A 50538-nucleotide genomic window follows, 5' to 3' on the forward strand; every position below is an offset into this window, starting at 1 on the left:
TCCGACTGGATGTTTAATTTTAACAGATTTTGCTCTTCATCCGCGATATTGGCTTGCAATCCTGCCTTATTTACATCAATCGTTTTTCCCGATAAAAGAGCACTTTCCACGTCATACAACTTCATTTGGGCGAGTTCTAATTTTGCCTGCGCTTCATCCTTTTGTTTTTGCACGATCAATAAACCATAATAAAGTCTTTCGACGGCCTGTTTAATCTGAAGGGAAGCCTTTGTTTTTTCCTGTTGGGCAAGCGTTACGTCGGTTTCGGCTATGGCGACACCGGTTTTTATTTTGCCCAATTGCGTTATCGGCTGATAAACACTGACACCGGCGTTGAAATTATTATGTTTTCCCAGCGCAAACGTTTCTTCCTTATTCGGAAGTGCTATCGTTGTTCCATTGAGTGGCAATGCGCCAAAGGAGCCTTGTGGAATCACCAGCGCACCCAGGTTAGCGTTGTACTGATAGGTGGAACTGATCACCGCTGCGGGATATTTTTTAACGTGGTCCTCTTTCACTTTGGCCTGCTTTTCCTCAATCTGCAATTTTTTGATATTCAGCAAATGATTGTTTTGCAAGGCCATATCAATGGCTTTCTGCAAATTCAATGGTTCGGTCTGTTGCGCTGAAACCTGACCCGTTGTCAAAAATAAAATATATAAAACGGCAATAAACTTCGTGAATATCCTAGTTCTCATGGCTTTCTGAATTAGCGGTTACCATTAATTCTTTTTTGTCTTTTGGCTTAATAATGGCGATGTAAAGTACCGGAACGGTCAGCAAAGCCATCACCATCGACCAGATCACACCCACCGCGATGACACTGGCGAGCGGACTCCACATCGGCGATCCCGACAAAATCATGGGAAGAACCCCGATGGCTGCGGCCATGGCCGTCAGAAAAATAGGGCGGAGGCGTCGTCTGCCTGATTCAATGGCGGCAGTCCGTATATCCATGCCATGGGTTAACAATTCGTTGGTATGATCCACGAGGATAATCGCGTTACGCACCACAATACCGGATAAACTGATCAGGCCGACAAAGGCCGTAAATCCAAAATTGTTATTTGTAATATATAATCCAATCAGCGCGCCGAAAAGACTTAAAGGGATGGTCAGCATCACCAGCCCTGCCTCTTTTAAACTACGGAACTGGAACAACAGGATGAAAAAAATCAATACGAGACTGATGGCCAAAACCACCATCATCTGACTGAATGTCTCGTTTTTGTTAAATTGCTCGCCGCCGTATTCGATACGGTAACCGGCAGGAAGTTGCAAAGCCGCAATTTTCGGCTTTACCTCCTTCACCAGGTCAGCGGGAAGCACGTCGCCTGTCGTTTCACTTAGCACAGTTAGCGTTCTAACACCGTTTCTGTGCATGATTTTTCCGGTTTGCCACTGTGGTTTCAGCTCGGCAATTTGCCGTAGCGGTACACTGGCGTCCGTGACCGGAGAAGCCAGATAAGTATTTTCCAGATCATTGGAAGTTTGCCTGTTTTTTTCGTCAAGCCTGAAAACGATGTCCAGCGGATTGTTTCCCTCGTACATCGTAGAAACGGGAGCGCCGTTGAAGCCGGTGTAAACCATTTGCGATATACTGCCCGTGGTAAATCCCAGGCGGTTTGCTTCGTCTTTCAACTGGATGCTGATGCCGTAATAATCTTCTTTAAAATCGGAGCGGACCATGGCGCTTCCGTTTGCTTTTTTCAAAATATCCTGCACCTGAGCGCCGATTTGTTTTAGCCGGTTAATGTCATCGCCAACAATCCTGACCTCCACGGGCGACTTATAAGGGGAGCCCTGCTGCATCAGCTTAACCTGCGGCGAACCTTCCGGGATCAGGTTTTCGATCTTTCCTTCGAGCTCGTGGGCAAAAGTTTCAGCCGTTTTGTCGTCAGTCGTATTGATCAATATCTGCGCATAATTGGTTACTGGTACTTCCGGAGAGAAATTGTAATAGAACCGGGGCGCACTTGTGCCGGTAAAAGTGGCATAGGAAGTCACTCTTTTATCGTCTTTAATCAGTTTTTCTGCTTTAAGAATGGCCTGCTCTGTTTTATCGAGTTTGGTACCGGTTGGCATCCACAATTCGATTACAAACTGATTGCGCTCAGCCGCCGGGAAAAACTTCTGTTTGATACCCTGATAGACAAATAATGATAAAACAATGGTTGCCATACTGAACCCAATGGTTATGGCCGAATGTTTTACGCACCAGTCCAGGGCTACGTTATAACCATTTTGCATCCGATCGAGCAGCGTGACGCGTTTTTTCTTATTGGCTGCTTCATCGTTGTGGTCATGTAAACCTTTTTTGATAAATGTGTAACAAAGCAGTGGCGTCAGGATCATTGCTACGATGAACGACGAGGCCAGGGCAATTGCTACGGTTACGGGCAACGCATGAATAAATTCTCCAACTGATCCCGTGAGGATCACCATGGGCATAAAGGAGGCAATGATCGTGACCGTCGCAGCCAGAACGGGAACGACCAGGTCTGTCGCACTTCGCCAGGCGGCCGTCCACCGATCGATTCCTTCATCGAGCAGCTCGACATAATTATCGGCGATCACAATGGCGTCATCCACCACCATCCCCAAAACCACAATAAGCGCGGCCAGCGAAACCTGATGCAATTCTATGCCAAAGGCATTAAGCAGCGCGAATGTCACAGCTACGGTCATTGGTATAGCCATGGCGGCCACTGCGGCAATTCGGAGTGGAAGCAGTAAAATAACAACAATGACGACCGAGAAGATAGCCAGAAAAAACTCATGGATAAAATGTGAAATGTTTTCATCCACCAGTTTGGGCTGGTTGACAATCGTGGTAATTTTGACATCACCGGGCAGCAATTTTTTAGTTTCTTCCAATTTTTTGGTCACTTCATCGCCAAATTTCACGATATTATTTCCTTCCTGCATTTGCACCGCAAGCATCATGGCGTTATGGCCGTTGACGGTGGTTTTACTGGTTGGTTCGGCGTACTCGCGGGTGATATTGGCAATGTCGCCCAGCCGTATCAATTCTCCTGTTTTGGATGAACCGACAATCTGGTTGGCGATTTCGTTTTCCGTGTTGTAATAGCCGGAAGTATAAAGCGGTGTTTGGCTGCTGGCAGTTTTAATATCACCGGTTGGACTGATCACATTTTGTGATTGCAGGACCTGAACCACCTGCGACAATTTAACGCCGTATTGTGATAGTTTTTCAGAATTTGAAGTCACCGTAAGCTGTTCCTTTTGCTCGCCAATCCGTTTTATTTTGGACACGGATTTAATCGTACGGAGGTTATCTTCCAGTTTTTGGATATAATCTTTCAGCTGCGAATAAGTGGCGTTATCACTTTCAATTCCGATCACGAGTGCTTCTGTATCGCCGAAATCAGAGTTTACAATCGGTCCTTTTACGCCTTTGGGGAAATCGACCGTCCGGGCTACGAGCAGCTGATGCCGTAGTTTACTCCAAAAGACATCCGGGTTTTTGACATTTTCACCCAGCTCGACATTCACAACAACCATCCCGTCCTGAGACGTCGAGTAGGTTTTGTCCTTTCTTATTTCTTCAAACTGAAAAAGATATTGTTCCAGTTTTTTGGTCACCTGATCCTCTACCTGCGTGGAATTTGCACCCGGATAAAAGGCCAGAACGAGTCCTTGTCTGACTGTAATTTTCGGATCCTCGCGGCGTGGCATGTTCAAAAGCGAATTCACTCCAACCGCAAAGACCAGAAGCAATACCGACAGGGTTACCTGCGGATATTTTAAAGATGATTTTACGAAATTCATGGCTTTGGTTATTTGTTGATGGAAATGGAAGCGCCGTCCGTCAGTTTATTCTGACCGGCTGTTACGACGCGGTCGTTTTCGTTGATACCGGAGGTGATTTCGATCTGATTGTCGATCAACTGGCCAACACTGATCTTCCTTTTCAGGGCAACTTTTCTTTCCGTATCTGCCACAAACACATAACTCTGATTGTCAAGATCGTGGAGGACCGCCTCTGTTGGCAGTACAAGCGCGTTTTTGTTTTGGTTTGAGGCGAGTTTTACTTCTGCGATCATACCAGGACGGATGAGTAATTTTGGGTTGTCCAGCGCAATTTTAATGGTAAAAGCGCGGGAAGCAGCATCCGCGGCGGATCCGACTTCGGTCACTTTTCCCGTGAAAGTTTCGCTTAGTGAAGATACCAGAACCTTGGCCTGCTGGCCGAGTTTGATGTTATGAAGCTCACTTTCCGGTATATACGCGTTGACCTTGACCGTACGAATATCCGAGACTACAAAAAGCGGTGTACCCACGCCCGTAATTTCTCCGACTTCACTCATTTTTTTTAGCATTACGCCGCTGATCGGAGAAAATAATTTGGTATCGGAAAGATTTTTAGCATGCAGCTTTTCCTGTGCTTTAGCCTGTTGCAAGGTAAAATTCACTTTAGCAAAATCACTTTCACTAAGGCTTTTACGATCGTACATGACTTTAAGCCGGTTGTATTCATCCTGCACCTGGCTCACCTGCACGTCGGCTATTTCCTTGGCAATGCTGTAATTACCCGGATCGAGGCTTGAGAGTAACTGTCCCTTCGACACCAGCTGCCCTTCTCCAGCAGCAATGTAATTGATCTTGCCGGCTACCATAAAACCGAGTCTTACCGTTTTATTGCCTTCAATATTCCCGCTGATGGATATCTGATTGTTGGTGGAAATTTTCCTGACCTGATCCGTTACCACGGGAATAGCGGCTTCTGGCGCCTTAGCCTGATCGTTTTGCTTTTGGCAGGAGGTGATCAGGGCAGCAAAAATGAGGATTGGATAAATACGATGACTTTTCATGTTGACGATCTCTTGGTTTGAATTCCAGGTGCAAAGGTGGCTTGGTTTTACTGCTTTGCTTTTGATCTAAATCAAAAAGTAACCTAATATCCATATTTTATTTACGTAGTAAAAGAATTTACCCGACAGTGTGAATAAAAATGTTTACGCCACCCGAATAAAAATTTCATGGCAATCAAAAAGGGTGACTAACTGCCGCAACGCCACCAGCCGTTCCTATGGAATGATATTTTTCAATTTCCATATCATGGCTACCGCGGCGGACCGCCAACGAAATGTTCCTATGGGAACAAAAACATCGATTAGAAGAAAACTTTTAAACATCCTTATGTCCTTGTCCCATCGGGACATTTCGTTGGTAGCAGAGATGATAGGTCGATGTGGTTTTCGTTCCCTGGGAACGTTTCGTGTATTGATATGAGCCATTCATTCATTACAGGTAGTGCCTTGCTTTACGCCACCGGAGATCATTTTGTAGCGATAATAAAAGCTGGATTTTGAAGCAAAAAACCAGCCATTAGGAATGAAGAGAATCTTAATTGATTCGTTAAATTTAGGATAATGAGATGATTAAAGAAAATCTTTGGGTAACGTAAAAAATGTTTTCTACACGAAGTGGATTTTAAGTAATTTTTTATAAAAATGCTTGCGGGGATTCATTTTCCTGCCCGGATTCTGCTTAATGTTTCCTGTGTGATACCCAGATAAGAGGCAATATTGCCCAAGGGGACGCGCAGCATAATGTCGGGGAATTTTTCCAGCATGGAATTATAACGTTCCTGGGCAGATTGAAACTGGATGGAATAAAGTTTATCAGAAAAGGTTTTGATCGCGTTGACCATCACAATGCGGCTCAGTTTTTGTAGCGGATTCGATTTGTCAAAATACTTTTCAAGATCCTGGTAACTAATGGTTCGGACGACACTTTCTTCCAATATTTCGGCGCCGTAGGGTGACGCGGTGTCGTAAAATATGCTTTCTATGGATAGAAAAAATGCGCCTTCGGAAATGAAAGAGTGGGTAATGTCCTTCCCGTCCTTGATGTAAAAAGTTCGGGCTATACCTTTTTCCAGATAAAATACTTTTTGTGAAAAGTTATCAGGTTGCACCAGTTTATGGTTTTTGGGATATGTCTCCCGTCGGAAAGCGTTATTGATCTCCGCCTCCATTTCCGGCGATAACGAAATATGCTGTTTGGTAAAACTGATTAATTCCATAAAATAAATTCTATTGGTCTCCTGGTAGGCAAAGGTGTTCTTTTCAAATCTAAGACAAATCGTTTGTTATTCATGAACCGGATTAAGGTTTTGTATTAACAAAAAAATCAGGCACCGTTTAAGTGCCTGATTTCGATTGCGTGTTCGTATTGCGAAATGCATCTATTCCATTCTGATGGATTTTACCGGGTCAATCAAAGCCGTTTTGATGCTCTGATAACTGACCGTCAGTAATGCGACGGCAACAGTCAGCGCGCCTGCAACACCGAAAATCCACCATTCAATGTTTATTTTGTACTCAAAATCCTGCAACCATTCTGTCATTAAATACCATGCTGCCGGAGATGCAAGAATAAGCGCGATGGTCACCAGTTTTAAAAATTCGCCCGAAAGCAAGACCACGATGCTTCCGATCGAAGCGCCCAGAACTTTCCGTACACCAATTTCTTTTGTACGCTGCTGCGCGGTGAAAGTGGCCAGTCCGAAAAGCCCGAGGCAGGCGACAAATATGGTCAGGCCTGAAAATACGCCCAGTATCAACCCTGTTTTTTGTTCGGCCTGGTAGGTATTGTTAAATCTTTCATCCAAAAAGGAGTAAGAAAATGGAGCCTCCGGTTTGAACTGATTCCACTGCCGTTTCATTTGGGCCAATAATCCGCTTGCATCTTTTGCCTGCATTTTCACGATCATGGTGCCCGCATCTTTGCTCAGGACCATAACCAGTGGTGTGATTTTTTCGTGCATGGATCTGAAATGGAAATCTTTCACGACCCCTATAACCCGAAAAGTCCCTTTATTTCCCTCGTTATTGGTATTGGTGATGCGGTGATCCAGGGCATTATTTTTCCAGCCCAGCATAGCCGCAGCCGTTTCATTGAGGATAACACCCGAGGAATCATTTCCGAAATCCTTCGAGAAGTTCCGGCCAGAAGCCATTTCCATACCCAAAGTCGGGATATAACTGGCATCAACATCGTACCTCAGGGTTTTAACCAGCTGCGTGTTTTTATCGTCCGGATAAACCATGTAATTATTGCTGTACGATGGTCCCGCGGGAATGAAGGATGAGGAGCTAATGCTGACCACCCGTTGATCGCGCAGCAATTCCTGTTTGAATGCATCCTGATTTTTACCGAGCGCCCAAGCATCGGGAAGCACCAGCACCTGATTCTTATTGTATCCCAGTTTTTTGTTCTGGATGTATTTTAATTGCTGGTAAACTACCGTTGTGCCAATGATTAACGTAATGGAGATAAAGAACTGAACAACAACGAGTCCGCTTCTTAAACTAATGCTGCCTTTTTCTGTTGTGACCTTACCCTTTAATACGGAAATCGGTTTGAATGATGAAAGGAAAAACGCCGGGTAGCTGCCTGCCAATATACCGATGATCAGTCCGAATAAAAGCAGCTGAGGTAGAAATGCGGAGATTTGGCTGAACTGCATATTCAGGTTTTTGCCAGATAGCTGATTGAAAAGTGGCAGGGCTGCGAGTCCGATGACGATGGCAAATACGAGTGCAATGGAGAACAGAAGGGTAGATTCAAGGAGAAACTGCCCGATCAATTCCTTCTTTTGCGAGCCCATCACTTTACGTACACCTACCTCCCGCGCACGTCTGGAAGCACCGGCCGTGGAAAGGTTCATGAAATTGATGCAGGCAATAACCAGCATAATCATGGCGACCGCACCAAAAATATACACGTATTTGATATCACCGTTATTCCCAAGATCATAACCGAAATCCGAATGCAGGTGAATATCCGTAAGCGGCTGCAGGTAAAGGCCAATGTTATTTCCGCTTTTTTTGAATTCACTCATGGTTACGCCCATGGCTGTTTTTAGCTGAGGACCTACATATTTGTCAACAGCCAGAGGTAGTTTCGCTTCGAGCTTTTTATAGTCATATCCCTTCTGCAATACCAGATAGGTGAAAAACTCTGAGATCATCCAGGACGGTGATTTTGAATCTTCAAAACTGGACATGGAAGCAAAGATCTCGTAGTGAAAGTGAGAATTTTCGGGCACTTTATCGATCATGCCGGTAACCTTGAAAGGAGTTTTGGAGCCTTTAAACATGATGATTCTGCCAATCGGATCCTGACTGCCAAAATATGTTTCTGACATTTTTTTAGTTAAAACCAACGTATTGGGCTCGGCCAACGCTGTTTTTTTATCACCTTTCAAAAGAGGGAGCGTGAATACCTGGAAAAAATTGGAATCGACAAAAGCCATATAATCTCCGGTATATTGTTTGTCCGCGATGATAACCGTTGGCGCTCCAGCCTGACGCAGACGGGTGGCTTCCAATACTTCCGGGTAATCGACTTTGAGGGTTTGAGCGGTTGGCGGCATCACATGCGCCTCGTTAATCTTTCCGCCCTGCATGGTCCCTTTGAAAATCACACGGACAATCTGGTCGGCCTTTTCATTATACCTGTCAAAACTCAGTTCATCCAGGACATACAAGCTGATGAGCATGCAGGAAGCCAGCCCGATAGCGAGTCCGGTAATGTTGATGGCAGAAAATGCACGGTTTCGAAGCAGATTGCGCCAGGCGATTTTGAAATAGTTTTGAAACATGATATAAAGATAAGGTCTCTGACCTGAAAATAGTCTATAATTATGCCATGAGGTTTAGTGTATTGATTATTAGGTGTTTGTGGTTTCATAGGATCTGGGTTTTGTTCACATGCGTACGAACGGTGTCCGATATCGAACGAGGCAATGTTCCGGGGCATGCTTAAATTTTTAGTTTTGCACTCAAATTTCATTTCAAAGGATGGCGGGTTATCTGAATTTATTCGATTTTAAACAAAAAATAAACTATAAAAATGAGGTGCTTGCCGGGCTTACCGTCGCGATGACGATGATGCCGGAATCGCTTTCCTTTGCCATTTTGGCGGGGTTGCCTCCCTTGGTTGGTTTGTATGCAGCGTTTATCATGGGACTGGTCACGGCTATTTTTGGAGGCAGGCCGGGCATGGTTTCAGGTGGCGCGGGTGCAACGGTCATCGTCCTGATTTCTCTGATGCAGTCGCATGGGCTGGAATATGTTTTTGCGGCGGTTATTCTGGCCGGTATTTTTCAGATTCTCGTGGGTGTTTTCAAATTGGGGAAATTTATTCGTCTGGTGCCGCAGCCGGTCATGTATGGTTTTGTCAACGGGTTGGCCGTGATCATTTTTATGTCCCAGTTTGAACAGTTTAAAACCGTTGTCAACGGGCAATCAACCTGGCTTACAGGGACGCCGTTCTGGATCATGGCGGGTTTGGTGGCACTTACCATCGCCATCGTTTTGCTATTGCCGAAAATTACAAAGGCAGTTCCTGCGTCTCTGGTTGCAATTATTGTAGTGTTCTCATTGGTACTGGGCTTTGGAATTGACACTAAAACCGTAAAAGATATTGCTTCAGTCGGTGGTGGATTTCCTCCCTTTCATATTCCCTTGGTTCCGTTTGACATGGAGATGTTACAGATTATTTTTCCCTATGCCCTGATCATGGCCAGTGTAGGATTGACGGAAAGCCTGCTAACGTTGAATCTGGTCGATGAATTGACGGGAAATCGTGGCAATGGAAACCGAGAGTGCGTTGCCCAGGGCGGTGCCAACATATTGAATGGATTTTTCTATGGCATGGGCGGCTGTGCGATGATTGCACAGACTTTTGTCAATATTTCTGCCGACGCGCGGGCGCGGTTATCCGGTGTGATCGCTGCCTGCACAATTCTCACCGTTATTCTTTTTGGTGCGCCGGTGATTGAAAGAATTCCAATGGCTTCATTAACCGGTGTGATGATCATGGTAGCGATCGGGACTTTTGAATGGGGCAGTTTCAGGATTATAAACAAGATGCCGAAGCAGGATATTTTTGTTGGTATTCTTGTGGCACTGATCACAATCTGGCTGCATAATCTTGCTCTGGCCGTATTGATTGGCGTTGTTGTATCAGCGCTGGTTTTTGCCTGGGAAAGTGCGAGAAGAATCAGAGCCAGAAAATATGTGGATGAAAAAGGGGTGAAGCATTACGAGATTTACGGGCCGTTATTCTTTGGCTCTACCATGGCGTTTACGGAAAAATTCGATGTGCTCAATGATCCGCAGGAAGTAGTTATCGATTTTAAAGAAAGCCGTATTGCAGATATGAGCGGTATCGAAGCGCTTGGTAAACTTACTGAACGTTATAAAAAAGCGGATAAAAAACTCCTTCTGCGGCATTTAAGCGAAGATTGCCGGCTCTTGTTAAAAAATGCGGATTCGGTGATTGAAGTGAACATCATCGACGACCCAACTTACAAACTTCCCTTTGACGGAGATAAAACCTAGCTCTTAATTGGTTGTTAGTAATATGTTGTTACCAGCAGAAGGACCTTACGGAGCCGTGTAATCTCGTTCTAGAATTGTTCGCTATAAACAGGATGTTCCTATGGAACGACGTCTATTGTTTTTGCATTTTTATAGGTTACCAACACAGAATCTACGGAGCCGTGTGATCTTGTCCTAAAATCGTTCGCTATAAAATAAGAGGCTCCAAAGGAGCTGTTTTAGTTAATCTCAAAATTTAGCAAGATTCAGTACGGGCAACGGTACGAATTATCCAAACCATTAGTCTGAAAAAGCGGCAACCGCCCTTTTAAGGGCATCCTGTTTATAGCAAACCAACAATCAAAATTAATTCCCGGCTCCGGAGGAGCCTCCTGTCCGCGCGAACCCGTCCGACGGCTTTTTAGCCGTCGGACGGGTAAAAAACTACGCTCAAACGAGTCATGAAACTTTTACAGTAGACAACAGGAGAGTTGATCGTCACAGTCTTTTTAGATTTGTCAAAAAGGATTCCTAATTAAATAGACCCGGATACAAAGCAAATCGATTGTCGTGCCGTTAGTTACAGACACGCATTTGTTTTTTCTTAAAACAGATGACAACGTTATCCCTAAACGAATCCGTCACCGGATAAAAATACCAATTCAACATATTAAAATGAAATCAAAAAAACCTATTACCCGCAGAAAATTTGTTAAAAACGCCATGGTTTTTACCGCGGCCTTACCGGTGGTGGGCGCGTTGTCTTTTCCTTTGGATGATAAGAAAAAGTTGGCCGTAGCAGAATCGGTTGCATTAAAATGGCTGGACTTAAAAACGCGCGGTAAAATAGCGGGTACTACCTGGGGCGTACCCTGGCCGAAGGGTGTATTGAAAAAAGATGCTGGCTTAATACTGGAAGATAAAAGCGGGAGGAACATTTCCCTGCAAACCTGGCCTTTGGCGCAATGGCCGGATGGTTCGTTAAAGTGGACTGCCCATGCTATAGGTGCCCAGACAGTTCTTCCGGATGGTTTGGTTTTAAAAACGGGAAAGGGGCCCGGAAATGCCAGCCAGATTAAGGTCAGTGATTATTCTGATTTCATCGAGATCAATACTGGAGTTGTTTCGTGTAAAATAAATAAAAAGGGGAGTACGATTATTCAGTCTGTTTCCAGAGATGGGAACATTGCTGTACAGTCAGGAAAGCTGGTTTTACAAGTGCAGGATAAGCCGGAAAATGAACCGGGTGAATCGATTCGTACGGAGCTTTTCGAAGGTAATATTGAGACTGTAATCGTTGAACAAAACGGACCGGTACGCGCTGTTGTCAAAATCGAAGGGAAACATAGTACAGGTGAAAAAAATCTGCTCCCGTTCGTGATCCGTCTCTATTTTTATGAAGGAAGTGACGCCATTCGCATCATGCACACCATTGTATTTGATGGCGATGAAAACAAGGATTTTATCAAAGGGCTGGGAATCCGTTTTGAAGTACCGTTGAAAGATGAACTTTATAATCGTCATATCCGGTTTACCGGCGAACATGAAGGTGTTTTTGCTGAAGCAGTACGGGGACTGACGGGTCTGCGGCGGGATCCGGGCAAAATGGTTACGGATGCGCAGGTTGGCGGAAAAGCTACACCAGAGGTAAGCACATTTCCCCCAACGGTTTCCAAACGACTTGATTATATCCCTGCTTTTGGGGATTATACACTTTTTCAGCCCACGCCCGATTCATTTGAAATTCAGAAACGGACGAAACCGGGGCATGGATGGATACAATCCGCATACGGTGGCAGGTCGTCGGGAACGGCTTATCTGGGTTCTCCCTCGGGTGGAATAGCTTTTGGTATCCGTAATTTCTGGCAGAGTCACCCGGCTCAGATTGATATCCGAAATGCGCAGACTGAACAAGGAGAGGTAACACTTTGGTTATGGGCGCCACGGGCGGCGGCAATGGATCTGCGTTTTTACCACGATGGAATGGGGCAGGATACGCATGCAAAACAGCTCGATGCGCTGGAAATTACGTATGAAGATTATGAACCTGAATTTGGTCGCCCGGTAGGCGTAGCGCGTACGAGTGAGTTGTCCATAGATGTCCTGGCAGAAACCCCGTCCAATGCGGCACTGACAGAGATGGCCGCATCGGTCCAGAATCCGGCGCAGATTATTTGCGATGCAAAATATTATAGTAGAGCTGGGATTTTTGGTGGAGCGTTCAGCGCTGTGGAAACACAAAACCCGCTGGAAGTAAAACTTGAAAAACAACTGGATTTTTATTTTGATTATTATCATAAACAGGTCGATCAGCGACGCTGGTACGGTTTCTGGAATTATGGGGATGTGATGCATACCTATGATCGGGACCGGCATGTCTGGCGCTATGACGTCGGCGGTTTTGCCTGGGACAATTCCGAATTGTCAACCGATCTCTGGCTTTGGTATTATTTCCTGCGAACAGGGAAACAGGAGGTTTTTAGAATGGCGGAGGCGATGACCCGGCATACCGGTGAAGTAGATGTGCATCATATCGGGCCGTTCAGTCCGCTTGGGTCCCGGCATAACGTGCAGCATTGGGGATGCAGCGCCAAGCAGTTGCGGATAAGTACGGCTGCGAACCGCCGGTTTTACTATTATTTGACCGCTGATGAACGCGTAGGAGATTTGATGCGTGAACAGGTCAACGCAGACAGGACTTTACGCGAAATCATTCCCGGCCGGAAAATAGGACAGGAAGCACCTAAAAACGATCCGAATGCTGAACTCGCTAGCATTTCCTTCGGGACGGACTGGGGCGCACTGTCCGCTGCCTGGCTGACCGAATGGGAAAGAACGGGTAATGAAAAAGTAAAAAACAAGCTTTTAAACAGCATGCGGACGATTGCTGGGCAACCGCACGGGTTTTTTACCGGCGTTTCTACCATGGATTTGAACACTGGTAAATTTATTATCGTCGATACAAAACAGCTTTCTGTATCGCATTTGAGCGCTGTTTTCGGGCTTGCTGAAATTTGTGCGGAGCTTATCCAGACTTTCGATATGCCCGAATTTGAAAAGGCCTGGGTTCAGTATTGCGAGTTGTATAACGCCACACCAGAAGAGCAGAAAGCGGTATTGGGTCAAAGTCTGATCAAGCTGAACTTAAGGCAGGGACATGCGCGCCTTACTGCTTTTGCCGCTTTACGAAAAAACGATAAAAAGCTTGCCGAAAGAGCATGGTCGGAGTTCTTTGAAGGCGTAGCAGGAATTAAAAATCCCTCTCAGAAGCTAAATCATATCCAGGGGCCTATGGTATTAAACCCGGTTGACGAAGCCGAGGACGTTTCTACAAATGCTGTTGCCCAATGGGGGCTTGCCGCCATGCAGTGCCTCGCTTTTGTGGGAAACGAGTTGAAGTAGTGACTTTTACTTGACAAAAAACAGTCCATCGGAAAACTAGATTTTTTCGATGGACTGTTTTTTTGTCAAGATAACCTGCTGATGATTTTTCAAGACACTGATTTTCTGAATACATATCATTGTAAATACTTCCAGAGAGCAAATTTACAGGGTGACATTTGGCCAAATGGAAATTATACTGCTTTGTTTCTTGTTGGAAATGAGAGTTCGCGTTGCCTTCATTTGCTGGCTGTGCGGAGGATGTGGCTTGAAATTCAACAACCAACTTATAAAATAAATAATACTTATGGAATACAGGCAATTAGGCGCTTCCGGTATTAAAGTTCCGGTTTTAAGTTTTGGCACCGCTACATTTGGCGGTGGAAATGAATTTTTCAAGGCTTGGGGAGAAACCCAGCTGGAAGAAGCCAAAAGGCTCATCAATCTTTGTCTGGATGCGGGCGTAAACCTGTTTGATACGGCTGACGTCTACTCGAAGGGTCTATCGGAGGAGATATTGGGCAAGGCGATTGGTGGGTTGCGCAACCAGGTTTTGATTTCTACCAAAGCTACTTTCCCGATGGGCGACGGACCTAATGACTACGGTTCTTCCCGTTTTCATTTGATTCAGGCCTGTGAAGACAGTCTTCGCCGCCTGAACACGGATCATATCGATATTTATCACATGCACGGCTTTGACGGCAATACGCCGGTGGAAGAAACGCTCCGTGCGCTGGATGATCTTGTGACCAGTGGAAAGGTGCGTTACATTGCTTGTTCCAATTTTTCCGGGTGGCATTTGATGAAATCCTTATCGGTTTCTGAGAAATATGGCTGGGCAAGATACGTCGGCCATCAGGCTTATTATTCGTTGCTAAACCGGGAATATGAGTGGGAATTGATGCCCCTGGCTGTGGATCAGAAAGTCAGTACCATTGTCTGGAGTCCGTTATCCGCCGGATTATTAAGCGGGAAATTTAAAAGGAATCAGCCAAAACCTGAAAACAGTCGCTTAAACCAGGGAGGTTCTCAGGGACCGGATACCAATTTTGAACTGCTTTATAACATCGTTGATGCGTTGGAAGAAGTGGCTGGTGAAACCGGGAAATCAATAGCCCAGGTTGCGCTTAACTGGCTGTTGCAGCGCCCAACGGTGGTGAACATCGTGATAGGCGCCAGAAATGAGGAACAGCTGAAACAAAATCTCGAAGCGACTGGCTGGAACCTGACCACGGAGCAAATTAAAAAACTGGATGCAGCGAGCGAAGTGCCGCCCATTTATCCTTACTGGCATCAAAGAGGAAATCTGACATTAAACCCGATTCCAAAGTTTTATTGATTTTGAAAAAATAGAGTGCTCCCAATGCATGAATTTTTACTGGTTTTGGTGAAAAATAATGCATTGGGAGCAAACAAGGCGTTTTATTATCACTTTCCTGGGCAAAGACATTTTTTTTGAGCAAAATAATTTTCTAAAAAATCCATTCGATATTTGTTTACTTACTTATAAGTAAGTAATTTTGCTCCGTCAACCTGAGATAAAATGAAAGCAAGAACCGATACCAAGGAAAAAATCATTGAACTGGGGACAGCGCTGATTAAATCGATCGGTTATCCATCGTTGAGTTATCAGCAGATATCTTCGCAGCTGGGAATAAAAAATGCCGCCATACACTATCATTATCCAAGCAAAGAAGATTTGGGCTGCGATATCGTCAGCAATGAAATTGCCCGTTTTGAAAAATTCATTTCCAGTGTATCGGGTCTGGGGCCGCTGGAAAAACTCGAGGTTTTTTTAGGAAGCTATCGCGTGCATTTGGAAGATGGAAACAAAATTTGTCTGATAGGAGCGGGTGCGTCGGATTTTCTGGAATTACCGAAATCAATGCAGCTGGTGTACACAGAGTATTTGTTTCTTCTAAAAAACTGGTTTATTGACTTACTGGAAACAGGCAGGAAGGCCGGTGTTTTTCATTTTAAAGGTGAACCGGTAAACAAGGCGTCGGTCATGATTTCGGCATTGGCTGGGGCATTGCAGCACGCCCGCCTCATTGGCAACGACCATTATGACGCCGTAGCAGCCCAATTAAAAGAGGATTTAAAGGCGTAAAAAAATTTACTATTATTACTTACTTACTAGTAAGTAATTTAATTATTAAAACTTTCAACTTTCAACTTTCAACTTTTTAATTCTAATAGAAATCATGTCAACACAAAAAGTAGCATTTATCACCGGTGCCAATCGTGGAATTGGGTTTGAGACGGCCAAAAAATTGGGCAAGCTGGGAATATTCCCGGTCATTGGAGCCAGGGACGAAGCAAAAGGCAAAGCGGCCGTTGAAAAGCTGAAAGCAGCAGGAATTGAGGCGGATTCGATAAAATTTGATGTGGAAAACAAAGCAGATTACAGCATTGCCTATGACTATTTTGAAAGCAAGTTTGGCAAACTGGACATATTGATCAACAATGCCGGCTTATCGCTGGAAGGCGATCCGATGAGTTCAATGGCGACCATTAACCCGACAAGCGGTATTTCAGAAGAAGCTTTGCGTGGGACGATGGAGGCGAATTTCTTCGGGCAGGTTTTCAGCACGCAAACATTGCTGCCTTTGCTTAGAAAATCCGAAGCCGGCCGCATTGTCAATGTATCCAGTACCCTGGGCTCTTTAAGCTATCATGCAGATCCGGCTTCCCCGATCTATGCCATTCAAATGTTTGCTTACAGTACTTCAAAAACGGCCTTAAATTCTTTCACACTACATCTTGCACATGAATTAAAGGACACCGCGATTAAGGTCAATTCCATCCATCCGGGTTGGGTGCATACAGAACTTGGCGGTTCGGCAGCCCCGGTAACGCCTGAGCAGGGTGCCGACAGCAGTGTGCGTTTGGCAACCATTCCGGCAGACGGTCCTACGGGCGGATATTATTACCTGGAAGACATCATTCCCTGGTAGGATACAGGCTCTTAATCCAGGTGAAATAAGCTGGCTCATTCGGGTCAGTTTATTTTTTTGCATAATTAATTTGTAATAGGTCTAAATAAAACTATTTTTGCGGAAAATAAATCTTATTTAGACTCAATGAAATCAGTACTTCTACCATTTTCACTGCTTGTTTTTTGCTTTTTACTGAATAGCAACGCCAGCGCCCAGTCGGGAAAAGGAACCATAAGCGGTGTTGTTAAAGATATTCATGATCAGATTATTCCTTATGCCAGCGTACAGGTTAAAGGAAAAGGCGTTGGTGTTACGGCCAATGAAAAGGGCGCTTTTACGTTAAATGCTGTTGCGCCGGGCGAGCAGGTTTTGAGGGCCTCGTTTGTGGGTTTCGCATTTTTGGAAAAGAAAGTTCTGGTTAAAGCGGACCAGGCAGAGTCCATCACATTTATTCTTGAAGAGAGTGATTCGCAGCTTAACGAAGTAATTGTGTCGGCGAGCAGAAGGGTAGAATCGCTGGCCGAAACGCCCTCCGCTGTGACGGTAATCAGCCCCAAGGAAATCGATGCCTTGTCGATGGTGAGCCCGAACATTGCCAACATTCTGGGATACGCTGTGCCGGGACTGGGGTCTTCAACCAATCAGACGGGCAATTACGGACAGACTTTACGCGGTAGAAATCTGTTGGTTCTGATCGACGGAATCCCGCAGTCCACGCCGTTGAGATCAGGCGGACGTGATATCCGTTCCATTGATCCGTCCGTTATTGAGCGTGTTGAGGTGATCAAAGGGGCCACGGCAATTTACGGCAACGGAGCCGACGGTGGTCTTATTAACTACATTACAAAAACACCGAAAACAGTGCAGAAAATCGGAGGGTATTCTCAGGCCGGATTGACCGGAAATACCAAAGGCGACAGCACCATTGGGTATCGTTTTTCACAACAGATTTTCGGAAAAATTAACAAATTTGATTACGTCGTAAGCGGTATGTATGAAAAAACAGGCGTTTACCGCGATGCCAAGGGGGAAGTGATATCGCCGGAATATGGTCTGGGCGAAACGAAAATCTATAACGCTTTTACCAAACTGGGTTATGATTTTACAGATAAACAGCGGGTTGAAGTCATGTATAACTTTTACAGTTCCAACCAGCATTCCGCTTTCGTTTTGAAGAATGGTGTGTTCGGAAAATCACCGGCAATTGGCGTTTTGGGCAAGAGAATTGGTGTAGATGAAGGAACACGTCACAACCACAATGTTAATTTACAGTATGTTAACAAAGCCATTGTGGGGAACACAAGCCTCACCGCCAATCTTTATTTACAGGATTTCTGGACGGTTTATTCTAACTCGGCATCCTTCTTCGGCAGTGGACAATCGGAAATTTGGTCCAATAAAAAAGGGCTAAGGGTTAATTTAAACACGCCGTTTACGATTTCGCCAAAAATAGCAGGTGACGTGACTTACGGTTTTGATTTATTGAACGATAAAACCTCACAAAGCCTGGTTGATGGACGCGTTTGGGTGCCGAATATCGACATGCGGAACCTTGCGCCTTATGCGCAGCTATCGACGCAGTGGTTCAATCATTTAACCGTAAAAACAGGTTTGCGCGCTGAAAACATCAAAATCAACATTGCTGATTATAACACACTGGCCACCGGAGCGAACGGCGCAGGCAGTATCGCGGTAAAAGGTGGAAACCTTAAATACAATGCGGTGGTATTCAACGCCGGTGCGAGATATTCGAAATTCAGGTTCTTTAATCCGTTTGTCAGCTACTCGCAGTCGTTCTCCATTTTTGATTTGGGACGCGTTTTACGTGCCGCAAAAGAAAGCACGATTTCAAAACTTGAAACAAAACCGATCATTGTCAATAGCTATGAAGGTGGTTTTAGCAGCGAGCTGGGTAAATTAAATCTAAGCGCTTCGTATTATTACAGCACGTCAAAACTCGGAACGAATTTACTGGAAGTTGACGGTGTGTTCATCGCCGAACGGTTACCGGAGCGTGTTTGGGGTTATGAATTGCAGCTGGATTACAAATTGATGAAGGGGCTCGTGGTGGGTGGTAATTATGCCTACGTTGAAGGAAGAGGAGACAAGGATCTTGACGGAAAGTTTTACGGGGCTAAGGATATTTACCTGAACTCGAACCGTATCACACCGGTTAAGGCGACGGCATTTGCCAAATATGCATACCGCAATTTGAATGTCGATTTGAACTGGATTTACGTTGGCAGCCGGAATCGTTTTAAACCTAACGAAAAGGGCGTGTATGCGTTGGGAGAGGCACCGATTGAGTCATATAATTTATGGAATCTGGCTGTTGCCTATAAAGTTACCAAGCAACTGCGCGTGAGCCTTGGACTTGAAAATTTGTTGAATACGGCCTATTATCCAACCATTGCCCAGTTTTACGGCACGGATGCCAATTACACAAGAGGAAACGGAAGAAGATTTAATTTAACCGTTGGTTACGGTTTTTAATAATCACGGAGACATGGATGAGCAGGGTTTAGCCGGAAACGGTTAAGCCCTGATTTGTTTTATTACGGTATGTTTTAACGGATTGGGTGAAACTAAAAATCAGATGGCCTTAAAATATTGCGATGGTAAAACGAGTTATATATCAAAAAAACAGGGTGCTATGAATTTCAGGTTTATCGGATTTTTTCTGATCATTTTATGTGTAAAAAACAGTCAGTCGTCTTTGGCTCAGGTGCTGCGGAGTAAGGGGAAAATGAATCAGCAGTTTGTGATGAACGATGAAAGCGTTATTGTAAATCAGGCAACAGGCAAGCGGATCAGTTATGGCGCTTATGACGATCTCTTAAAAAAGAACCCCGGTCGATATCGCACACAGCCGGTTTTTGATAAGTATGGAAAAGCGTCGTCTTTTGCTTTAATCCCGAAGACGAAATCGGAAATTGAAACGGGTATTACGTTGACAATCGATGAAGAGGGGATGCCGGAAATCGGTCGGCCGCTGCCGCCATTTGTGATGACAGGGCTGGATGGGAAAACATATGACTCTGAAAAACTGCGGGGGAAATACATCCTTTTAGGTTTTTGGGTGAAATATGAAAAACCGATGTATACCTGGGAAAGTACTAAAATTATTTCCAGCTTCATTGCCGAAAATGAGGAAAAAGGAATTGAGGTGGTCTCGCTTGGCACAACGATCAACACCGATGAGGAATGCCGGAAATTTATTCCCAAACGCAATTGTGGTTTTGTTCCGGTACCTGATTCCTATGGCTTTAATCATCGTTACAAAATAACCGAAACACCGTTTTTTATCTTGGTTGATAAGAAAGGGATTGTGAGGGCGATGGCGCCGCATACGGAGTTTGACAAAATCAGGGATCTGTCGCTGCGGTAATTTTGTGTTTTGGGTAGAAAAAGCTCCGGGCTATTGGAAAAATTATAACCCGGAGCATGTGTTTCTTATGTGTATTTATTAAATCGTCACGACTACCTTTCCGCGTGTTTTTCCCGTTTCTACCTGTGTATGTGCCTGACCCAAATTTTCAAAGGTAAACGTCTTCGCAACGTGTGATTTGATAATGCCTTTTGACAAAAGGTCTGCAATCGATTTCATATCTTCGCCATTGGAATGTACAAGAAAGAAAAATCCGTTGATGCCTTTTGTTTTGGCTTTTTCCGTCACAGATTCAGCCAGACCCGAAGGGATCGAAATAAGCGTACCACCTTTTTTCACGACTTCCAGGGAGCGGTCAATATTTTCGCCACCAATGGTATCCAGCACAAAATCAATATCCTTCGCAACTTCCTCGAATTTCTGGTTTTTGTAGTCAATATGCTCATCAGCGCCCAGCGCAAGTACAAAATCCTTATTTTCCGCCGACGAGGTCCCGATTACATAAGCGCCCAAATGTTTGGCGATCTGAACGGTGTAGTGGCCAACTCCGCCCGCTGCCGAATGAACCAGTACTTTATCCCCGGCCTTAATTTTAGCCTGACTGACGAGCGCCTGATAGGCTGTCAATGCGGCCAGCGTTGCCGCAGCAGCTTCGTCGTGAGAAATGTTGGCTGGTTTTAATGCCAGATGAGCCTCAGGAGTCGTCACATATTCAGCATAAGCACGGCCATGTCCCGGGAAATTTACCATACCAAAGACCTCATCTCCAGCTGCAAATCCTGTTACCGCAGAGCCTGTTTCAACAACAACACCCGAGATATCCCATCCGATAATTAACGGATCAATTTCTTTTAAGCGGCCGGACATCCCTTTTCCGGCGCGGGTTTTCACATCAACAGGATTAATGCTGATCGCTTTTACCTGAACCAATACTTCATTTTCCTTTACCACCGGTTTATCCAGCACGGCTTCAACCAGATTTTCAACACCTCCAAAATCTTTTAATACGATGGCCTTCATAAAATTGTATATTTTTAATTAATTGAAAATGCAAAATTATACTGACGAACTGCATGAAGTACGGTAATAATTTGCCATTATTCAGTAAATTTACCCTCGCTATGAAAGAGAACATGTATCAGCCGTTTGAGGTTATTTTCAAGGAACTCGACGAGTGTCCCAAAGACGGACACAGTCATAATTTCTTTGAACTTGTCTACATTATTTCAGGGACGGGCAAACAGTGCGTTAATAAAAGTACCTTTAATTATCATGCCGGGCATATGTTTCTGATCACACCGGAAGATTGCCATTCTTTCGATATTACAACTACGACGACATTTTGTTTCATTCGTTTTAATGATCAGTATATTAAATCAAATTACCGTGATACTGACATTTCGGGTAAGAATGAGCGTGTTAAAAAGCTGGAATTTATTCTTCAAAATGCCAATCATCAGCCCGGCTGTATTCTCAGGCAACCCGGAGATAAGGCCCTGGTAAAGCCAATGGTCGACAGTATTCTGAGGGAATACGTCAACCGGGATTTGTATAATAAAGAGCTTATTGAGCAACTGGTAAACACTTTAATCATTGTTGTAGCCAGAAATATTGCCAAAATTTTACCAGAACATGTAAGCGAAGGAACAGAACAAAGAGCCGTAAATATCCTTCAATATATTCATCAGCATATTTTTGAACCCGAGAAAATCAGGACGGATCTGATAAGTAGGCACTTTGGTGTTTCGGAAAATTATCTGGGGAAGTATTTCAAAAAACAGACGGGCGAGACCTTGCAGCAATATGTGATTAATTATAAATTGAGAATGGTAGAAAACCGGTTGCTCCACAGCGAAATGCGGATCGGCGAAATAGCCGCTGAAATGAGTTTTACAGACGAGAGCCATATGAATAAGCTCTTTAAAAAGTACAAAGGACTGACACCCTCGGATTTCAGAAAAAGTGCTGTGTCAGCCTGAAAGCCCAATTGATTAAGAATAATCGTAATTTTGGGAAAAGCCTATTGATAGAACCATGTCCCTGCTTCCAAACGATCTTTTCTATTCCAGATTACCGGTAAACCAGATAGCATTGCGTGATCTACTGACAGAAGAACATTTGTTTTATAAAGTGCCGGAAAACTGGCTTGTAGTTGTTACGGATGTGAAAAACTCAACGCAGGCCGTGCAAAACGGATTGCATGAAACCGTTAATCTTGTGGCGACGGGCTGCATCGTGGCGGTGTTGAATATTGCTTATAAGCATAATCTCCTCGTTCCCTTTTTCTTTGGCGGCGATGGTGCAACCTGTATCATACCGCCATCTATTCTGAAACCGGTCATGCAGTCGCTGCTGATCCATCAGGAAAATACCCTGAAAAATTTTGAACTTGACCTCCGGGTCGGTTTTGTTCCGGTTGAAGATATTTATAAAAGGGGTTTCAGGTTGGTGATCAGCAAGTTCAGGAGCACTAGTATTTTTTCTATCCCGGTTGTCCTCGGAGACGGTTTGAACTATGCGGAGAAAGTTATAAAGGGAGAAGATCACCGGTTGTCGATTATCAAATCCGATGAAGAAAACCTGGATCTGGACGGGATGCAATGCCGATGGGACCGCATTGCTCCACCCGAGAATTATGATGAGGTGATCAGTCTGCTGGTTATTGCCAGACATGAGTCAGAACAGGGCGCAGCGTTTCAGAAAGTGGTGAATTTTCTGGATGAAATCTATGGTACACCAGATAAGCGGCAACCCATTTCCGTAAATAAGTTGAAACTGAAAACCACGGTGACAAAACTTAATCTGGAAATGAAGGTAAAATTCGGTCATATCCGATTTTTGTATTTGCTCTATAACCGCTTTATGTCCTTGTTCGGATGGTATTATTTTCGGACGAGAGAAGGCAAAAGTTATCTGACCAGTATCGTGGATCTGGCGGATACACTGGTGATTGATGGTAGAATTAATACGGTTATTTCTGGCACGGCGGCACAGCGCATGGCGCTCGTGGAAGCCCTGGATGGACTGGAAAAGGAAGGCGAGATTCGGTATGGACTTTTTGTAAGCAACGAATCGGTGATGTCCTGTTATGTACCGGGCGCAGACAACGCCCATATCCATTTTGTAGATGGTGCAGAGGGTGGTTATACCAAAGCCGCCGGTGTTTTGAAACTTAAAAACCGTAATAGCTAGACGGCTATAACCCTTCTCGTTGGCTCTAATCGCCGTTTTTCTAAATTTTTTCTTTATATTAGAACTTCAAATATCAGTTCTCCCGGATATTCTTCAAATCCGGGAAATCGCTTCCCGATTTTGATTAGTTTTCGTTCAAAACCGCTTTTAGATACAACAAACACAAATTTTCACCATGGCGTTATTAAAATTGCAAATCAATAACCGTAGCTATGAAACAGACGTGGAAGAAGATACTCCGCTTTTGTGGGTGTTACGGGATAATTTGGGGCTTGTTGGGACCAAATTCGGATGCGGCATTGCCCAGTGTGGCGCGTGCACCGTCCATCTCGACGGCGAAGCAGTGCGCTCCTGTACACTACCGGTGTCAGCTGTGGGCAAAGGCAAAGTAACCACGATTGAAGGGCTGTCGGAAAAAGGAGATCATCCGGTGCAAAAAGCCTGGGATGAAATCGATGTGGCCCAATGTGGTTATTGTCAGGCTGGGCAGATTATGACGGCGGCGGCATTTTTGAAGAAAAATCCTAAACCTACGGACGCCCAGATTGTGGAGACGATGAGCGGCAACCTGTGCCGTTGCGGAACTTATCACCGTATCAGAGAAGCAGTAAAATCAGCGGCCTCCAAAACCAAATAACCATGCAGAACTTAGAACAAACATCAAGGAGGAACTTCCTGAAAATTGCTTCGGCTGCTGGCGGAGGATTGTTTTTGGGATTTAACTGGGCTAATGCAGCAGCGGTGCCTGTTATTGTAAACCCGGAATCACTGGCAGCGGGCGCCGTTAACTTTAACAGTTTTCTTACGATCGGAACGGACAACATCATCACGATATTTTCCCCGAATCCGGAAATAGGACAAGGCATAAAAACGGCCTTTCCAATGATCGTTGCCGAAGAACTGGATGCCGACTGGACATTGGTCAAAACCGTTCAGGCTAACCTGGATTCTAGTAAATACGAGCGTCAGGTGACTGGAGGCAGTGGTGCTGTTCCGCACTCATGGGAACGTTTGCGCAAGGCGGGCGCTACGGCGCGTTATCTTTTGGTTGAAGCGGCATCTAAACGCTGGAATGTTCCGGTTAGTGAAATTACGACGGAAAAGGGAAAGATTTTCCATAAATCTTCCGGCAAGTCGCTGGCTTATGGGGCATTGGCCGAAGAAGCATCAAAACTAACCGTTCCCAAAGAAGTAAAATTAAAGGACGAAAAGAGTTTTACATTGATCGGACAGAGTGTCCGCAATGTTGACAATAAAAATATTATCACCGGGAAGCCACTTTTTGGCCTTGATTTTTACCGGGAAGGCATGTTGTTCGCGTTGATACAAAGGCCAAAAGCATTTGGTTTGAAGCTAAAATCGGTGGATGCCGAAGCTGCGAAAAAGATGCCGGGTATCGTTAATGTCGTAACTTTTGAAAACAGCGTTGCCGTGGTTGGGAAATCAACCTGGCAGGTGAAAAAAGCCCGCGAGCTATTGAAAATAGAATATGAAAAGGAATTCGATCTGGAAAGCTCTACGGATCATAACCGTATTTTCAAGCAATTACTGGACGGGGGAGAAGCAACCGTACGCAGGAAAAACGGTGACGTGGACGCGGCTTTTAAAAATGCAGCCAAGGTAATTACGGCGGAATATCAGTGCCCTTTTTTACCGCATAGCCCGCTGGAACCTATGAACTTTTTTGCACACGTACGTGAAGATGGCGTGGAGCTGGTAGGTCCTACGCAAACACCGGACCGGGCCCGAGGCGAGGCAGCGAAGATTACGGGCTTTCCTCCTGAAAAGATAACGGTGGAGATCACAAGACAAGGGGGAGGTTTCGGGCGAAGGCTTGCCGCCGACTTTGCGATTGAGGCAACCCATGTTTCAAAATTGATGAAAGCACCGGTGAAAGTAATCTGGACGCGTGAAGATGATATGACGGGTGGAACCTACCGTCCGGCTGTACGTTACCGGTTTGAAGCCGCTTTGGATAAATCAGGACAAATGATCGGTTACAAACTTCGGGGCGTTGGGATGAACGCGGGTAATCCGACCCGTGAAGATAATTTCCCGTCCGGCGCAGTGGATAATTTACTGATTGATTCCGTTGATCATAAATCACCGATTACAACGGGTCCCTGGCGCGCACCGATCACGAATTTCCTGGCTTATGCCGAACAATCTTTTTTGGATGAAGTTGCCGAGGCGGCTGGGAAAGATCCCGTACAATTTCGTCTGGAATTATTGGAAAAAGCGAAAAAGGCGCCGGTGGGAGAAATTAAATATGATATCGACCGCATGATCGCTGTCATTAAACTAGCTGCTGAAAAAAGTAACTGGGGTAAGAAAAAAGGCGTGCATCAGGGTTTTAGCGTTTATTTTTCACATCGCTCCTATGTGGCGCAAGTGGGTGAGGTAATCGTTGAAAAAGGAAAACCTGTGCTGAAAAATATGATTGCCGCGGTGGATTGTGGCATTGTGATCAATAAAAGTGGTTCTCTTCAGCAGGTTCGGGGCGGTGTTGTCGACGGTATCGGCCATGCCATGTATGGTAATCTTACTTTTAAAGACGGTGTACCGGATCAAAGTAATTTCAACGGTTTCAGGTTGATACGCATGAATGAAATTCCGGAGGTCGATGTCCATTTCGTTGATAATGGGATTTCGCCAACCGGTCTGGGTGAACCGGCTTTGCCTCCTGCAGGAGCCGCTGCCGCTAACGCATTTTATAGGGCGACAAAGAAAAGGCTTCGTAATCAGCCTTTTATTGAGGAGGAGGCGTTTAAGAATATTTCCTGAGTAAATTACGAATGTAAAAAGAGTTTCAGGCGAATGTCCGATGGCATTTTTCTGAAACTCTTTTTGTTGTTATCCAATCAGGTTGCTGTGACTTATGCCTTGTGATAACGCGGCTTAATTTTTGCAATAACGATGTAAACCACCCAAAACTGAGAACCTATGAATCCAACCATCGCTATCGTTATTCTTGCCGCCGGGAAATCGTCACGGCTGGGCCAGCCAAAACAGCTGCTGCCATTTAAAGGCAAGAGTTTATTGATTCACGTTGTTCAGATCGCTAAGCAGGTATCTGAAAATGTCTTTGTTATTATCGGATCGGATAAAAAAAAGATGGAAGCTGAAATTAAAAATGAGGCGGTTGATACTGTTTTTAATGAAGCGTGGGAAGAAGGAATGGCGTCTTCGATCCGTTGTGGTTTGCTGCGTGCAACAGAGAAAATTCAGGATTTAGGTTCGGTCATTTTTATGGTTTGTGACCAGCCTTTTGTAACGACAGGTTTGCTTCAAAATTTAGTCCAGGAAAAAGAACGATCAGGCAAAGCTATTGTAGCCAGCGCGTATGCGGAAATAGCCGGAACCCCGGTTTTGTTTGATAAAAGTGTTTGGCCAGAATTGATGGAATTGCAAGGTGATATTGGTGCCCGAAAAATTATCGTCAAAAACAAAGAACGTGTAGCCACAATTGATTTTCCCTTGGGGAAAGTGGACATGGATACGGCGGAGGATTACAGAAAATTGCTGCTGCAAAAGGATTTGATATAGTGGTTGGTTAGAGAATTTCGCGGAGCAGGTTCTGTCACCTCTTCGAGGTTTTGTGGATGAATTTCGCCATGGTTAGCTATAATACTTTCAACCCTTCGGGTTTGTGGGTTTAGGAAACGGATGGCACACTGTCAAACTTAAATAAGGCAACGTCTACCCCCTTACTTAATCCCGAAGGGATGATAGTATTATAGAAAGATGGTTTAAGATCGAAAGGTGAAACCCCGTAGGGGTGGCCGATTTAACAACGATAAAACCAATTACATAGGCCCAATTCCACAGTGATTTGAAATGTCATCGGGCGGTGATACCACCAAGCTGCGTTTCTTTTTGTCAACGGGTACAATCGTTTCATTCGCCGAACGACTGTGAATCACATCTTTTTTTTGCCGTAAAGGTGTCCCCGGCTTTTTATTTAACGCCGCTTTTATTTCGGACAGCACCGATAATGCAATTTCCTCAGAAGTTTCGGCCCCGATGTCAAGCCCCACGGGACCATAAATTCGGGTTTTGTGGGCTTCTGTAACGACAAAACCATCTTCTTCCAAATCACTGAACATGCGTTCTAGTTTCTTTTTCGGTCCAAGACTACCGATATAAGGTGCATGCTCATTTTGAACAAATTCACGCAAAACCCCCAGATCGTAGTTGTAGTTATGCGTCATCAGCACAAAAACCGTTTGCGCATCACAATTGATTTTTGACACGACTTCATGGGATTTGGCAACCAAAATACGATGTGCAAGCGGAAATCTTTCTTGTGTTGCCTGATTTGCGCGGCCGTCGGCAACTGTTATGCGCCAGCCTAAAAGCGAAGCCATGCTTACCAGTGGAATGGCGTCATTTCCCGCTCCGACAATCACAAGGGAAACTGGCGGTTTAAGGAATTCTATAAATGCGGTGAGTTTTTGCTGGTCAAAGGTATAGGTTTGAAATACCGATTCCTGTTTTTCAAAAGCAGTTTCTGAATCTTCAATAACCGTATTAATATAGGTCGAGAATTGATCGCGGACGACAATTTCTTCCTGATTTTCAATATAGAGAATGCCTGTTCCCGGCTGGTTTGTCCGGTTTGTCAGGGAGAAAAGCGTTAGCAAAACAGCATTGACACGCTGCGCTGTCGTTTTTTTCAGAAGTTCAATAGGATGATTTTCTACCTCGGTATTTATCGGCTCAAAAAGAATATGGACAATACCATTGCAACCAAGCTGTACACCAAATTTGGCGTCGTCTTCGTCGTCCATCGTATCATATGTTACGAGTTTATTAGTCTGTTGGGAGATCGCAAGCAACGCTTTTCTTAGCGCATCACCCTCAAGGCATCCGCCGCTGATGGCTCCGGTGAGTTGACCGTCTTCCGTTACGAGCATTCGTGCGCCTGGCCTGCGGTAAGACGAGCCTTCCACATGTACGACTGTGGCTAACGCCATCCTTTTTCCTGCTTCCAATGCCTGGTGGTAGGCCTGTATGATATCTGAGATCTCTTTCATTAATTGCTGGCGGCAGAAAGTTTTAATGCTATCCTGTGTTTTTCGATGATTTCGGTAATAATCCTGTAACTCTCCTCAATTTCCGAAAGTGTCGTGAATCTTCCAAGGCTGAAACGAAAAGAACTTAACGCCATGGAGTCGGAGAGTCCAAGTGCTTTTAAAACATGACTTGGCCTGGTGGTAACAGAAGAGCAGGCCGAGCCTCGCGACGCCGCGACTTCCCTGCATATTTCCAGCAACAGGTTTTCGCCATTTACAGCATCAAACGACATATTTGTAATATGGGGTAATCTGTTTTCCTGGCTCCCATTGACATAGGTTCCGGCCAGTTTTAATAATTCGCTTTCCAGTTTATCCCGTAAATATTTGATTGCTGTTGTCGCGCCGTCCAATTCATTTTGACAAAGTTCACAGGCCTTACCAAAACCTACAATCCCGGGCACATTAAGTGTTCCGCTCCGCATATTTTTTTCATGCCTTCCGCCGTGGATTTGGGATGAAATAACCACTTTGGGGTTCTTTCGCCTGACATACAGGGCTCCAATTCCTTTCGGACCGTATAATTTGTGTGCGCTGATTGAAAGCAGATCGATTCCATCTTTTTCTACATCCACTGGTATTTTTCCCACGGCCTGCGTCGCATCGGAAAAAAAGAGTACATCATGTTTTCTCGCAATCGCACTGATTTCTTGAATGGGTTGGATCGTCCCGGTTTCATTATTGGCGTACATGATCGAAATCACCAGGGTACGATCCGTTATCGCTTTTTCGAGATCATTCAAATCAACCAGGCCTTCCTTGGAAACGGGTAAATACGTAACATGACCACCATTTTGCTCAATCCATGCACAGGTATCGAGCACGGCCTGGTGTTCGGTGACACAGGTTATCATGTGATTTCCTTTACCGCCCGAATTTTCAAAAACGCCTTTAATAGCCAGATTAATGGATTCAGTGGCGCCGGAAGTAAATACAATTTCAGTCGGATGCGCTCCGATCAGCTCCGCAACCTGCTGTCTGCCAATATCAACGGCCTCTTCGGCTGTCCAGCCATATACATGCGAGCGGCTCGAAGCATTCCCGAAGTTTTCCAAAAAATAGGGGAGCATCGCCTCCAAGACCAACGGGTCCATGGGCGTTGTGGCACTGTTGTCAAGGTATACGGGTAATTTCAAACCGGTCGTTTTATTGATTGTACGACAATATTAACACCATCAGGGCAAACATCATTCCCGATTGCGCGACTGTTTGTTTGTCAGTACATCAGCTGGATAAAAGGCTGATGGGTTGTATCGGGCTTGCACGCAATATTGGGTTTGATAGCTCTCCAATATGAGTCCGTTGGTTATAGGCTTATTTGATGAAAAAATATAAAAAATATTCCATCAAATATTTTTTAGTTTAATCGATTAAACTTACATTTGAATCAATTCTTTACAGAGCATCTAAATCCTGATTTACAGGGGCCTAACTTCAAGATTACATTTCCGGGTAAATACCATTGTTTAACATCCAGCAGACATTTTTTCAGGCAGCCGCAATTTTGATTTCTTTAAATAAATTTGCTTAATCGATTAAACAATAGATTTTCATTTAAAATAATGTTTTGGCTGAAAATTCGTGTTTTGGAAGGAATCGTATGTATCAATAATATTTGATGGCTAATCAATGGAAAAAATAATGGCAGACTATATTTTTTAGCGTTAGATCTGAAATTGCATTTCAATCCTTAAATGACCGGCTTCTTAGTGTGGCCATACCGGAACAACTCGCCGGGCGGAATCTCTTTGCGTATATATATTAACGTTTTTTTTTGAACGATCCTTTCGATGGATGTAAGCACGTAATAATTTTCGGTTTTCTGAATACAATGTGGCTTAAAAATGCCGGGTTCCCGGTTATCAGGATAAGACTTTGAGTTTTGTGGTGGCGAAGACTTATGCTTTGGTAATAAGAATGTCCGGATGATTCCGACAATACCAATGAATCTGTATCTAACCCAATAGCCCCTTAACGTATGAAAAAACATGTAACATTTCTTTTATTGTTTGGGCTCAGTCAGTTTTCTGTTTTTGCCCAAAACAAAATCACCGGAAAGGTAACAACGCCGGATGGACAGGCGCTTCCGGGGGTGAATGTCCAGGTCAGCGGTACTACGCATGGAACAGCCACAGATGTGGAAGGGAAGTATGTCCTTAACGCCGCCAGTGAGGCCACCCTCGTTTTTTCTTACATTGGCTATGTTAGTCAGACAATTAGGGTTGATAATCGGTCGGTTATCGACATTGTGCTGGAACTGGAATCTAAAAATTTATCCGAAGTTGTCGTTACGGCCTTGGGTATCAAAAGAGAAGCGAAAACGTTGGGTTATGCAACGGCAACGGTAAATGCGGACCAGATTTCAACCAACCGTTCTCCCAATGTGATGAGTTCTTTGCAAGGGAAAATGGCAGGTGTCAATATCTCTACACTTTCTACCGGGCCTGCCGGAACGGCCAAAATCCGTATTCGTGGACAGTCGTCTTTTAGCGGACAAAACAGCCCTTTGATCGTAATCAATGGTGTTCCCGTTGATAATTCCAACTACGCCGGTGGCGGAGATTATAGTACGCGTGCCGCGAATAGTTCGGATGGTGGTGATGGTCTTTCAAGCATCAATCCTGATGATATCGAGTCAATGACGGTTTTAAAAGGGGCCACGGCCGCGGCACTTTATGGCTCCCGTGCAAAGGATGGCGTGGTAATGATCACCACCAAAAGCCGGGGAACGGGCAAAGGACTCGGCCTGGATTATAACATGAATTTCACGACGGATACGCCGTTGGATTACACTGATTTTCAATACGAATATGGGCAGGGAGAGGGCGGCATTCGTCCGACAACGGCCAATCCGACATCGGGGGTATGGAGTTTCGGAGAGAAGTTTCAGCCGGGGATGAAACAGATATTGTTTGATCATGAGGAATATCCATACGAGCCTGTCTTTAACCGGGTGCGTAAATTTTACAATGTGGCGACAAATCTCACCAACACCATTACGGTCTCGAATAATGGACCGAACGGAGGTTTTAGCATGTCGCTTGCCAATACGGACAACAAAGGTATCGTCCCCAATTCCAAATTTAACAGGAAGACGGTAAACATTGGTTTTGTTCAAAATATTTCCAAGCGTTTGACAGCCAGTGGAAATATAAATTATTCCAAAGAAAAAAATACCAATCCGCCGCAAATAGATGCACAGGATTTTGCAACGCCCACCGTCATATTCACGCTCGCCAACTCGATGCCTTTTGACGCGCTGGAAAAAAATCAAACACATGCCAATGGCGACGAATTTGTTTTTTCAAGATTTCTGGTGCGCAACAATCCATATTATTCGGTCAATAAACATGTGGAAAATATCACACGTGACAGGTTATTCGGCAATGTTGCGCTGAAATATCAGTTTACCAGCTGGCTTTATTTACAAGGTCGTATTGCCCAGGATTTTTATGTCCGTAATCAGGATTATAACATTCCCAACGGATATGCGCCGATTGCCAAAGCGCCGGTAGGATTTGTAAATGGCTCTTTTACCCAGGACGTCCGCAGAAATACAGAACGAAACCTTGATTTTATTCTTGGCGGGAACCATACTTTTGGCTCCATCGGGCTGGATGTTACGCTGGGAGGCAACCAGCGTTATGCGAGAAACGATTATAATAGTGTTACCGTACAGGACTTTATCCAGCCAGGCCTGTATACGGTCATGAACGGACGGGTAAAAAATCCGCTTTATAGTTTATCAGAAAAGAAGATTAATTCACTCTACGGCGCTGCCACGATTTCATACAAGGAGTTTCTTTACCTGAACGTTACGGCCAGAAATGACTGGTTTTCAACACTGGCCCCGCAAAACCGCAGTATTTTATATCCTTCGGTAACGGCGAGTTTTATCTTTTCCCAGGCGTTTTCAAACCTACCTTCCTGGATCAGTTTTGGAAAACTAAGAGGTGCTTATGCACAGGTGGGATCGGACAATGTACTGCCTTATTCGAACGCATTGTATTATGGCATAGACAATAATCTTTTTCCCAATCCATCAGGGCAGACGGTGCCGGTTGGCGGGATCAATGCCGCTACGGTACCCAATAAAAATCTGAGGCCGCTGCGGGTGAAGGAAGCGGAAGGTGGTATTGAAATGAAATTGTTCAACAATATGCTCGGTTTTGATTTTACCTATTATCACAAAACGACAGACGATCAGATACTTGCCGCGCAGATTTCCGATGCTTCGTCGTACACAAATCAGTTGATCAATGTCGGAAGAAGCAGGAATCAGGGCATGGAATTGTTGCTGACCGGCTCACCTGTCAATACAAATGCTTTTCGCTGGGATGTGAGTTTTAATGCTTCTTACAACACTTCCAAAGTGTTAAAGCTCGGTTTGGCGGATAAGGATACCGTGATTACAGTTGGTGGCGGCGGCGGGCGAACGCTCAATGAAGTGGTTGGAAAACCCATCGGTCAGCTGTACACTTTTACGTATCTGAGAGATGTGCAGGGCAGACAGGTTTTTGACAAAAACAGCGGCTTACCCATGCGGAACAATACGTTGAAAAATGTCGGAAATGCGCTGCCGAAATATTTTGGCGGTATTACCAACACATTCACATACAAGGGCATTATGCTGTCGACGCTGATTGATTTCAAGCTGGGTTACAAAATGATTGCCGGCCGGAATATCAATTATATGCGGCATGGATTGTCAAAAAGGACATTGCCGGGACGTGCAGAAGGTTATGTGATTGGCAACGGTGTTAATCCGGATGGGGAAATCAATAAAACAAAATCGGCGGTTCAGCCTTTTTACGAGTCGGTTAATCCGCTGGGGATCAACGAGGACTTTGTGTCCAATGCAGGTTTCTTGAAATTACGCCAGATTACGCTGAGTTATGATTTTGGGAAGTTGCTGCCACAGGACTGGTTTATCAGGGGTTTGCGGTTAAGCGCGGTTGCCAACAATGTGCTGATTATTAAAAAATGGACTGAAAATATGGATCCCGAAGAGGTTTTGAATTCTTCGGATAACGCGGCCGGACTGGATTTCTGGCCGGGTCTGCCACCAACGAGGAGTATCGGGTTTAACCTGAATATCAGATTTTGACGGATACATCTGTATGATTTTCAAAACATTAAAATTTGAAGAAATGAAAACGAGAACCTTATATATTCTTGGATTACTGATCGTTATCAATCTGTTTTCGGCCTGCGACAAGGATTTCGACGAAATCAATACAAACAAAGTTGACCCGACCTCGCTCGCGCCTACTTTTGTCATGAACAAGGCTATCATCAGCACCACCTATCTCGATGGCGTGAGTACGCTGGGTATGTTATATTATAATTTTGGTATTGTGCAACAAGTAATTACACCTTATGGAAGTTCGTTGTCGGGCGGGAATTACAACCAGTTTAACAATGCCAATACGCCGCTTGTCTGGGTGAATTTTTACAGAAATGTGATAAAACAAATCGTCGCCGTTGTTAACCAGACCAAGGAGGACCCTGCACAGAAAAATACCTACAACGCCGCCCGGATCTGGAAGGCTTATGCGTTTATGATTTTGACCGATACGTACGGAGATGTTCCTTATTTTGAAGCCGGACAAGGTTATATCAATGAAGTGATCCGTCCAAAATATGATGCGCAGGAGGCCATTTACAAAGACATCCTGAAAGAACTTGAAGAGGCGTCAACAGCGCTGGATATTACACAACCAGCGGTAACAACGGATATTTTGTATGGAGGAAATGTTTCAAAATGGAAGAAACTGGGTTATTCACTGATGTTACGGGCGGGTATGCGTTTGTCAAAAGTGGATCCTGCAACCGCTAAAACCTATGTCACAAAGGCAGTCACAGGCGGATTGTTTGAATCCAATGCTGATAATTCGTTGATCCGTCACACGGCGATTTGGAACAATTATATTGCCAATCATTTGGCGGCCAGAGAGAAGACCAATTTTTATCTGGCAGCGCCCTTTGTGAATTACCTGAAAGACAATAATGACCCGCGCCTGCCGGTTTTTTCGGTGCGTTATGTGGGGGCGAAAGGAGGGCCGGAACAGGTTCCAGCCCGTGCCAGTTCTGACCCGAAAGTACAGATTGGGATGCCCATGGGCTATAACGATGTGACGATCAACACCGTGCTTGCGCAAAATGGGGTGGTGAGTTTATGGGATTTTACACAAATTAACCTGTCAACCGTTTTGAAATTGGATGCACCGGAATTTCATGTGACCTATGCAGAAAACCAGTTGCTGTTAGCCGAAGCGGCCTTTCGGGGCTGGATTACGGGCGAGGTGGCAATTTATTATACCAAGGGTATCAGGGCAAATCTGGAACAAATGGCTCTTTATGATGCAAGTGCTGCAATTAAAGAAGATGCGATCCTGGCTTATCTGGAGGCGCATCCGTTGACGATAGGCAAAGAGCTGGAGTTGATCAACACGCAATATTGGGTGGCAACTTTCTTGGACGGGAGCGAGTGTTTTGCCAATTTCCGGAGAAGCGGATTTCCGGCTTTGAAGAAAAATCCATATCCCGGATCCGAAATCAAGGAAGATTTTATCCGCCGCCTGCCTTATCCCGACAGCGAGATTATTGCAAACCTGCAAAATGTGAATGAGGCCATCGCGCGTCAGGGAGCAAACGACTTAAATACCCGAGTCTGGTGGGACAAAAAATAGGAGAGGCCGAAAGCCAGTTGCCAGCAGTAAAAAGAATATTTACTCACTTACCATGAAAGTTTATGAATAAAACTGATTATAGCCGTCGTGACACCATGAAAATGCTGGGATTAAGTTCTTCGGCAGGATTATTGGGACTATTTGGAGGTGTTTCAAATGCCGAGGCGCGGGAGGCAAAAGGTACGCCCGAATATGCCAAAGCCATGAAACCGGTAAAAATTACAAGCGTGCGCGCGATTGCAACGGCACCGCAGGGGTCCAATCTGATCGTTGTGAAAGTAGAAACTTCGGAGCCCGGTTTGTATGGCCTGGGCTGTGCCACATTTACACAAAGAGCGGCTGTCGTGGTTGTGGCCATCAATACCTATCTCAACGAATTTTGTGTTGGCAAGGACGTGGATAATATTGAAGATATGTGGCAAAGCGCCTATGTCAGCTCCTATTGGCGGAACGGTCCTACGCTGAATAATGCCCTGAGCGGCCTGGATCAGGCACTTTGGGATATCAAAGGCAAGCGGGCGGGCATGCCTGTTTTTCAGTTATTGGGCGGAAAATCGCGCTTTGCCATTCCATGTTACACACACGCAAATGGCAAAACACCGGAAGAAACCGTCGAAAGCGTAAAGAAAATTCAGGAACAAGGTTACAAATATATCCGTATTCAGCAGGGAGGTTATGGCGCGGTGGGCAGCACGGAGCAAAAACCTGATTTTAAAGTGGCTGGGTTTGGCGGGGAAACGGATAATTTTATGAACGAGCGGCTGTATCTGAAATCTGTTCCAAAATTGTTTGAGACAGTGCGGAAGGGTTGTGGCGATGAGGTGGAATTGCTTCACGACATCCACGAACGGGTGCAGCCGATGGATGCAATTAACATGATCAAACGACTGGAAGAGTTTCGTCCGTTTTTTATTGAAGATCCATTTTCACCGGAAAACATGAAGTGGTTCAAGCAGTTGCGTGCCAGTACCACCGTGCCGTTGGCGATGGGCGAGCTGTTCAATAACATCAATGAATTTCTGGAACCGATGGCGAATCAATGGTTTGACTATATCCGGATTCACGTGTCACAAATAGGAGGGATCACGCCGGCCATGAAAGTAGCCCGTTTGGGCGAATGGTTTAATGTGAAAACGGCCTGGCATGGTCCTGGCGATGTTTCTCCCGTGGGTCATGCTGCACACGCACACATCGATCTTGCCGTCTGGAATTTCGGGATTCAGGAAGCGGTACAATTTAATCAGAAAATGCTCGACGTATTTTCCGGCTGTCCAACGATGAAAAACGGATACATGTCGGTCAACGAAGTCCCGGGGCTAGGCGTGGATATCAACGAAAAAGAGGCTGCAAAATATCCGATCGGTACAAAATCAAACTGGCAGGTCCGTAAGTTTGACGGGACGATCATTCGGCCATAGCAAAAAAGCGCCATCGTCTGACGGAAAATCAGTTGGTGGCGCTTACGTTTTGATTATCATGAAGTTGTCATTTGTGTTTATTTAAAGGGTAATGAGTCTTGTAGAATTAATTTATTATTTTTCTTTGAAAAAATGTAAAATTAATTCATCGAATATTTTTTTTTGTTTAATCGATTAAACTTATATTTGATACGCTTTTAAAGTTGTACCCAATGAATGCCAAAAAGATTTCCTTAAAGGATATAGCTTCAAAAGCAGGTGTTTCTACGGCGCTTGTATCTTATGTTTTGAATGGTAAAGAAAAGGAAAGCAGGGTTGGGCATGAGATTGCAAAGAAAATAAAGGAAATAGCCAGGGAGCTGAATTATCAGCCGAATCACCTGGCTAAGAGTTTGAGAAGCGGTAAAACGCATACGATTGGTCTTGTTATCGCAGATATATCCAATCCCTTTTTTGCCAACATTGCACGCGTGGTAGAAGATGAAGCGAAAAAAAGCGGATATACAGTCATTATTGGAAGTTCAGACGAAAAGGCCGAGAAAGCCTGGGATTTGTTAAATGTACTGATTAACAGGCAGGTTGATGGCTTCATCATTGTATCATCCGAACATTCGGAGTCGCATATTCATTACCTGAAAGAGCGGAATATTCCGTTTGTATTGCTGGACCGGCACTTTCCCGATTTGCAGACTGATTTTGTCGCAACCAATAACTACAAGGCATCTTACGATGCAGGGGTTCATTTGATCAATGGCGGGTATGAGCGTATCGGCATTATTGCTTACCGTTCCGATATGTATCACATGCAGGAACGTGTGCGGGGATATCAGCAGGCTTTGAAGGATCACAAGTTTGTTTTCAAAAATAACTGGTTGAAAGAAGTCAGATTTGAAAATATAGAGCAAGAGGTGAAAACTGCAATTGATGAGATGACATCCACTGAAGATAAGGTTGACGCGATTATTTTTGCTACCTATGGTTTGGCAATCAACGGATTAAAATATATAAATGAGTTAAAATTAAGGGTCCCGGATGATCTGGCCATTGTAAGTTTCGGACAGGCGGAGGTTTTTGATCTTTATTATTGTCCGATTACCTATCTGAAACAGCCATTGGAGCTTTTAGGGAAAACCTCGGTAGAATTTTTGCTGGCGAAACTGAAAAATCCGGATGAAGGCATGAAACAGATCCTGATGGAAGCAAAATTAATAGCCAGGGATTCGTCCATGGCAAAAACCTCCTCACCGGTGACCTGATTTTTGTGAATTTGCTTAATCGATTAATGCATATCTGAGTTACTATTCCTAAACCTAAAATTATTTCCGATGCAAAGGAGAAATTTTATTAAATCTGCTGTTCTGGGCTCGGCTGCCGTTGTTGCGGGTTTTCCTTTTGAGAAAGCAGAAGCGGCCTCCAAATTGAAGATCACAAAAATAAGATATTACAGTGCGCCGGGTTATAACAAACCGCTGTTTAATCAGGCACGCGGCATTGTGGAAGTGGAAACGGACGGAGGAATCATTGGTATTGGCGAAGGAGGTTCCAAGGATATGATTGAACAATGCGCGCAGATGATCATCGGGGAGGACCCTTTCCGGATCGAGCATTTGTGGCAGTATGTTTACCGGGGGATGTTTTACCCGCCCGGCAGAGAAAAACTGCACGCGCTCGGCGCCATCGAGATGGCGTTGTGGGATATTAAAGGAAAAGCATTGGGCGTGCCGGTTTATGAGTTATTGGGCGGAGCCACCCGTGACTATGTGGAGTGTTATGCAACCGGTTTCCGGGCATCCAAAGCCAAAACAGAAGAAGAACGTGCAAGGGATTGTATTGAAGCGGGGTTGCGGTCGTATCGTATAGGGCCTACCGGTGGTAACGGGGAGGAGCCTTTTGACTTTTATGAGAATGTAAAAAAGACCATAGAATTTTGCAAGCGAATTGACGCCGCGGTGGGTGGAGGTGGCAAATGGGCCATCGATCTGCATACCCGTTTTGACATGACGGATGGGTTAAAAATCTGCAATGCCATTGAAAATATGGAGCCGTATTTTGTAGAGGATATCGTCCGTTCGGAAAACCCGGGCGTGTACAAAACGGTGAGGTCGATGACCAAAGTACCGATTGCCGTAGGGGAGCAGTTTGGAGATCGCTGGGATATTAACGAATTGATAGAAAACAGGTTAATCGATTATACACGGGTGACTTTACCCAATACCGGCGGAATTGGCGAGTTCAAGAAAATTGCCAGCCTGTGCGAAACCCATTATGTGGGCATGATACCGCATTTCACGGGACCGCTTTCTACTGCGGCACTGGTACACACATTGGGATCGAGCAGTCCGTACCGATGTCTGATGGAACTGGGCGGCGGTGAGCCTGAACGTCCGGCGTACTTTAACGAAGATTTTATAAACTTTAAAAACGGAAAGTTATATCTCAATCCGAGTCCTGGATTGGGTGTGAAATTTGATCCCGCCAAGGCAACTTTTGTAATGGAAGTGAAGGAAAAGACCAAATTCCCGCATCCTTATCTGAAAAGTCCGGACGGGGCGATTCACGGCTGGTGATTTAAAAAAGTTTTAGTCAGGATCATTTTATGCCTTGAATTTTCGGATTCAAGGCAACCCTATAACCATGTGACCACGCGTCCCTCAGTAACAGTCTTATTCGTAGCAACCCCTAACTCTTAAAGGGTAAACAGTTATCCGCTTTTTAATCATTATGTACTCCTTAAAAAATAAGGTATGAAGAAACTTGTAAGTATCTTTTTGTTAAACCTGTGTTTATGCCTGAGCGTCGCGTACGGGCAGGATGTCAAAATCACGGGTAAGGTTACCGATGGAGAAAATGCCGTTTTACCGGGCGTCAATATTCTCGTCAGTGGTTCGTCTCTGGGAACCGTTACGGATGCAGAAGGAAAATATGCCATCAATGCGCCTGCTTCTGGTTCGCTTGTTTTTTCTTTTATCGGTTATGAAAGTCAGACGGTTGCGATCAACAGCAGGTCGTCTATTGACGTGAAACTGGTACAGGAACTGAAAACGCTGAATGAGGTGGTTGTGGTAGGGTATGGTACACAAAAGAAGACCGACGTGACCGGGGCACTCTCGGTGATTTCTACCAAAGAATTTGCCCAGCAGCCTGTTAATCGCCTCGATCAGGTGTTACAGGGACGTGCGACAGGGGTGCAGGTTACGCAGGCCAACGGCTCTCCCGGTGGTGATGCGCGTATCCGTGTCAGAGGGGCCAATTCAGTTTTGGGCAATAACAATCCGCTGTATGTGATTGACGGTTTTGTTGGTGCAGACTTTAACTTTTTGAATACCAGTGATATAGAGACCATTCAGATTTTGAAAGATGCGGCTTCGACATCTGTTTATGGAAGTCGGGGAGCGAACGGGGTTATCATTATTACCACCAAAAGAGGTGCAAAAGGAATAAAAGTTAGCTATGAAGGACAAGGAAGTACGTCCGAAGTTATTAAAAGATATGATGTTTTACCAGCTGGAGAGTTTGCTGAAATTGTAAATGCCCGTTCGACAGCCACAGGTTCCACGCCTCCGTTTACTACTGAACAGATCAATGCCTTTAAACAGAATGGCGGCACCGACTGGCAGGACCTTGTTTATCGCAAAGGCAGTGGTCAGCAGCAGCAGGTAACCGTTTCGGGTGGTGGAGACAAAACCACTTTTCTGATTTCCGGAAATTATCTGAAACAGAAAGGGATCATGGAAAACAGTGATTTCAAACGTTACATTTTGCGGACAAACATCACAACAAAGTTCAATGACAAGTTATCACTCCGGTTAAATTTGTCGGGCAGCAATACTAAAAATCACAATACGAACGGAGGCGGCGCACTTATTCAGGCGCTTGCCTGGGCACCTACCACCCCGGCATATGGAGCCGATGGGCAGCCTACCTTTACGGATCCAACGGGATCCGTTTACCGAAGCCCGCTGGATTATTTGTATGACCAGTCGGTGGACCAGAAACGTACTGCCTTGAACGCAAACGGTGGAATCCGGTACGATTTGCCGATCAAAGGTCTCTCACTTGATTTGCAGTATGCGATCAATTATCTGAATGCGCAGAACCTGAACTTTACAGGGAAAAGATTGTCTAACAACGTTCCCTCCGCTTCCCGTTATTCCTCAGAGCAGGTGACGCTCCAATACCAATTCGCTGAACTATAATATTACCCTGGCGAAAGATCATTCCATTAACGCAGTCGCTGTCCTGGAAACACAGCAGTTCACCGACAGAAACTTCACGGCCTCTGCGAGCGGACTGCGTTTTCCGCAGCTGGGTTATGACAACATCGGCGGTAATTCGGCGGCAACTGTCGCGTCGGGATTCCAGAAATGGACTTTACTTTCTCTGCTGGGCAGGGTGAATTATTCATTCAAAGATAAATATTTGCTTTCGGCAGCCGTTAGACGGGATGGTTCGTCCAAATTCGGAAGTGATAACCGGTACAGTGTTTTCCCCTCGGTGGCTGTGGGCTGGCGTCTATCAGAGGAGGAATTTATCAAGTCACTCAATGTTTTCAGTAACCTGAAATTGCGTGCCAGCTGGGGGAAAACGGGTAGCCAGGCCATTAATCCTTATGCCACGTTGTCGCCTTACAGCATTACGCAGGTGGCTTTCAATAATACCGCGGTTACTTCGGGGGTTATCCAGGGCAATCAGGGGAACCGGAATCTGAGATGGGAGACGACCCAGCAGGTTGACGTGGGACTTGAAATGGAATTTCTCAATGGCCGGATCAAATTCGAAGTGGATTATTTTAAGAAAAACACAACGGACCTTTTGCTGAATGTTGCCATACCAAGTTATGCGGGTGGTGGGACACAGGCAAGAAATGTCGGAGAAGTCGAAAACAAGGGATTTGAATTTTCAATCGGCGGAACCCCGTTGGTGGCCAATAATTTTACCTGGGAAACCAATCTGAATTTTTCAACATTGAAAAATAAAGTGGTCAGTTTGGGAGGTTTGGCGAGGCTGGGAACAGGAACCGGGGTTGGTGCTGGAATGTCGACTACCAATGAATTTATGCTGATGCCAGGAGAGCCGTTGGGATCTTACTGGGGACTGAATTATCTGGGAACATTCAAGGAAAATGAAAAGGATCTAGCCGCAAAACAGGGCAGAGTACCCGGTGATCCGCATTACGAGGATTTGAATGGTGACAACAATATCACAACGGATGATTTCAAGATTATTGGTCGTGCTTTCCCAAAAGTAACGGGCGGTTGGAACAACACTTTTACCTATAAAGGATTTACCGCGAACGTGTTTTTTCAAGGTGTGTTCGGAGTGGATAAATTGAATTATACCCGGGCAGCAGCCATGTCAGGATCGGGAGATGCGCGCCAGTTTATACTGGCTGAAATTCGGGATTATTATCGTCCGGGGAATGAAAACTCAAACGTTCCGGCCTTTACAAAAACCTATCAGCCATTTACGCAATCCAGCCGGTTTCTTGAAAACGGTAGTTTTGTCCGCCTGAAAAATGTGAGCTTATCTTACACCATTCCAACGGCGTTTATTCAAAACAAAGTGAATGTACGTGTATTCGCAAGCGCAACCAATTTGCTGACGATCACGAAATACAAGGGGCCGGATCCTGAATCAAGCAACGTAGGATCAGGGACGGATACGGCGATCGGTATTGATTACGGATCTTATCCAAATTCCAAAACGTACACGTTCGGGCTAAACTTATCTTTTTAAAGACATAAAATATACTCACATGAAAAAGATCATGCTATTGATCCTTACGGTTTTTGCAGCAACTGGCTGCGGGGATTATCTGGATGAAGACACAACAGGATTGTTATACGGTGACAATGTGCTGACCACGCAGGACGGTCTTGAATCCGCCTTGACGGGTGCTTACAAAGGACTTGGGTCACAGTGGAGTTATGGCTTTATACATCCGTCGGCCAATGCCGCTACGATTGGCAGTGATGATGTAACGACACATCCGGCAAGTAACAAGGCCGACTGGCGTGAGTTTGATCAGTTTGCTGTTTCTACCACAAACCAACGGTCGGGAGCCGTTTACAATGGCTGCTACAAAGCGATTCAGGGAGCCAATAACGTAATCAATAATTTTACAAAAACGGTTGGTACCAAAGCGACGATCGATATCATTGTCGGTGAGGCTTATTTCATACGTGCGTTTTCCTACTATTGGCTGACCCGTTTTTATGGAAATATTCCTCTGATCACTACCGGAGAATATTCGGATGAGCTGCTGACTGTCGGCAAGTCGACATCGCAACAGGTGTACGATCTGATCGTGGCAGACTTAAAAGTGGCTGAAACGAATTTGCCCAATGCGAAACGTGATCCGGGGCGGCCTAACAAGGGTTCCGCGAAAGCTTTTCTTGCGGATGTTTATTTAACCATGGCTGGATGGCCTTTGAAACAGACCGACAAGTATGACCTGGCGGCTGCCAAAGCCAAAGAGGTAATTGACAACAGAGCTGCGTATGGGTTTCAGCTGCTGCCAACATTCGCAGCGGTTTTTGAAAATGATCCGGCATCAAGCGGAACAGCAGAGGCCGTTTTTCAGATCAATGGGTTTGCGGGTGGAAGCGGTACGGCGAATGCAACCTATGGAAATACGACGATGCCTGGCGAAGAAGGTGGCTGGGACGATATGTTTGCCGAGCTGAATTTCTTCAACGAATTTCCCGCAGGACCGCGAAAAGATGCCACTTTTCGTACAGAGTTTGGTTTGGGCGCTACAAAAATTCCATGGCAGCAAAGCCTGACCAAACATCCTTATTACAAGAAATGGTATATCAAAGGCAATGTTGTAACCTCAAGTATTTCGTTGCCATCGGTCATGATGCGTTATGCGCACGTGCTGACTGTTTATGCGGAAGCAAAAGCGCGCGGAACAGGCGGGCCGGATGAGGCGGCCTATGATGCGCTCAATCAGGTTCGGTTGCGCGGCTGGGCTACCGGAACAAAGGCGCTTTCCACGGCTGATGGTCTGTCTGCTGCCAGGTTTGCCGACGAAGTGGTGCAGGAACGTGCCTGGGAATTTGCCTGTGAGAGAACCCGCTGGTTTGACCTTATCAGGTTGGAAAAGGTGGAAGAAGCCAATGCGAAAAAGAGCCCGGATGATCTTCAGCCGATTAAACCGATCACAAAAGCAAACTATTGGTTTATGCTGCCTTACTCGGACACTTCGCTAAATCCAAACCTTAATTAGCCGTTCACGCGAATGCGTTGTTACAAAAAATCTGATCGTGAAAGCACTATACGTTCAAATGCAACGCATTCGCGTGAGCATAATTTGTTTACTTTTATCAGGTAAACTTATAAAATCCTAGAAATGAGAAAGAAATTTATATTGTTTGGCTTGTTAACCAGTTTGTGCAGCGGCGTTTTCACCGCCACCGATTTTCCCGAAGCAGACATTACGAATGGTATCGTCAAAGCGAAATTATATTTGCCCGATGTTAGCAACGGTTATTATCAGGGTACAAGATTCGACTGGGGTGGTGTAATCCCAAGCCTGGAATATAAAGGCCATACTTATTTTGGAAAATGGTTTGATCATTACGATCCTAAGCTACACGACGCCATCAGCGGCCCGGTGGAAGAATTTACGCCATTGGAATACAATGAAGCGGCGGTCGGAGCGGATTTTGTAAAGATAGGCGTAGGGATTCTCCGCAAACCTGACGATAAACCCTATTCTTTTGCCAGTACTTATGATGTCGTTAACAACGGAAAATGGACGGTGAAGAGAAAAAGTGAAGTAGTGGAATTTACACATGAGCTGACAGACCAATCGGGATACGCTTACATTTACCACAAAACAGTCCGGTTAACGAAAGGGAAACCTGAGCTTGTTTTGGAGCATAGCCTGAAAAATGTGGGCAAAAAGGCAATCGCTACCAGCGTTTATAACCACAACTTTTTCATGATCGACAACGAGCCGACAGGCCCCGGCGTCAAAGTTACATTTCCTTTTGACGTAGCTGCCGAGGGTAAAGGTTTCGGTACCATCGCCAATGTAAAAGACAAATCGATCATTTTTACGCGTCCGTTGGAGAAAAAAGAACAGGTTTTTAGTGCCGGATTACAGGGATTAACCCAGTCCCCAAAAGATTATGATCTGAAAATTGAAAATGTTAAAACCGGAGCCGGGGTGCGGATTACAAGCGACCAGCCGATTGAGAAACTGGTTTATTGGGCATGTTCCACAACGGCCTGTCCGGAGCCTTATATTAAACTTAATGTGGAGCCGGGCAAGGAAGTGAAATGGAAAATTAACTACGCATTCTATACGACTAAAAAATAAAAAGGATTAGGAGGTGACTGAACCAGTCACCTCCTAATCTTGAAATATGCTACTGTATTGGTGAAAGATTAACCGCTGCAAAATGGAGCGGACAGGTATTGTTGTGTCTTAAAAAATAAGAAATGAAATATTTCTCACTCATATGCCTCCCTTTCACACTGATCCTGATGATCATCTGTGGAATTAAAAACAAAGAAAAAGACGACGTCCGGCGGGTCGACTCGGAAGATCACGACTGGCCAACCTATGGCGGAAACAAAGCCGGGAACCGATATTCTCCTTTGACGCAAATCAACCTGGAAAATGTCAAAAACCTGCAACCTGCATGGAGTTATGACACAGGTGAAAACAAAAATAACGGCGAACGCGGGATGGACATTCAGTGCCAGCCGATCGTGGTCAACGGTATTTTGTACGGTACTACGCCGCGTATGAAATTATTCGCGATTGATGCAGCAACGGGAAAAGAGCTATGGAAATTCAATCCATTTTCCGATCCTGAAAAACGACCGAGATTTCACCCGCTCCGAGGCGTTGTTTATTGGGAAAACGGTGCTGATAAACGGATTTTATATTCGGTCGGCCCCGTTTTGTACGCGATTAATGCCGCCAACGGTGAGAAAGTTTCTACTTTCGGTAAGGATGGCGAAGTTGACCTGAGAATTGGTTTGGGAGGGAAAGAGGTTTTCGGACACGAAACCGCCAATCTGTCGATACGCAGTACAACGCCGGGTGTGGTTTTCAAAGATTTGCTGATCATGGGATCCAGTGTGTCGGAAGGTGGCGATGCGCCTCCGGGTTATATCCAGGCCATTGACATCAAAACCGGGAAACTTGCCTGGGTATTTCATACCGTTCCGCTGCCTGGTGAATACGGATATGAGACCTGGGATAAAGATTCCTACAAGAAAATCGGTGGTGCCAATTGCTGGGCGGGTATGGTCGTGGATGAGAAAAGGGGGGTGGTTTATGCCGGAACGGGTTCTCCATCCGTCGATTTTTATGGTGGTGCAAGAAACGGCAAAAACCTTTTCGCCAACTGCGTCATTGCGATCAACGCCAAAACCGGCAAGAGAATCTGGCATTTTCAAACGGTTCATCATGATCTATGGGACCGGGATGCACCTTGTCCTCCGAATCTCATTACGGTAAAAAGTAAAGGAAAAACGGTCGATGCGGTGGCACAAGCTACCAAGGACGGTTATATGTTTTTATTTGACAGGGACAGCGGAAAGCCCCTTTTTGATGTGAATGAAGTAGCCGTTCCAACTTCCCCAGCCTTGCCAGGGGAAAGACCATGGCCCACCCAGCCAATTCCGGTAAAACCTGCGCCCTTTGCCAATCAGGAGTTAACAGAAGTCGATATTACAAACCGCACGCCGGAGGCACATGCTTATGTGCTGGACCGTTTCGTGAACAGCAAACATGGTAGTAAATACCTTCCGCCAAGTCTGGAAGGAACCTTGTATTATGGTTTTGGCGGCGGTGCAGAGTGGGGCGGAAATGCGGCCGATCCCGACGGCATTATCTACCAAAATTCCAACAACATGTTGTGGTGGTTAAAAATGCGTGAAGCAAAAGAGGTGGACAACCGTGTGCTGACAAGAGGCGCAACTTTGTTTAATACCAATTGCACCTCATGCCATGCCAATGGAGGGAATTCAGCGTCTGCCCGTAATGTGGCGCAGGCTTATCCAAATCTGACGGATGTAGGAAAAAGACTTTCGAGAGAACAGATTGCCACGGTTCTGGAAACGGGAAGAGGCAGAATGCCTTCTTTTTTGCATCTTTCAAAAGAGGATAGAAATGAGATTATAAATTTCCTGATGAAAACAGAATCTCAGCCAGTTGCAAAGACGGGTAATCCCAATGACATACATCACGTATCTTCCTCTTTGAAACCGGTTGACGGATCCGATTTTCCTTATATGCCCCCATATTTGAACAACGGAAATGTGCAATTTCGTGATCAGGAAAATTATCCGGCGATCAAACCGCCGTGGGGAACATTAAATGCTATTGATATGAATACCGGCGAGTATTTATGGACAGTACCGCTGGGTGAATATCCCGAATTGAAAGCCAAGGGAATAGCACCAACGGGGACTGAGAACCACGGCGGACCTGTGGTAACCGCGGGTGGGCTGGTATTCATCGCCGCTACTTACGATCAGAAAATCAGGGCCTTTGACCGTAAATCAGGGGAAATTGTGTGGGAATATGAGTTGCCGGCAGGTGGTTTTGCTACCCCGATCACGTACATGGTGGACGGCAAACAGTATATCGCGATCGCCGCCGGCGGCGCCCGTTACGGATTAAAAGCTGGCGGCACCTATGTGGCATTTGCACTGCCCTGATTTTGTAATATTTATTTTCAACAAGCCGATGAAAAATCATATTCTATGTTGTGACTGGGGTACTTCTTCTTTTAGGCTGAGAATCATCGACTTGTGTGACCAACAAATTGCCGGAGAAGTGTTATCCGGCGAGGGTATCGCCAGCACATTTAACGGATGGCAGGCGGGTGCCGGAGAAAATGGGATGGTGCGAAGCCGATTTTTTCGCAATTACCTGAAGAAACAGATCGATATATTATCGGGTAGGTTGTCTTTTAATCTGGATGGCATCACCATTGTGATTTCCGGCATGGCATCATCCTCCATCGGGATGGAGGAAATCCCTTACGGAGATCTGCCTTATGCAACAGATGGAAGTTTGGCTGGAGTCAGGCATTTTGAAGCATTCGATGATTTTCCGCATGAGATCATGTTAATTTCCGGTGTGAAAAGCGAACTGGATGTGATGCGGGGTGAGGAAACTCAGCTGGTCGGGTTGGTGAACCTGGCAGAATTGTCGTCTTTGAAAAATAAGGACGCCATTTTTATTTTTCCGGGAACGCATTCCAAGCATATGTATGTGAAAGAAAATCAGATGGTAGATTTTCAAACCTTTATGACGGGTGAAGTTTTCAATATCATGACGACTTACAGCATTCTGAAAGATTCCGTGGAAAACAGTGCAGGGGCAGTATTTAACGATCGGGAGATAAAAGCCTTTCAATCAGGTGTCCGGCAGTCGGCTGTTTCCAATATTCTGAATGGCCTTTTTAAGGTAAGGACAAACCAGCTTTTTGACAAAATGACAAAAAAAGAAAACGCGTTTTACCTGAGCGGACTTCTGATTGGCAACGAGTTACGGTATTTGCGGGAAAAGAAAAAGTGGGAACTGGTGTTATGCAGTGGCAATAACTTATACGAATTGTATAGATTGGGCATGGAAGAACTGGATCTGACGGACAAAACCACAACGGTTTCTGCCGCGTTAATTGACAAGGCCACCGTAGCCGGGCAGATAAAAATATTTCAAAATCAGACATTAAAATTGAACAATACAAACTCATGAGTCAAAATCCTTTTTCACAGGAATTATTTAAAAAAGCGCCAATTGTTGGCATTATCAGAAATGTATCACTGGAAGATGTGAAGCAAATTTTGCCGGTTTACCGGGCAGCAGGCTTGACGACGATCGAAATCACAATGAATACGTCTGGGGCGGGAGAAATCATTCGTTATGCGATTGAACAGGAAAGTGAGGGCTTAAATATTGGCGCCGGGACGGTTTGTACGAAGGAAGACCTGGAAAATGCGTTGGAAGCAGGTGCGCAGTTCATTGTTACTCCCATTATCAATAAAAAAATAATCAAATCCTGTGTAAAAAAAGGCGTGCCGATTTTCCCGGGAGGATATACCCCGACGGAGCTTTACAACGCCTGGACCTGGGGCGCGACGATGGTGAAAATTTATCCTGCTACTTCGCTTGGCCCCGAATACATCAAAGACCTGAAAGCGCCGCTTAATCACCTGAAAGTATTGCCAACCGGCGGTGTAAGTCTTGAAAATATGGACCAGTTTTTAAAAGCCGGTGCCGATGGATTAGGTATTGGAAGTCAGCTATTTGATAAAAAAATGATTCAAAACAAAGACTGGACTGGTTTGAAAGCCTATTTTGAAAAGTTTGTAGAAAAGTTAAAAAGTGCATCCTGATAGGTTCAGGGGTAGTTTTTAACTTTTGCTGTGGTCATGATTTCTAAACCCTAATTTCTTAGCATTTTATTCGTATGTCTCAGTACAAGATTAAAAATTATCGCTGGATCGTGGTTGTTTTGTTATTTACGGCCACAACAATTAACTATCTCGACCGGCAGATCATAGGCTTGCTGAAACCGATTTTAGAAAAAGAATTTGACTGGACAGAAACTGATTTTGCGCGAATTGTTATGGCTTTTACCGCCGCCTATGCCATAGGGTTATTGCTGTTTGGATGGATTATCGATAAGATCGGAACGAAAAAGGGTTATGCCATAACCATTGTTTTTTGGAGTATCGCGGGTATGCTGCACGCCTGGGCACGGAGCGCTTTTGGTTTCGGTCTGGCCCGGATCGGGCTGGGGCTGGGGGAGGCGGGCAATTACCCGGCTGCGGTTAAAACGGTTGCAGAATGGTTTCCTAAAAAAGAACGCGCATTGGCAACCGGGCTGTTTAATGCCGGCACAAGTATTGGGGTTGTGGTCGCGCTGATGATCGTACCCTGGATTTTGATCCATTACGGATGGCATGAGGTGTTCATCATTACGGGTGCTTTGGGTTTTGTGTGGTTGATTTTCTGGTGGATATTTTATGACGTCCCGTCAAAACAAAAACGGTTATCACAGGAAGAGTTCGAATACATTAAAAGCGGTCAGGAAATAAAGGAGGAAGGTGTTGTGAAAGTGCAATGGACGAAGTTGTTTATCCTTCCGCAAACCTGGGCCTACATTACCGGAAAAGGCCTTATTGATCCGATTTACTGGTTTTTTCTTTTCTGGCTCCCTTCGTATTTTTCGTCGACCTTTAGTCTGGATCTAAAAAAGCCAAGCGTTGAACTGATGCTTATTTACGGAGCGACAACGGCCGGAAGCATTCTGGGAGGCTATTTTTCTTCTCTTTTGATTAAACGTGGTTATCCAACCTTAAAGGCAAGAAAAACCGCGCTGTTTATTTTCGCGGTGCTGGAAACATCGGTTATCCTCGTACAATTTGCGACCGATGTGTGGGTAGCTGTTGCCATGATTAGTCTGGCGGTGGCGGTTCACCAGGCCTGGGCGACGAACGTTTTCACGCTAGCTTCGGACATGTTTCCAAAGCAGGCGGTAAGTTCGGTAGTCGGCATTGGCGGGACGGCGGGAGCTATTGGTGGCATACTGTTTCCTATGCTCGTGGGAAGTCTGCTGGATTCATATAAAGCGATGGGGAATCTGGCGGGAGGTTACAATATCCTTTTCACAATCTGCGGGTTTACTTATTTAACTGCCTGGCTGATCATTCATCTGTTAACGAGAAGATCAGGTTTGGTGGAAATTGAGGAGCTGGTTTGATTTTTTTTGCTTATGGAGACGATTGTGTGTATCAGATCGAAGGGGGATTTTCTTTATCTGAATATCTTTTAAGTGTCTCATTATTAATAATTTACATTTAGGTTCATCGTTTGAAATTCTTTTTATTCCTATTGGCTGGTTTGTCCGGTTCAAAGTTCAGCCTTTTAATTTCTATGAAAATTATCTTCGGGCAGCGTAAAACGATGCTCTACTTTTAATTCATTTCATTGATCGTATCAATACCACGAAACGTCCCTACGGAACGAAAACCAGATCGATCTATCCTCACCTCTACCAACGAAATGTCCCGATGGGATAAGGATATTTCGGTATTTTTGTTCCCATAGGAACAT

The 50538-nt window shown here is 45.0% G+C and carries 33 protein-coding genes (1 of these 33 running past the window's edge); 25 read left to right on the forward strand and 8 right to left on the reverse strand.

The window, feature by feature from the left end; translation table 11 throughout:
- From RB622_RS12270 to RB622_RS12290, 5 genes are all read right to left on the reverse strand, one after another.
- Positions 1–698 carry the 5' portion of a TolC family protein gene (locus RB622_RS12270; protein WP_308046844.1) on the reverse strand. It extends 652 nt beyond the left edge of the window, so 698 of the gene's 1350 nt are visible here — the first part of the coding sequence; its start codon is at positions 696–698; the stop codon falls past the left edge of the window.
- On the reverse strand, positions 688–3792 hold the full coding sequence (locus RB622_RS12275) for an efflux RND transporter permease subunit (protein WP_308046845.1): 3105 nt from the start codon (positions 3790–3792) through the stop codon (positions 688–690). The genes RB622_RS12270 and RB622_RS12275 overlap by 11 nt, the downstream gene beginning before the upstream one ends.
- An 8-nt stretch (positions 3793–3800) precedes the next feature.
- Positions 3801–4835, reverse strand: coding sequence for an efflux RND transporter periplasmic adaptor subunit (locus tag RB622_RS12280; RefSeq protein ID WP_308046846.1), 1035 nt, complete (start codon positions 4833–4835; stop codon positions 3801–3803).
- Positions 4836–5491: 656 nt separating this feature from the next.
- Entirely contained in the window at positions 5492–6052 is a 561-nt protein-coding gene (locus tag RB622_RS12285) for a Crp/Fnr family transcriptional regulator (RefSeq protein WP_308046847.1), read from the reverse strand.
- Positions 6053–6214: 162 nt separating this feature from the next.
- Positions 6215–8635 (reverse strand): ABC transporter permease, encoded by a 2421-nt coding sequence (locus RB622_RS12290; protein ID WP_308046848.1) that lies wholly within the window; start codon positions 8633–8635, stop codon positions 6215–6217.
- 199 nt (positions 8636–8834) lie between these two features.
- Between RB622_RS12290 and RB622_RS12295 the strand changes: the two genes are divergently transcribed.
- From RB622_RS12295 to RB622_RS12325, 7 genes are all read left to right on the forward strand, one after another.
- Positions 8835–10379: a SulP family inorganic anion transporter gene (locus RB622_RS12295; protein WP_308046849.1), complete on the forward strand. Its 1545-nt coding sequence runs from the start codon at positions 8835–8837 to the stop codon at positions 10377–10379.
- Positions 10380–11033: 654 nt separating this feature from the next.
- Entirely contained in the window at positions 11034–13760 is a 2727-nt protein-coding gene (locus RB622_RS12300; RefSeq protein WP_308046850.1) for a Tat pathway signal sequence domain protein, read from the forward strand.
- Positions 13761–14046: 286 nt separating this feature from the next.
- Positions 14047–15078, forward strand: coding sequence for an aldo/keto reductase (locus tag RB622_RS12305; protein WP_308046851.1), 1032 nt, complete (start codon positions 14047–14049; stop codon positions 15076–15078).
- A gap of 204 nt (positions 15079–15282) precedes the next feature.
- Positions 15283–15849: a TetR/AcrR family transcriptional regulator gene (locus tag RB622_RS12310; RefSeq protein ID WP_308046852.1), complete on the forward strand. Its 567-nt coding sequence runs from the start codon at positions 15283–15285 to the stop codon at positions 15847–15849.
- 94 nt (positions 15850–15943) lie between these two features.
- Positions 15944–16696 (forward strand): SDR family oxidoreductase, encoded by a 753-nt coding sequence (locus RB622_RS12315; RefSeq protein WP_308046853.1) that lies wholly within the window; start codon positions 15944–15946, stop codon positions 16694–16696.
- A gap of 126 nt (positions 16697–16822) precedes the next feature.
- Positions 16823–19171, forward strand: a complete 2349-nt coding sequence (locus RB622_RS12320) for a TonB-dependent receptor domain-containing protein (protein ID WP_308046854.1) — start codon at positions 16823–16825, stop codon at positions 19169–19171.
- A 160-nt stretch (positions 19172–19331) separates the two neighbouring features.
- Positions 19332–20066 (forward strand): TlpA disulfide reductase family protein, encoded by a 735-nt coding sequence (locus RB622_RS12325; protein ID WP_308046855.1) that lies wholly within the window; start codon positions 19332–19334, stop codon positions 20064–20066.
- 78 nt (positions 20067–20144) lie between these two features.
- Here the strand turns inward: RB622_RS12325 and RB622_RS12330 are convergent, their stop codons facing one another.
- On the reverse strand, positions 20145–21086 hold the full coding sequence (locus RB622_RS12330) for an NADP-dependent oxidoreductase (RefSeq protein WP_308046856.1): 942 nt from the start codon (positions 21084–21086) through the stop codon (positions 20145–20147).
- 101 nt (positions 21087–21187) lie between these two features.
- On the opposite strand from RB622_RS12330, the gene RB622_RS12335 reads away from it, so the two are divergent.
- From RB622_RS12335 to RB622_RS12355, 5 genes are all read left to right on the forward strand, one after another.
- Complete coding sequence (locus tag RB622_RS12335) at positions 21188–22045, forward strand: AraC family transcriptional regulator (RefSeq protein WP_308046857.1); 858 nt, start codon at positions 21188–21190, stop codon at positions 22043–22045.
- 55 nt (positions 22046–22100) lie between these two features.
- Entirely contained in the window at positions 22101–23258 is a 1158-nt protein-coding gene (locus tag RB622_RS12340; protein WP_308046858.1) for a DUF3095 domain-containing protein, read from the forward strand.
- Positions 23259–23433: 175 nt separating this feature from the next.
- A complete protein-coding gene (locus tag RB622_RS12345; RefSeq protein WP_308046859.1) occupies positions 23434–23895 on the forward strand; it encodes a 2Fe-2S iron-sulfur cluster-binding protein in 462 nt (153 codons plus the stop codon).
- 2 nt (positions 23896–23897) lie between these two features.
- Positions 23898–26042, forward strand: a complete 2145-nt coding sequence (locus RB622_RS12350) for a molybdopterin cofactor-binding domain-containing protein (protein ID WP_308046860.1) — start codon at positions 23898–23900, stop codon at positions 26040–26042.
- Between the two features lie 159 nt (positions 26043–26201).
- Positions 26202–26804, forward strand: coding sequence for a nucleotidyltransferase family protein (locus RB622_RS12355; RefSeq protein ID WP_308046861.1), 603 nt, complete (start codon positions 26202–26204; stop codon positions 26802–26804).
- A gap of 260 nt (positions 26805–27064) precedes the next feature.
- Here RB622_RS12355 and RB622_RS12360 read toward each other — a convergent pair whose 3' ends face one another.
- Both RB622_RS12360 and RB622_RS12365 read right to left on the reverse strand, forming a co-directional pair.
- Entirely contained in the window at positions 27065–28294 is a 1230-nt protein-coding gene (locus RB622_RS12360) for an XdhC family protein (RefSeq protein WP_308046862.1), read from the reverse strand.
- Positions 28294–29469, reverse strand: coding sequence for an IscS subfamily cysteine desulfurase (locus RB622_RS12365; protein WP_308046863.1), 1176 nt, complete (start codon positions 29467–29469; stop codon positions 28294–28296). The genes RB622_RS12360 and RB622_RS12365 overlap by 1 nt, the downstream gene beginning before the upstream one ends.
- An 842-nt stretch (positions 29470–30311) precedes the next feature.
- Here RB622_RS12365 and RB622_RS12370 point away from each other — a divergent pair.
- The 13 genes from RB622_RS12370 (at position 30312) to RB622_RS12430 (ending at position 50185) form a co-directional block, all read left to right on the forward strand.
- Positions 30312–33440, forward strand: a complete 3129-nt coding sequence (locus RB622_RS12370; RefSeq protein WP_308046864.1) for a SusC/RagA family TonB-linked outer membrane protein — start codon at positions 30312–30314, stop codon at positions 33438–33440.
- 43 nt (positions 33441–33483) lie between these two features.
- Positions 33484–35025: a SusD/RagB family nutrient-binding outer membrane lipoprotein gene (locus tag RB622_RS12375; RefSeq protein WP_308046865.1), complete on the forward strand. Its 1542-nt coding sequence runs from the start codon at positions 33484–33486 to the stop codon at positions 35023–35025.
- A gap of 62 nt (positions 35026–35087) precedes the next feature.
- Positions 35088–36443 (forward strand): enolase C-terminal domain-like protein, encoded by a 1356-nt coding sequence (locus RB622_RS12380; protein ID WP_308046866.1) that lies wholly within the window; start codon positions 35088–35090, stop codon positions 36441–36443.
- A gap of 212 nt (positions 36444–36655) precedes the next feature.
- Complete coding sequence (locus RB622_RS12385; protein WP_308046867.1) at positions 36656–37699, forward strand: LacI family DNA-binding transcriptional regulator; 1044 nt, start codon at positions 36656–36658, stop codon at positions 37697–37699.
- 69 nt (positions 37700–37768) lie between these two features.
- Positions 37769–39010 (forward strand): mandelate racemase/muconate lactonizing enzyme family protein, encoded by a 1242-nt coding sequence (locus tag RB622_RS12390; protein WP_308046868.1) that lies wholly within the window; start codon positions 37769–37771, stop codon positions 39008–39010.
- Positions 39011–39187: 177 nt separating this feature from the next.
- The gene (locus RB622_RS12395; protein ID WP_308046869.1) at positions 39188–40639 is read left to right on the forward strand and encodes a SusC/RagA family TonB-linked outer membrane protein; all 1452 of its coding nucleotides are present in this window, start codon (positions 39188–39190) and stop codon (positions 40637–40639) included.
- Between the two features lie 25 nt (positions 40640–40664).
- Positions 40665–42179, forward strand: a complete 1515-nt coding sequence (locus RB622_RS12400; protein WP_308046876.1) for a SusC/RagA family TonB-linked outer membrane protein — start codon at positions 40665–40667, stop codon at positions 42177–42179.
- Between the two features lie 19 nt (positions 42180–42198).
- The gene (locus RB622_RS12405; protein ID WP_308046870.1) at positions 42199–43674 is read left to right on the forward strand and encodes a RagB/SusD family nutrient uptake outer membrane protein; all 1476 of its coding nucleotides are present in this window, start codon (positions 42199–42201) and stop codon (positions 43672–43674) included.
- 123 nt (positions 43675–43797) lie between these two features.
- On the forward strand, positions 43798–44772 hold the full coding sequence (locus RB622_RS12410) for a hypothetical protein (protein ID WP_308046871.1): 975 nt from the start codon (positions 43798–43800) through the stop codon (positions 44770–44772).
- A gap of 167 nt (positions 44773–44939) precedes the next feature.
- On the forward strand, positions 44940–47129 hold the full coding sequence (locus RB622_RS12415) for a PQQ-binding-like beta-propeller repeat protein (protein ID WP_308046877.1): 2190 nt from the start codon (positions 44940–44942) through the stop codon (positions 47127–47129).
- 28 nt (positions 47130–47157) lie between these two features.
- Positions 47158–48174 (forward strand): 2-dehydro-3-deoxygalactonokinase, encoded by a 1017-nt coding sequence (locus RB622_RS12420; RefSeq protein ID WP_308046872.1) that lies wholly within the window; start codon positions 47158–47160, stop codon positions 48172–48174.
- Positions 48171–48815 carry a bifunctional 4-hydroxy-2-oxoglutarate aldolase/2-dehydro-3-deoxy-phosphogluconate aldolase gene (locus RB622_RS12425; protein ID WP_308046873.1) on the forward strand — a complete coding sequence of 215 codons (645 nt, stop codon included), beginning with the start codon at positions 48171–48173 and terminating at the stop codon, positions 48813–48815. Before RB622_RS12420 ends, RB622_RS12425 begins: the two co-directional genes overlap by 4 nt.
- Positions 48816–48889: 74 nt before the next feature.
- Positions 48890–50185 carry an MFS transporter gene (locus RB622_RS12430; protein WP_308046874.1) on the forward strand — a complete coding sequence of 432 codons (1296 nt, stop codon included), beginning with the start codon at positions 48890–48892 and terminating at the stop codon, positions 50183–50185.
- Positions 50186–50538 lie beyond the last annotated feature (353 nt).

Source organism: Dyadobacter sp. LHD-138 (assembly GCF_030929615.1).
Taxonomy (GTDB): domain Bacteria; phylum Bacteroidota; class Bacteroidia; order Cytophagales; family Spirosomataceae; genus Dyadobacter.

Bases quoted from the DNA above. Each gene is read 5' to 3' on its own strand.
- RB622_RS12430 (WP_308046874.1), top strand. From the start codon at position 48,890: ATGTCTCAGTACAAGATTAAAAATTATCGCTGGATCGTGGTTGTTTTG.
- RB622_RS12330 (WP_308046856.1), bottom strand. From the start codon at position 21,086: ATGAAGGCCATCGTATTAAAAGATTTTGGAGGTGTTGAAAATCTGGTT.
- RB622_RS12360 (WP_308046862.1), bottom strand. From the start codon at position 28,294: ATGAAAGAGATCTCAGATATCATACAGGCCTACCACCAGGCATTGGAA.
- RB622_RS12410 (WP_308046871.1), top strand. From the start codon at position 43,798: ATGAGAAAGAAATTTATATTGTTTGGCTTGTTAACCAGTTTGTGCAGC.
- RB622_RS12280 (WP_308046846.1), bottom strand. From the start codon at position 4,835: ATGAAAAGTCATCGTATTTATCCAATCCTCATTTTTGCTGCCCTGATC.
- RB622_RS12425 (WP_308046873.1), top strand. From the start codon at position 48,171: ATGAGTCAAAATCCTTTTTCACAGGAATTATTTAAAAAAGCGCCAATT.
- RB622_RS12320 (WP_308046854.1), top strand. From the start codon at position 16,823: ATGAAATCAGTACTTCTACCATTTTCACTGCTTGTTTTTTGCTTTTTA.
- RB622_RS12310 (WP_308046852.1), top strand. From the start codon at position 15,283: ATGAAAGCAAGAACCGATACCAAGGAAAAAATCATTGAACTGGGGACA.
- RB622_RS12335 (WP_308046857.1), top strand. From the start codon at position 21,188: ATGAAAGAGAACATGTATCAGCCGTTTGAGGTTATTTTCAAGGAACTC.
- RB622_RS12390 (WP_308046868.1), top strand. From the start codon at position 37,769: ATGCAAAGGAGAAATTTTATTAAATCTGCTGTTCTGGGCTCGGCTGCC.
- RB622_RS12385 (WP_308046867.1), top strand. From the start codon at position 36,656: ATGAATGCCAAAAAGATTTCCTTAAAGGATATAGCTTCAAAAGCAGGT.
- RB622_RS12415 (WP_308046877.1), top strand. From the start codon at position 44,940: ATGATCATCTGTGGAATTAAAAACAAAGAAAAAGACGACGTCCGGCGG.
- RB622_RS12325 (WP_308046855.1), top strand. From the start codon at position 19,332: ATGAATTTCAGGTTTATCGGATTTTTTCTGATCATTTTATGTGTAAAA.
- RB622_RS12350 (WP_308046860.1), top strand. From the start codon at position 23,898: ATGCAGAACTTAGAACAAACATCAAGGAGGAACTTCCTGAAAATTGCT.
- RB622_RS12370 (WP_308046864.1), top strand. From the start codon at position 30,312: ATGAAAAAACATGTAACATTTCTTTTATTGTTTGGGCTCAGTCAGTTT.
- RB622_RS12340 (WP_308046858.1), top strand. From the start codon at position 22,101: ATGTCCCTGCTTCCAAACGATCTTTTCTATTCCAGATTACCGGTAAAC.
- RB622_RS12380 (WP_308046866.1), top strand. From the start codon at position 35,088: ATGAATAAAACTGATTATAGCCGTCGTGACACCATGAAAATGCTGGGA.
- RB622_RS12315 (WP_308046853.1), top strand. From the start codon at position 15,944: ATGTCAACACAAAAAGTAGCATTTATCACCGGTGCCAATCGTGGAATT.
- RB622_RS12300 (WP_308046850.1), top strand. From the start codon at position 11,034: ATGAAATCAAAAAAACCTATTACCCGCAGAAAATTTGTTAAAAACGCC.
- RB622_RS12275 (WP_308046845.1), bottom strand. From the start codon at position 3,792: ATGAATTTCGTAAAATCATCTTTAAAATATCCGCAGGTAACCCTGTCG.
- RB622_RS12285 (WP_308046847.1), bottom strand. From the start codon at position 6,052: ATGGAATTAATCAGTTTTACCAAACAGCATATTTCGTTATCGCCGGAA.
- RB622_RS12290 (WP_308046848.1), bottom strand. From the start codon at position 8,635: ATGTTTCAAAACTATTTCAAAATCGCCTGGCGCAATCTGCTTCGAAAC.
- RB622_RS12295 (WP_308046849.1), top strand. From the start codon at position 8,835: ATGGCGGGTTATCTGAATTTATTCGATTTTAAACAAAAAATAAACTAT.
- RB622_RS12305 (WP_308046851.1), top strand. From the start codon at position 14,047: ATGGAATACAGGCAATTAGGCGCTTCCGGTATTAAAGTTCCGGTTTTA.
- RB622_RS12395 (WP_308046869.1), top strand. From the start codon at position 39,188: ATGAAGAAACTTGTAAGTATCTTTTTGTTAAACCTGTGTTTATGCCTG.
- RB622_RS12405 (WP_308046870.1), top strand. From the start codon at position 42,199: ATGAAAAAGATCATGCTATTGATCCTTACGGTTTTTGCAGCAACTGGC.
- RB622_RS12345 (WP_308046859.1), top strand. From the start codon at position 23,434: ATGGCGTTATTAAAATTGCAAATCAATAACCGTAGCTATGAAACAGAC.
- RB622_RS12355 (WP_308046861.1), top strand. From the start codon at position 26,202: ATGAATCCAACCATCGCTATCGTTATTCTTGCCGCCGGGAAATCGTCA.
- RB622_RS12375 (WP_308046865.1), top strand. From the start codon at position 33,484: ATGAAAACGAGAACCTTATATATTCTTGGATTACTGATCGTTATCAAT.
- RB622_RS12420 (WP_308046872.1), top strand. From the start codon at position 47,158: ATGAAAAATCATATTCTATGTTGTGACTGGGGTACTTCTTCTTTTAGG.